Raw genomic sequence first — 57,671 nt, forward strand, 5'->3', positions numbered from 1 at the left:
CCCGGCGGCTTGTAATCCGTTGTTCCGTGTCAGTGGAGGCGCATTATAGGGAGTTCTGAGACGTTGACAAGCCCTGTTTTAAAAAAACTTTTCAAGCGTCTCTTTTTTGAACAAATCAGGATGAAACAGGCAGTTTTTCGAGCGTTTCAAAGCCATAACGGCGTAAAACGGGTAAAAGTTGCTCAGTTTCCGCCGTGAGCGCCATGCAGTAGGCCAGATTCGGTTCACTGGATTTCGCATCCGGTGCCTCATGCTCAAGCAACCAGGCCGTTCGACGCGCAATCGCCGCACCGGAATCCACCAGTCGGGTACCCTCCGGCAACACCTGCAGCAGTTCCTCTTGTAATAGCGGGAAGTGGGTGCAGCCGAGCACGACGGTATCCGGCGGCTCCGGCATACGAAGCCATGGGCGAAGAATGCGCTTCAACTCGTCGAGTGGCACCGGTTCGCCGTGCAGCTTCGCTTCAGCCAGCTCCACCAGCTCTGCAGAACCGAGCATCTCTATACGGCATTCGTTAGCAAAGCGGGCGATCAGCTCATGCGTATAAGGACGCTTCACCGTCCCTCGCGTTGCCAGCAGCCCGACGATACGGTTCGCCGAAAGACGCGCCGCCGGTTTAATGGCCGGGACTACGCCCACAACGGGGAAGCCGAAGTGCTCACGCAGCGCGGGCAGCGATACCGTGCTCGCCGTGTTACAGGCGATGACGGCCAGCGCTAATGGATAACGCTGCTGTACCGCAGTGACGATTTCAACAACGCGCTCAACGATAAACTCTTCACTCTTCTCGCCATACGGGAAAGCGACGTTATCGAACGCATAGATGTAATGAAGATCCGGCAAGAGATGCCGGATCTCATCGTAGACCGACAGCCCACCTACGCCGGAATCAAATACCAGCACGGTGGGACGTGGTTCAGAAGGTGTAGCTGCCAGACAAGGTGTATTCCCGTCCTGCAGTTTGGTAGCCATAAACTGTCTCGTAATCTTTATCGAACAGGTTAGCTATTTTACCACGAACTGTCAGGTGTGAGGTGACCGGATACGATAATCCGATGTCCCATAAGCTCACGCCGCCCATTTTTACATCACGATTATTGTCATAATCATTATCGTAGCGCTCACCCAGGTACTGATACATGACATTCCAGCCAAGATCGTAAACCTGTCCGGTCAGCTCATACTTCACCTGCTGCTTAGCGCGGCGATAAAGCACCTTGTCAGTTTGGTCATCACGTGGATCGACGTATTGCAGCGTCAGATGATGCTCCACTGGACCGGTGGCGATATTCCCCGTCCATTCAAGCCCCTTAATGGTGGCCGACTTCACGTTGATGTACTGATTGTTTTTGTAGTCAATCAGGTTCTGGATTTCGTAATGATAAGCCGACAGACGCCAGTCCAGCGGACCGGTTAACCCTTCAAGACCCGCTTCCCATTGCTTAGACTCTTCCGGTTTCAGGTCAGGGTTAGCGGCAATGCCCGGCCCATAGGATGAAGCAAAGCGCGTCGCCCCAAACTGTTGCCCCAGAGAAGGTGCCAGGAAGCCAGTACCATAAGAGAGCGTGGCCCGATAGCCATCGACAAACTGCCAGCCTGCGGCCGTTTGCCAGGTGCCGTGCCAGCCGAACTGCTCATCATGATCTTCACGTCCGGAAGCTTCTAAGGTGACGTCGCCAAGCTGCTGCTGCCCGGTCAGGTATAGCCCGGTCGTATCGCGCTTATAGACATCCGATAACGTGGTGCTGCTGGACGTCAGTTTTTCCTGTTTCCAGTCGACGCCGCCGCTAATCGCCCCGTGCCCAACTTCAACGTTATTCCCCCACTGGATATAACGCTGTTCCATATTGTCCAGCGTCGCATCCCCGGCATAGCGGCCGAGATCGTTGCTGTAGTTGTAATTTTTCAGGTGTTGGTAGTTCGCAATCAGCTGGGAAGAGTAAATACCCGAGCTGTAGCGTAGGCCCGTATCCCAGGACTGCGTATAGTTCTGCGCCTCGTCGTTACCGCCCGCATACCCATAAGAACCCTGATCGTAATCGCTGTTAGCGGTATAGCCATAGCCACGGAAAAAGCCGGAGAAGTTATCGTCGAACTTATGCTGTACGCCGCCCCAGAACAGTTTATTGCGATAGCCGTCACGGTCGCTATCACCGCTGTAAGGGGAATCCGGCTGAACGTTGAAGCCGTGAGTCGTCTGGTAAGCCCCAGCCGCCGTCACCAGCGTGTCGCCAAAGCGTTTGTTCACCGCGCCATCATAAGTCTGATAGCCGTTAGTACCCGCACCGGCATTAATCTGAGCGTGCTCATCGTCGGTCAAGGTAATAATGTTGACGACACCGCCGATCGCGCCAGACCCGTACACCGCTGAACGCGGCCCACGGATATACTCAATGCGCTGCACCAGCGATACCGGAATCTGCCCAATATCAATGCCATTGGAAATGCCCGCACGCGCCATAGGCACGCCGTCAATCAGCACCAGCACGTGGCGTCCTTCGGTACCGCGGACATAAAGAGAAGCGCTCTGCCCGATACCGCCATTCTGAGCGATATCAACGCCCGGCAGGCGGCGCATAACGTCGTTCAGATCTTTAGATTGCCAGCGCTGAATATCATCACGCGTAACAATATCCGTAGGAGCCAGAACGGTATTAACAGGTTGTTGGAAGCGGTTGGCGGTCACCACCAGCGTGTCTGAATTGCTGTCTTGCGCCCAGCCAGAAAATGCCGTGACGGATAACGCCGTCAGCAGCGAAGCTTTTTTAATCATTTTTAAAGCATCCGAAACATAAAAAGGATGCCGCAGGCTTTATACGTTGTTCGCGACGATAAAACCCCATGCGACGTCATCCGGCAGGTCTTCGGGCTTGGAGGCGACATCGGAAAACGAGGACTTCCCACGGCAAGCCGCAGTGTCTGCATCGGGTGCATTCGTTTCCCACCTTCCTTACCGCTGCGCGTCAGCCCCAGATTCACACTGGATTCCCTTTTAACTCACAGGACCGGTACGGGGATGCTACATTTAGTTACATATAGATGTCCAGACTGCTATTTATGATTTTCACCTGTCTCGGTACTGGACATCCCCTGAGCAGGCCCTACAATCCCCGCGTACTTTTATTATTCAGGATGCATCATGACCCCCGAACACCTCCCTACCGAACAGTACGACGCTCAGCTCGCCGAGAAAGTCACTCGCCTGCAAACGATGATGGCGCCGTTTAGCGCGCCCGCGCCGGAGGTGTTCCGCTCGCCGGTCAGCCACTACCGCATGCGCGCCGAATTCCGCATCTGGCACGATGGTGATGACCTGTATCACATCATGTTCGACCAGCAGAGCAAAAGCCGTATTCGCGTCGACACGTTCCCGGCGGCCAGCGAGCTGATTAACACGCTGATGACCGCCATGCTCGAGGGCGTGCGCGGCAACCACGCGCTTCGCCATAAGCTGTTCCAGATTGACTACCTCACCACCCTAAGCCATCAGGCGGTAGTCTCGCTGCTGTACCATAAAAAGCTGGATGACGAGTGGCGTGAAGAGGCTGAAGCGCTACGTGACGCGCTGCGGGCCAAAGGGCTTAACGTGCATCTGATTGGCCGCGCGACGAAAACAAAAATCGAACTGGATCAGGACTATATCGATGAACGCCTGCCGGTGGCAGGCAAAGAAATGATCTACCGTCAGGTGGAGAATAGCTTCACGCAGCCGAATGCTGCGATGAACATTCACATGCTGGAGTGGGCACTCAACGCCACGCAAAATTCACGCGGCGACCTGCTGGAACTGTACTGCGGTAACGGTAACTTCTCGCTGGCGCTGGCGCGCAACTTCAACCGCGTGCTGGCCACTGAAATCGCCAAGCCATCGGTCGCGGCCGCGCAGTACAATATCGCCGCCAACCAGATCGACAACGTGCAGATTATCCGCATGGCGGCAGAGGAGTTTACGCAAGCGATGAACGGCGTGCGTGAGTTTAACCGCCTGCAGGGCATCGATCTGAAAAGCTATCAGTGCGAAACGATTTTCGTCGACCCACCGCGCAGCGGGCTGGATAGTGAAACCGAGAAAATGGTGCAGGGGTACCCGAATATTCTGTACATCTCCTGTAACCCGCAGACGCTATGCCAGAACCTGGAAACCTTGAGCCAGACGCATAACGTTAGCCGCCTGGCGCTGTTCGACCAGTTCCCATACACCCACCATATGGAATGCGGCGTACTGCTCACGAAGAAGTAAGACTTAACGTAGGCCGGATAAGCGAAGCCGCCATCCGGCAATCTGCTCCGTCAGCGCCGGATGACGCTGCGCTTATCCGGCCTACTGATTAGGACTCGTGTTTGCGGTTACGCATCCGGTAACCGATCCAGAAGACCATCGCTACCGACAGTACCGCCGGGAAGAAGTTAGACCCGATGTCCGGATACTCGGCACGCACCACGGTGCTATACAGCAGCACGCCCAGAATAAAGCAGGCAGCAGCAAGGCCTGGCAACCCCACCGGCATCGTACGGTTCTGATAGCGTTGATGCAGACAGTAAACCGTCAGCACCAGCGAGATAATGGGAAAAACGGAGAAAGGTACGATGGAGCTAAACAGGGCTGCAAACGTGCCGTTAATCGATAAGCCAGCCAACAGCGCCAGCAGCAGCGTACCCTTTTCTTGACCTGACAGTTTCATTGCTCGTTTACCACCTTATTCGGACTGATGTGTCGTCTTCTCTTGTTCACGGCGATACCAGTAGTACGCGCCTTTTGAGATCATCCGTAATTGCAGCACCAGCCGTTCTTCCAACTGCCGGCGCTGTTCAGGGCTCACGTCCAGCGCCTCGGCCCCTGCGCTAAATACAATGGTTACCATCGCCTCGGCCTGCGCTTCCGTGAAGGCACGCGGCATATGGTTTTCGATTTCCAGATAGTCAGCAAGTTCCGCAATGAAATGCTGAATTTCACGCGCTACCGCCGCGCGAAATGCAGCGGACGTTCCTGAACGTTCGCGCAGAAGCAGGCGGAAGGCGTTTGGATTATTGCCGATAAATTCCATAAAGGTCGAAACGGAGGTACGAATAACGCTACCGCCTTTGGCAATCCGCTGGCGCGCCTGACGCATCAGCTGACGCAGCATCAGGCCGCTTTCATCGACCATCGTCAGCCCCAGCTCATCCACATCGCGGAAGTGGCGATAAAAAGAGGTTGGCGCAATTCCTGCCTCACGCGCGACTTCGCGCAGGCTCAGGCTGGCAAAACTACGTTCGGCACTAAGTTGACTGAATGCCGCTTCTACCAGCGACCGCCGGGTTTTTTCTTTTTGTTGCGCTCTAACACCCATCACGATGACTGAATCCTTCCACATGACCTGCTGGCACTATACCAGAGATTAAAACGAATCGACTTACGCAGCTTTGTTAATGATTGTTTACATGCTATTTATGCTATTTCGTATGAAAAAAGCCCAACGATAATTGGGTTATTACTTCGATGATGTTATGATTCTGTTGCTTTTATGTATAAGAACAGGTAAGCCTTACCATGCCACATTCCTACGATTATGATGCAATAGTAATTGGTTCCGGCCCCGGCGGCGAAGGTGCTGCTATGGGTCTGGTGAAGCAGGGAGCCCGTGTCGCCGTTATTGAGCGTTATCATAATGTCGGCGGCGGCTGTACCCACTGGGGTACCATTCCTTCCAAAGCCCTTCGCCACGCCGTCAGCCGTATTATCGAATTCAACCAGAACCCTCTCTACAGCGACCACAGCCGACTTCTCCGCTCTTCCTTTGCCGACATCCTGAATCATGCCGATAGCGTAATCAATCAGCAGACTCGTATGCGTCAGGGTTTTTATGAGCGCAATCACTGCGAAATGCTGCAGGGCGACGCCCGTTTCGTCGACGAACATACCATCGCGCTGGAATGCCCGGATGGGTCGGTTGAAACATTAACCGCTGACAAGTTCGTGATCGCCTGCGGCTCGCGCCCGTATCGTCCGGCCGATGTCGATTTCACTCACCCGCGCATTTATGACAGCGACTCTATCCTGAGCCTGCACCATGAACCTCGCCACGTCATTATTTACGGCGCCGGGGTTATCGGCTGCGAATACGCGTCTATCTTCCGCGGTATGGACGTGAAGGTTGACCTGATCAACACCCGCGACCGCCTGCTGGCCTTCCTCGACCAGGAGATGTCAGACTCGTTGTCTTACCACTTCTGGAATAGCGGTGTGGTCATTCGCCACAACGAAGAGTACGAGAAAATTGAAGGCGTGGACGATGGCGTGATCATGCACCTGAAGTCCGGCAAAAAGCTAAAAGCCGACTGTCTGCTGTTCGCCAACGGCCGTACCGGCAACACCGACTCGCTGTCGCTGGAAAACATCGGCCTACAGGCCGATGGCCGCGGTCAGTTGAAGGTCAATAGCCTGTACCAGACCGCGCTGCCGCACGTTTACGCCGTCGGCGACGTCATCGGCTATCCAAGCCTGGCCTCCGCCGCCTACGATCAGGGACGTATTGCTGCACAGGCGCTGATGAAAGGCGAAGCGACCGCTCATCTGATTGAAGATATCCCGACCGGGATCTATACCATTCCTGAAATCAGCTCCGTCGGCAAAACCGAACAGCAGCTGACCGCGATGAAGGTGCCGTATGAAGTGGGCCGCGCCCAGTTTAAACATCTGGCGCGAGCGCAAATCGTGGGCATGAGCGTAGGAAGCCTGAAGATCCTGTTCCATCGGGAGACGAAAGAAATCCTCGGCATTCATTGCTTTGGGGAACGCGCGGCCGAAATTATTCACATCGGCCAGGCGATTATGGAGCAGAAAGGTGGCGGTAACACCATTGAGTACTTCGTTAACACCACCTTTAACTACCCGACCATGGCAGAAGCCTATCGGGTCGCTGCGCTAAACGGTTTAAATCGCCTTTTTTAACGTCTTTTCGAAATGGCCGTCCATCGTCTCACGGACGGCCTCTGCCAGCTGCTCATAGCGGCTGCGCAGCGGCGACCCCGGTCGATACACCAGCCCCACGGTGCGGCGCGGTTCCGGCTTAATGCACGGCAGGTAGACCACACCATCGCGTTTCCGCTCCGGCGGCACGGCCAACGCCGGCAGTAGGGTAATCCCGCTGCCTGCCGCCACCATATTGCGCAGGGTTTCCAGACTGGTCGCGCGGAAGTGAGTATCTTCATCCGCACCGGCTTCAAAACAGAAACCCATGGCCTGATCGCGCAGGCAGTGGCCATCTTCCAGCATCAGCAGTTTCTCACCGGCCAGATCCGACATCGGCACGCGATCGCGCTCGGCCCACGGGTGATCTTCATAGATCGCCAGCAGCATCGGCTCATCAAACAGCGGCACCTCAATAAAGGCTTCGCTCTCTTTGACCAGCGCCAGAATGGCGCAATCCAGCTTACCGCTATCGAGCTGCGCCAGCAGCTGATGGGTTTGCGCTTCATGCAGATACATTTCGAGCTTCGGGAACGTCTGGTGCAGCATCGGGATTATGTGGGGCAGCAGGTACGGGCCAACGGTCGGGATCAGGCCGATATGCAGCGGGCCGGACATCGTCTCCCCCTGTTGGCTAGCCATCTCCTTCAGCACTTTGACCTCGCGTAACACCGTACGCGCCTGGTCCACCAGCAGCAGTCCGGCCTGGGTAAACAGCACCTTGCGGCTGGTACGCTCCAGCAGCATCACGCCCAGTTCATCTTCCAGTTTTCGAATCTGCCCGCTCAGAGTTGGCTGGCTGACGTGGCAGGAATCTGCCGCCCGGCGGAAATGCCGGTGTTCAGCTAACGCCACCAGGTATTCAAGATCGCGAATATTCATTATTCATCCTCCATCGCCACGATAGTTCATGGCGATAGATAGAATAGCAATGAATGATTATCCCTATCAAGGATTCTGTTTAATAATAAACCACAGAAACCGCGCGGTCCTTGTTTAACCCTTGAAGTCATCGCGCCGATTTCTGAGTTTCTCTCAAAACTCGACTAACTAAAGCCAACATGAACGTTTGCGGGCCCCGTGGCCCGCTTTTTTTACGCATAAAAAACCCGGCGTTGCTTACGCTTGGCCGGGCTACTGATATTAGTGCCTGATGGCGCTACGCTTATCAGGCCTACAAAACATGGCTACGCAAGGCGAGCCTTTGCGTCGCTAATCGCCTGCGCCACCTGTTTCGGTGATATGCCGCCTTTCGCCGCACGCTTATCGAGGCAGGATTGCAGCGACAGAATCGGATAGACATCTTCGCCAATCACCGCGCTGAATTTTTGCAAATCAGCCAGCGCCAGATCTTCCAGCGGTTTACCCTGTGCAATGGCTTCGACGACGGCTTCACCCACAATATGGTGTGCTTCACGGAACGGGACGCCCTTGGCAACCAGATAATCCGCCAGTTCAGTCGCGTTAGCATAACCCTGCTGCGCGGCTTCCTGGCAGCGCGGGCGTTTCACCTGAATGCCGTCCAGCACCAGCGCCGCCATGTGCAGACAGTCCATCCAGGTATCCAGCGCATCGAACACGCCTTCTTTGTCTTCCTGCATGTCTTTGTTATAGGCCAGCGGCAGCCCTTTAAGGGTCATCATCATGCCGGTCAGCGCACCCTGCACGCGTCCGCATTTACCGCGGATCAGCTCCAGCGCGTCCGGGTTTTTCTTCTGCGGCATCAGAGAAGAGCCTGAGGTCACGCGATCGGACAGCTCAACAAAACCGGCTTCCCCGGTATTAAAGAAGATCAGATCTTCGGCGAAGCGTGACAGGTGCACCATGCCGATAGAGGCGTTGGAAAGCAGCTCCAGCACGTGGTCACGGTCGGAAACGCTGTCCAGGCTGTTGCGGGTTGCAGAAGCAAAGCCCAGCCAGCCGGCCAGCTGTTCACGGTCGATTTCATACGCGGTCCCCGCCAGCGCGCCGCAGCCCAGCGGGCTAACGTCCAGACGCTTCAGGGTATCCTGAAGACGGCTTTCGTCACGGGCCAACATCTCAACGTAGGCCAGGCACCAGTGGGCAAACGTCACCGGCTGCGCGCGCTGCAGGTGAGTATAGCCCGGCATCACTGCGTCCTGATTCGCCTGCGCCGTCTCAACCAGCGCACTTTGCAGCTGACGGTTAGCCACCAGCAGCTCTGCAACGGTATCTTTGCACCACAGCTTCAGGTCAGTCGCCACCTGATCGTTACGGCTACGGCCGGTGTGCAGCTTTTTACCCAGCTGACCCACTTTGTCGATCAGCTTGCCTTCTACCCAGCTATGGATATCTTCAGCATCGCTTTCCAGAATCTGCTGCGGATTGGCACGAACCTCTTCCAGCAGCACGCCCAGCGCGCTTTCCAGCTGAGACTGTTCGTCAGCGGTCAGCACGCCAACCGTCACCAGCGCTTTGGACCAGGCAACAGAGCCAACGATATCCTGCTCCGCCAGGCGATAATCAAAGCGTAAAGAGTCATTGAACTGTTTGAACCGCTGATCCGCTGCCTGAGTAAAACGCCCACCCCAAAGTGCCATAACATGCTTCCTTAATTTCTTCGATTTCACTGCCGGATGGCGCTACGCTTATCCGGCCTACAGGTTCTGTTCACGCAGGCCGGATAAGGCGTTTACGCCGCCATCCGGCACACAAATGTTTAAGCCAGAATACGCGTACCAATCGGCGTGCCGTTAAACAGCGCCGGCAATTGCTCCGCGTGACGCCATGAAGCGATATCCACCGGGCGACCCAGCGTACGCGCCGCATCAAGCGCCGCGTTCACCTTCACAATCATTCCATCGGTAATAATGCCCTGGTCGATCAGCTGTTCAGCCTTCGCCGCCGTCATTTCGGCAATACGCTGGCCTTTACCGTCGAGAATACCGCTCACATCGGAGAGCAGAATCAAGTCGGCGCCCAGCGTTGCCGCCAGCGCGGTTGCCGCCTGGTCAGCGTTGACGTTCATTAGTTGCCCTTCGTCGGTCACGCCAATTGAGCTCACCACCGGCAGGAAACCGCCTTCCAGCAGCAGATTAATCAGCTTCGGCGAACCCGGCTGCGCCAGGCCCACGTGGCCCAGCTCTTCATCCAGTTTGCTGACCTTCACGCTGTCGCCGTCGCCGAGGAACAGGCCAACGGAGGCGATATCATGTTTCTTCGCCCATGCCAGCAGCGTTTTGTTGGCGGTACCCGCCAGTGCGCCGGTGATGATGTCAATCTGGTCGGCTGGCGTGACGCGCAGGCCATTTTTCTTTTTTACCGGCAGGTTGAGCTGTTTCATCAGTTCGTCCACCACGCAGCCGCCGCCGTGAACAATCACCAGCGGGCGTTGATGCGACTCGCGGTAGTTAACCAGCGCGGTAAACAGACGCTCCAGCGCCTCTTCGCTATCCAGTAACACGCCGCCCAGTTTGATAATTAATGGATTCATCATCGTCACACCTTAAATAAGAGACTGCGTCTCAGCAAAGCCGAAACGGATATTGGCACACTGCACGGCCTGTGCGGCGGCGCCTTTCAATAAGTTATCTTCGGTTGCTACCACGATCAGGTGTTCGCCCTGAACGGCAAAACCGATGTCGCAGAACGGCAGGCCCACCACGTTTTTCAGCGCCGGAACGCCCTTCTCGTATAAACGCACCATCGGCTTGTCGCCGTAGGCCTGTTGTAAAGCGTCCGCCACCTGCGCCTGGCTTACGCCCGGTTTCAGACGGCAGGTAATGGTTTCCAGAATCCCACGCGGGAAGTTGCCCAGATGCGGGGTAAAAATCACCTCGGCGCCTAAATGGCTGGCAATTTCCGGCTGATGGCGGTGGGTAAATACGCCGTACGGCTGCAGGCTAACTTCGCAGAAGCTGTTGGAGATCGCTGCTTTACGCCCAGCACCGCTCACGCCGCTGGTCGCATTGATCACCGGCCACTGAGAGAGATCCAGCAGATCGGCATCAATCAACGGTTTCAGGGAAAGCTGCGCCGCCGTGGGGTAGCAGCCCGGCACCGCGATAAGCGTTGCCTCTTTCAGTTTATCCGCGTTCCACTCCGCCAGACCGTACACCGCCTGCTCCAGCAGTTCGGGGTACTGATGGGTAAAACCGTAATATTTTTCGTAGAAGGCACCGTCATTGACGCGGAACGCCCCGGAGAGGTCGAACACCACGCAGCCCGCCGCGAGGAACTGCGGCGCCAGATCGTGGCTGACTTCATGCGCGGTGGCGAGAAACACCACGTCTACGCCCGCGCTAAATTCGCTGATATCGGACATCGGCTGCAGCGGCAGATCGACAATCCCTTTTAACTGTGGATGCAAATCTGAGATTAACTTTCCTGCATCATTGCTTTGCGCTGAGACCGTCAAAGCGGTTATGTTCATATGAGGATGGCGATTCACATAGGTCACAAGCTCTGCGCCAGCGTAGCCGCTCGCGCCCACAATCAGCGTATTCAACATCGGGGCCGTTTACCTTCTTATGTCTGTTTGCCTGATTAAGCGTCGTCACTTCACCCTACCGTTGGTGGGTTTTCTTACGCCTAATGATAATGTATTTTTATTCACAAATACTGCATGAATATTGATACTATCACGACCCGAGGTGTGTCAACAATGAAAAACAATTTACCACCATTTATCGAGATTTACCGTGCGTTGATCGCCACCCCGTCCATCAGCGCAACCGAAGAAGCGCTCGATCAGAGTAATGCGTCTTTAATCACTCTGCTGGCAGACTGGTTCTCCTCTTTAGGCTTCAATGTTGAGGTGCAGCCGGTCCCCGGCACGCGCAATAAATTCAACCTGCTGGCCAGCACCGGCCACGGCGCGGGTGGGCTGCTGCTCGCCGGTCATACCGACACGGTACCGTTTGATGACGGGCGCTGGACTCGCGATCCGTTCACCCTGACCGAACACGACAACAAGCTCTACGGCCTCGGCACCGCCGACATGAAAGGTTTCTTCGCTTTTATTCTCGATGCGCTGCGTGATGTGGATGTGACGACGCTGAAAAAACCGCTGTACATTCTGGCAACGGCAGATGAAGAGACCAGCATGGCGGGGGCGCGTTACTTCTCCGAGTCCACCGAGCTCCGTCCTGACTGCGCCATCATCGGCGAGCCGACGTCCTTACAGCCGGTGCGCGCACACAAAGGCCATATGTCGAACGCCATTCGCGTGATGGGCCAGTCTGGCCACTCCAGCGATCCGGCGCGCGGCGTCAACGCTATTGAAATCATGCATGACGCCATTGGCCGCGTGATGCAGCTGCGCGATTCGCTAAAAGAACGCTATCACTATGATGCCTTCACCGTGCCATACCCAACGCTAAACCTCGGCAGCATTCATGGTGGCGATGCCTCCAACCGCATCTGCGCCTGCTGTGAGCTGCACATGGATATCCGTCCGCTGCCGGGCATGACGCTGGGCGATCTCAACGGTCTGCTGGATGAAGCGCTCGAGCCGGTCAGCGCGCAGTGGCCTGGGCGCCTGACGGTCAGCGAACTGCACGCGCCTATCCCTGGCTACGAATGCCCGCCGGATCATCAGCTGGTTGAAGTGCTGGAAAAACTGCTCGGTACCAAAACCGACGTCGTGAACTACTGCACCGAAGCGCCGTTTATCCAGACCCTGTGCCCGACAATCGTCCTCGGCCCGGGCTCGATCAACCAGGCACACCAACCGGACGAATACCTGGAAACCCGCTTTATTAAGCCGACGCGCGAGTTAATTACCCAGGTGGTGCATCACTTCTGCTGGCACTAATGAATCTTGCCCGGTGGCGCTACGCCAACCGGGCCTACCCCCGCCCGTAGGCCGGATAAGCGCAGCGCCATCCGGCATCTCTAAGCCGCGATCTCCCTCACATTTTCATAAGCATTTCTTATCTGGCACGAAGCGAATTAACTTTCGTAAATTGCCGCGATTTATTCGTTTGCTGAAGCGATTTCGCAGCAATTGACGTAAGGGTTTTTACGTGGCTTTATAAAAGAGGTGTCTTTATTCCGGCCTTTCGTTCCAAAGGGCGGGATATAACAAAATAAAATGAGATGGGGTGTCTGGGTTAATGAACGAACAATATTCCGCGTTGCGTAGTAATGTCAGTATGCTCGGTAAAGTGCTAGGCGATACCATCAAGGATGCGCTTGGTGAGAACATTCTTGACCGTGTAGAAACGATCCGTAAGTTGTCCAAATCTTCTCGTGCTGGCAACGAAGCCAATCGCCAGGAGCTGCTCAGCACGCTGCAGAACCTGTCTAACGATGAACTGCTGCCGGTCGCCCGCGCGTTCAGCCAGTTCCTTAACCTGGCCAACACCGCCGAACAGTACCACAGCATTTCGCCGAAAGGCGAAGCGGCAAGCAACCCGGAAGTGATTGCCCGCACTCTACGCAAACTCAAAGACCAACCCGATCTCAACGAAACCACCATTAAACAGGCGGTTGAATCCCTGTCACTGGAGCTGGTGCTGACTGCCCACCCAACCGAAATCACGCGTCGTACGCTGATTCACAAGATGGGTGAAATCAACAACTGCTTGAAACAGCTCGATAATAACGATATTGCCGACTACGAACGCAACCAGATTATGCGCCGCCTGCGCCAGCTGATTGCCCAGTCATGGCATACGGATGAAATTCGTAAGCATCGTCCAAGCCCGGTTGATGAAGCAAAATGGGGCTTTGCGGTGGTTGAAAACAGCCTATGGGAAGGCGTGCCTAACTATCTGCGCGAACTTAACGAACAGCTCGAAGAGAACCTTGGCTATCGCCTGCCGGTCGACTTCGTTCCGGTACGCTTTACCTCCTGGATGGGCGGCGACCGCGACGGCAACCCGAACGTCACCGCAGAAATTACCCGTCACGTCCTGCTGTTAAGTCGCTGGAAAGCCACCGACCTGTTCCTGAAAGATATTCAGGTGCTGATCTCCGAGCTGTCGATGGTGGAATGCACCGACGAGCTGCGCGAGCTGGTTGGCGAAGAAGGCGCAACCGAACCGTACCGCTACCTGATGAAAACCCTGCGCAGTCAGTTGATGGCCACCCAGGCCTGGCTGGAAGCGCGTCTCAAAGGCCAGCGTCTGCCAAAACCGGCGGGCCTGATCAGCCAGAACGAACAGCTGTGGGACCCGCTGTACGCCTGTTATAAATCACTACAGGCCTGCGGTATGGGCATTATCGCCAACGGCGAACTGCTCGACACCCTGCGTCGTGTGAAGTGTTTTGGCGTCCCGCTGGTACGTATTGACGTCCGCCAGGAAAGCACCCGTCATACCGAAGCGCTGGGCGAGCTCACCCGCTACCTCGGCATTGGCGACTATGAAAGCTGGTCTGAAGCCGACAAACAGGCATTCCTGATCCGTGAACTGAATTCTAAGCGTCCGCTGCTGCCACGCAGCTGGGAGCCGAGCAACGATACCCTCGAAGTGCTCAAAACCTGTAAAGCGATCGTCGACGCGCCGCAGGGTTCCGTCGCCGCTTACGTGATCTCAATGGCCAAAACGCCGTCCGACGTGCTGGCGGTTCATCTGCTGCTGAAAGAAGCCGGGATCACCTTCGCACTGCCGGTCGCTCCGCTGTTCGAAACGCTGGACGACCTGAACAACGCCGATGACGTGATGACCCAGTTGCTCAACATCGACTGGTATCGCGGCTTCATTCAGGGCAAACAGATGGTGATGATTGGCTATTCCGACTCCGCAAAAGATGCGGGCGTAATGGCAGCCTCCTGGGCGCAATATCAGGCACAGGACGCATTGATCAAAACCTGCGAAAAAGCAGGCATTGAGCTGACGCTGTTCCACGGCCGCGGCGGTTCTATCGGGCGCGGCGGCGCGCCGGCCCATGCCGCGCTGCTGTCACAGCCGCCGGGGAGCCTGAAAGGCGGCCTGCGCGTGACGGAACAGGGCGAAATGATCCGTTTCAAATACGGTCTGCCGGAAGTCACCGTCAGCAGCCTGTCGCTGTATACCAGCGCTATTCTGGAAGCAAACCTGCTGCCGCCGCCGGAGCCAAAAGAAGAATGGCGCGGCATTATGGACGAGCTGTCCGACATCTCGTGCGAGATGTACCGCGGCTACGTGCGTGAAAACAAAGATTTCGTGCCTTACTTCCGTTCCGCTACGCCGGAGCAAGAGCTGGGTAAACTGCCGCTGGGTTCTCGTCCGGCCAAACGACGTCCGACCGGCGGCGTTGAATCTCTGCGAGCCATTCCGTGGATCTTTGCCTGGACGCAAAACCGCCTGATGCTGCCCGCCTGGCTGGGTGCCGGTGCCGCGCTGCAAAAAGTGGTGGAAGACGGTAAGCAAAACGCGCTGGAAACGATGTGCCGCGACTGGCCGTTCTTCTCTACCCGTCTGGGTATGCTGGAAATGGTCTACTCGAAGGCGGACCTGTGGCTGGCGGAATACTACGATCAGCGTCTGGTGAAACCTGAGCTGTGGGCGCTGGGCGCCGAGCTGCGCGAGCAGCTGGAAGCCGATATCAAAGTGGTACTGGATATCGCTAACGATGCACACCTGATGGCCGATCTGCCATGGATCGCCGAATCTATCCAGCTACGTAACATCTATACCGACCCGCTGAACGTCCTGCAGGCCGAACTGCTGCATCGCTCGCGTAAAGCGGAAGAAGAAGGTCTGGAACCAGACCATAACGTCGAACAGGCGCTGATGGTCACCATCGCCGGCGTCGCGGCGGGTATGCGTAACACCGGTTAATTCCGCGTACGTTGCCGGAAGGCGCTGCGCTTATCGGGCCTACGTGGATTGCCGACATCCTTTGTAGGCCGGATAAGTCGCTTGCGACGCCATCCGGCACCGCGCCAACAGGTTTGTCAGCAATCTGAAAAGGCCACATTCTTTGTGGCCTTTTTTTATCCCCTCGGTTAAGGTTTCTTCGTTGTTCATCACGACAGGGAGCCTCATGTTTTACGACATCAATCCGCTGCTTTCCCAGATTGCTTCCGGCATTACGCCACTGCAAAAAATTCATTTCGCGGTTAACCACACGCCTTTGCCAGAAATGGCGTTTAAGGTCGATTTTCCGCGTCTGGAGATCCTGCTGGAGGGGCAGCTCGCCGACGCAGGGCTGGGCGATGACGCCCCCTGCATGAACGCGCTCGAGGCGCTTTACGTACCTGCGGGCGGCTGGAACTTTCCCCAGTGGCAGTCCTCCGCCACCACCCTCAGCATCCTGTTTGGCAAGCAACAGCTGGGCTTTAGCGTTCAGCAGTGGGACGGCATGTGGTTGCAAAACCTCGCAAAACAGCACGTCGCCCGTCGCGGGCCACGCATTGGCTCTTTCCTGCTGCAAACCATGAGCGAAATCCAGATGCAGCCGCAGGAACAGCAAACCGCCCGGCTGATTGCCACCAGCCTGGTCAGCCACTGTGCCGACCTGCTCAGCAGCCAGATCCAAACTGCCTCACGCAGCCAGGCGCTATTCGATGCGATTCGCGAGTATATTGATACCCATTTTGCCGAGCCGCTCACCCGTGAATCGGTAGCGCAAGCGTTCTATATTTCGCCAAACTATCTGTCACACCTGTTCCAGAAAAGCGGCATTATGGGGTTTAATGAATACCTCAATCATACCCGCCTGGAGCACGCCAGGCGGCTATTGAAGGGGTATGATTTAAAGGTCAAAGAGATTGCCCACGCCTGCGGATTTATCGACAGCAATTACTTCTGCCGACTGTTTCGCAAAAACACCGCGCGCTCGCCGTCGGAGTACCGCCGCCAGTACCACAGCCAACTGACTATGTCAGAATAATATGCGTCTGCTGCGGCGCGGAAAGCAGCTTACGCACCGCGCTCATGACCTTCTGCGGCTCGCGTAAAAAGGCGCTGATGCCTGATTGTACATAGCGGCTTTGCGTAAAACGATCGCTGCCGTTCAGTTCAATATCGGTAATCAACAGCACGGCATCGGCGCGGCGGATATCCTCTTCCGTAAGCGCATTTTCAATCCCCAGCGCGCCCTGGGTTTCAATTTTTATCGTCCACTTTTCCTGCTGACAGAGCTTCTCCAGACGTTCAGCCGCCATATAGGTATGGGCCACGCCGCTTACGCAGGCGGTTACCGCCACTAACATTCGTCCGCTCGTTGCCGCCATCGTCCCCTCCTTGCAGAAAATAAACGCTGGCGGGCGCAAAAATCTTTCGCGCCCGCCAGTCTGTCGGTACCTATGGTATCGAGGTTATGCTTAGGCGCTCTGCGCTAAGTGTGCCTCAATTTTATTCATAATAGCGTCAGCACGCCTCACTGCGTCGCTAATATTCACCCGCACAATGGTTTTACCGGCAAAGCGCTCTTCAAACTTAATGCCGATATCCTTGGTCAGAATCACCATATCTGCTGCCGCCACATCGCTCTGCGTCAGCTCATTTTCCTGACCAATCGACCCCTGTGTTTCGACCTTCACGTTCCAGCCCTTTGATTTCGCCGCGCTTTCCAGCGCTTCTGCGGCCATGTACGTGTGTGCTACGCCGGAAGGACAGGCCGTTACCGCAATAATATTGGTCATAATCTCTACCTTCTCAATCAGTTAATTTCGAAATCTAAATCCAGGTCGTCTTCTTTTTCGACCATCGCTTTTTTGTTCTTACGTGCCAGACTCTTCAGCAGGTTGACGCTGACGGCGGTGACGACTGCCCCTACCACAATTGCCAGCAGATAACCCAGCTTGCCCTCCACCACCGGCAGGACAATCAAACCGCCCCAGCCGGCGTAGCACTGCGCACCCATTAACGCCGCGGTTACCGCACCACAAACGGAGCCCAGCATGATTGACGGGATAACGCGCAGCGGGTCGGCGGCGGCGAACGGAATCGCCCCTTCGGTCACGCCCACGCAGCCCATCACCAGCGCCGCTTTACCGGCTTCACGTTCTTCATTATTGAAATTCTTACGGTTAATCAGCGTCGCCAGCCCCAGACCCAGCGGCGGCACGCAGATCCCCACCGCGGCAATCGCCACCACGGTATACACCCCCTGCGACACGCAGATCAGCATGAAGGCGTAGGCGACTTTATTCACCGGGCCACCCATATCGAACGCCAGCATCAGGCCCATGATCACCGCCAGCACGACGATACTGCCCTGCTGCATCCCTTGCAGCCAGTGGGTCAGACTGGTGGTCAGCAGACCAACCGGTTCACCCAGCCCCCACATCATGACCCCTGCGGTAATGAAGGTGCCGGCGATAGGAATCACGAAGATAGGCATCACCGAGCGCAACACTTTGTGCACCGGAATTTTCTTCAGGTAGTAGACGACGATACCGCCGATAATCCCGGCGATCAGCGCGCCAAAGAAGCCCGCACCAAAGCTGTTGCCCACCCATGCGCCGATGGCGCACGGTGCCAGCGCGGAGCGCTCGGCGATGGAGTAACCGATATAGGCCGCGAGGAATGGCACCATCAGCGTCAGGCCCGCGACGCCAATATCAAACAACTTTTTCAGGTTAGGATCGGTAGCAGCATCCGGTACGGCCCCCTTGCCGTACAGCATGACGGAGACCGCCAGCAAAATGCCGCCCGCAACCACAAACGGGATCATATGCGACACGCCAGTCATTAAGTGCTGACGGGTGTTTTTGAGTATGTGCACCAATTCTTTCATCAGTCGCTCCTGGGCTTCTTTGGCCCATGTCCATTAAGGTGTTGTGACAAACAATAGGCAATTGGCGACGGGGCAGACAGTGGATAAAAAGTGCATTTACTGGATTTTTGTAATGTCAGAAGAAAAATGCGAGCGACCTCAAAAGTTCACCCGCTTCCCTTCTTTATAGGGGAAGAGAGCAACCTGTGAGGTTGCTCTCATTTTCCAGCAGACCATACATTTGTCCAGTTTTTGGCATAATTGTCAGATAGCGATGCCGATGGCAAGCCCCCTATTCTGTTGCCTATAACGAATGATTGGGAGAGAAGGCTATGGCGTTGGTTATTGAATTTGTCTGTGAATTACCGAACGGCGTTCACGCCCGTCCGGCCAGCCATGTTGAGACGCTGTGCAACACGTTTCGCTGTGATATTGAATGGCATAACCTGCGCACCGACCGTAAAGGCAACGCCAAAAGCGCACTGGCGCTGATTGGCACCGATACCCTGGCGGGCGATAGCTGCCAGCTCATCATTCACGGCAGCGATGAACAGGCCGCCCACCAGCGCCTTTCCGTCTGGCTAAAAGACGAGTTCCCGCTGTGCGACGCACCGCAGGCGCAGGCTGACTGCATTGAGCAGGCCCCCCTGCCAGAATCGTTAACCCGGCTGAACCCAACGCTGTTCCGCGCTCAGCCCGTTTGCAGCGGCAGCGCGGGCGGTACCTTAACCCGCCTGGCCGCGCTGGATCTCAATAACCTCAGCGATCTGCCATCGGCTCAAAGTCCGGAACAGGAGCAATCTGCGCTGGACGCCGGGCTGACCCGGCTGGTCAGAACGCTGGAACTGCGCCTGTTGGACAGCGACAGCACCGCCAGCGCCATTCTTGAAGCACACCGTTCGCTGGCGACCGACGCCTCGCTGCGCCAACACCTGTTGGCGGGCGTTAACGGCGGCCTAAGCTGCGCACAGGCCATTGTCGAGAGCACCAACCACTTCTGCGCCGAATTCACCCGCTCTAGCAGCAGTTATCTACAGGAACGCGCGCTGGATGTGCGCGATGTTGGCTTCCAGCTGCTCCAGCATATCTACGGCGAACAGCGTTTCCCTGCACCAGGGCAGTTGACCCAACCGGCTATTTGCATCGCAGAAGAACTGACCCCAAGCCAGTTCCTGGAGCTGGATAAAACGCGACTGAAAGGGCTGCTGCTGCAAAGCGGTGGTACCACGTCACACACGGTTATTCTTGCCCGTTCGTTCAACATTCCGACGCTCGTCGGTGTAGATATCGACGCCATGACACCATGGCAAAACCAGACGGTGTACCTAGACGGTAACGCCGGTGCGGTCGTCGTCGCGCCAACGGAAGCGATCGCCCGCTACTATCAGCAGGAGGCCCGCATGCAGGCCGCTATTCGCGAACAGCAAAGCGAGTGGCTGCATAAAGAAGCGCGCAGCGCTGACGGCATCCGTCTGGAAGTGGCCGCCAACATCGCGCACTCCGTCGAAGCACAGGCGGCTTTTGGCAACGGTGCAGAAGCGGTCGGTCTGTTCCGCACCGAAATGCTGTATATGGACAGGGCCAGCGAGCCGAGTGAAAGCGAGCTGTACAATATTTTCTGCCAGGCACTGGAGTCCGCCAACGGACGGAGCATTATTATTCGCACGATGGACATTGGCGGCGATAAACCGGTGGATTACCTTAATATTCCGGCGGAGAACAACCCGTTCCTCGGCTATCGCGCGGTGCGTATCTACGAAGAATACTCGGCGCTGTTCACCACTCAGCTACGCGCCATTCTGCGCGCGTCGGCACACGGTAGCCTGAAAATTATGATCCCAATGATCTCCTCGATGGAAGAGATTCTGTGGGTAAAAGAAAAGGTCGCCGAAGCCAAACAACAGCTGCGCAGCGAGCACGTACCGTTTGATGAACGCATTCCGCTAGGCATCATGCTGGAAGTACCGTCGGTCATGTTTATCATCGATCAATGCTGTGAAGAGATCGATTTCTTCAGCATTGGCAGTAACGACCTGACGCAATACCTGCTGGCGGTCGACCGCGATAACGCCAAAGTGACTCGCCACTACAACAGTCTGAATCCGGCCTTCCTGCGCGCCCTCGACTACGCCGTGCAGGCGGTACATCGCCAGGGCAAATGGATTGGTCTTTGCGGCGAGCTGGGCGCGAAAGGCTCGGTGCTGCCGCTACTGGTCGGCCTCGGTCTGGATGAAATCAGCATGAGCGCACCGTCAATTCCGGCCACCAAAGCCCGCCTGGCACAGCTCGACAGCCGCGCCTGCCGTCAGTTGCTTAACCAGGCGATGGCCTGCCGCACTTCGTTGGAAGTCGAACATCTGCTGGCGCAGTTCCGCATGAGCCAACAGGACGCGCCGCTGATTACCCCACGCTGCATTTCGCTGGATAACGACTGGCGCAGCAAAGAAGAGGTGCTCAAAGGGATGACCGACAATCTGCTGCTCGCCGGGCGCTGCCGCTACCCACGCAAGCTGGAGGCTGACCTGTGGGCGCGAGAGGCGGTGTTCTCCACCGGGCTGGGCTTCAGCTTCGCCATTCCGCACAGCAAATCTGAACATATCGAACAATCGACCATCAGCGTCGCACGGCTGCCCGCACCGGTGACCTGGGGCGATGAAGAAGCGCAGTTCATCATTATGCTGACGCTTAACAAACATGCCGCGGGCGACCAGCACATGCGCATCTTCTCGCGCCTGGCACGCCGCATTATGCACGAAGAATTCCGCAACTCTCTGGTTAACGCCGCCTCTGCCGACGCTATCGCCAGTCTGCTGCAACATGAACTGGAACTTTAAGAGGAACGAGTATGGAACTGTATCTGGATACCGCCAATGTGCAGGAAGTTGAACGCCTGGCGCGCATTTTCCCCATTGCTGGCGTGACCACCAACCCCAGCATTGTCGCTGCCAGCAAAGAATCTCTCTGGGATGTGCTGCCGCGCCTGAAAAAAGCGGTTGGCGAAAGCGGCACGCTGTTTGCCCAAACCATGAGCCGCGACGCTGACGGCATGGTGGCGGAAGCACGCAAGCTAAATGACGCCATTCCGGGGATTGTGGTCAAAGTCCCGGTTACCGCTGAAGGGCTGGCGGCGATTAAACTGCTGAAAAAAGAAGGCATTCCGACTCTTGGCACGGCGGTTTACAGCGCCTCACAGGGGCTGCTGGCCGCGCTGGCGGGCGCTAAATACATCGCCCCGTATGTGAACCGCGTTGACGCCCAGGGCGGCGACGGCATTCGCATGGTGCAGGAATTACAGTCATTGCTGGAACTCCACGTACCGGAAAGTAAGGTACTGGCCGCCAGCTTTAAAACACCGCGTCAGGCGCTGGACTGTTTACTGGCAGGCTGCGAAGCCATCACCCTTCCTTTAGATGTAGCGCAACAAATGCTCGGCGCACCCGCGGTAGAGTCAGCAATAGAGAAGTTCGAGCAAGACTGGAAGAACGCATTTGGTAATCTGAACCTGTAAGGGAGAAATGTATGGATCGCATTATTCAATCACCAGGTAAGTATATTCAGGGCGCTGACGTTATCACTCGCCTGGGTGATTACTTAAAACCGATGGCCAACAGCTGGCTGGTTGTGGGCGACAAATTCGTGCTGGGATTTGCCGAAGAGACGTTACGCAAAAGCCTGACCGAGGCCGGGCTGGCCGTTGAGATTGCCCCCTTCGGCGGCGAGTGCTCACAAAATGAAGTTAACCGTCTGCAGGATGTGGCAAACAGCGCCAAATGCAGCGCCATTTTAGGCATTGGCGGCGGCAAAACGCTGGATACCGCCAAAGCGCTGGCCCACTTTATGAATCTGCCGGTCGCGATCGTCCCCACCATCGCCTCCACCGATGCACCGTGCAGCGCGCTCTCCGTGCTGTACACCGACGACGGTGAATTTGACCGCTACCTGATGCTGCCGCACAACCCGAATATGGTGATTGTCGACACCAAAATCGTTGCCGGCGCCCCGGCCCGTCTGCTGGCTGCCGGGATTGGCGATGCACTGGCCACCTGGTTTGAGGCCCGCGCCTGTTCACGTAGCGGTGCCACCACGATGGCAGGCGGCAAGTGCACCCAGGCCGCGCTGGCGCTGGCTGAACTGTGTTACAACACGCTGATTGAAGAAGGTGAAAAAGCGATGCTGGCCGCCGAGCAGCACGTGGTCACCCCGGCGCTGGAGCGCGTGATCGAAGCCAATACCTACCTCAGCGGCGTTGGCTTTGAAAGCGGAGGCCTGGCCGCCGCGCACGCCGTGCACAACGGGCTGACGGCGATTCCGGACGCACACCATTATTACCACGGCGAGAAAGTCGCGTTTGGCACCCTGACCCAACTGGTGCTGGAAAACGCGCCGGTTGAAGAAATTGAAACCGTGGCCGCACTGTGCCACAGCGTGGGTCTGCCAATTACCCTGGCACAGCTGGACATTAAAGATGATATTCCAGCAAAAATGCGCCTGGTGGCGGAAGCAGCCTGTGCCGAGGGGGAAACAATTCACAACATACCTGGCGGCGCGGAACCTGACCGCGTATACGCGGCGCTGCTGGTCGCTGACCAGTATGGGCAGCGTTTTCTGCACGAGTGGGAGTAACCCCCTCACCACACAAACAAAAAATCCCCGCTTTCGCGGGGATTTTTTTATACCGTCAAAGCCACCTTACAGCAGGTCAAAACGGTCCAGGTTCATCACTTTCACCCACGCCGCCACGAAGTCTTTCACAAACTTCTCTTTGGCATCGCTAGAGGCATACACCTCTGCCAGCGCACGCAGTACGGCATTAGAACCAAACACCAGATCCGCACGGGTGCCGGTGTATTTCACTTCGCCGCTGACGCGGTCGCGGCCTTCGAACAGCTCGGACGTTTCGTCAGTCGCTTTCCACTCGGTGCGCATATCCAGCAGATTGACGAAGAAATCAGTCGTCAACGCGCCGACGTTGTCGGTCAGCACGCCGTGCTGGCTGCCGTCAAAGTTAGCGCCCAGTACGCGCATACCGCCTACCAGCACCGTCATTTCCGGTGCGGTCAGCGTCAGCAGCTGCGCTTTGTCGATTAACAGGGACTCCGTCGTCGCTTCACCCGGCGCGGCGCGGTAGTTGCGGAAGCCATCGGCAACCGGTTTGAGCAGCTCAAACATCTCGATATCCGTCTGATCCTGGCGCGCGTCAACGCGACCCGGAGTGAACGGTACCTTGATGCTAACGCCAGCCGCTTTCGCCGCCTGCTCAACGCCCACCACGCCTGCCAGTACGATAATATCGGCCAGTGATGCTTTATGCGCTGATTTATAGATGCCTTCCAGTACCGGCAGCACGCGTGCGGCCGTCGCGTTCACTTCCCAGCCGCGCTGTGGTGCCAGCGCCAGACGGGCACCGTTAGCGCCACCGCGTTTGTCACCGCCGCGGAAGGTCGAGGCTGACGCCCACGCCACCGAGACCAGTTCGCTCACGGACAGGCCAGAAGCCGCAATGTCTGCTTTCAGACTTTCGATATCTTCTGCGGTTGGGTTGAAGAACGCATGCGGCAGCGGATCCTGCCAAATCAGATCTTCTTTCGGCACTTCCGGTCCGATGTAACGCGCTTTTGGCCCCATATCACGGTGGGTCAGCTTGAACCACGCGCGCGCGAAGGCTTCGTTAAAGGCCTGCGGGTCGTTGAGGAAACGGCGAGAAATTTTCTCAAAGTCCGGATCAAAGCGCAGCGTCAGGTCGGTAACCAGCATGGTTGGCTTACGTTTTTTCGACGGATCGAACGGGTCTGGAATAATTTCCGGTGCGTCGACCGCTTCAAACTGGATAGCACCAGCCGGGCTGCGGGTCTGGACCCACTCATATTTGAACAGGTTCTCGAAGAAGTAGTTGCTCCACTGGGTCGGGGTCTGAGTCCAGACGACTTCCAGCCCGGAGGTGATGGCATCTTTGCCCGCACCGCTGCCAAAGCTGTTTGCCCAGCCCAGGCCCTGAGATTCAATCGGCGCCGCTTCCGGATCCGGACCAACATGGGTGGCGGACGCCGCGCCGTGGGTTTTACCCAGCGTATGACCGCCAGCGATCAGTGCGACGGTTTCTTCGTCGTCCATCCCCATGTTGCCAAAGGTCGCGCGAATGGCAGATGCCGCAGACAGCGGTTCACCGCTGGCGTTCGGCCCTTCCGGGTTCACGTAAATCAGGCCCATTTCTGTGGCCGCCAGCGGGCGTTTAGCCAGCTCTTCAGGATCACGGTGCGCCAGCCAGGCTTTTTCGTCGCCCCAGTTTACGTCCTGATCCGGTTCCCAGACGTCTTCACGCCCGGCGCCAAAACCAAAGGTGCGGAAGCCGGAGTTTTCCAGCGCCACGTTACCGGCAAGAATATACAGATCGGCCCAGGAGATTTTTTGCCCATACTTTTGCTTGATTGGCCAAAGCAGGCGGCGCGCTTTATCTAGGCTGACGTTATCAGGCCAGGAGTTGAGCGGTGCGAAACGCTGCTGGCCGCGCCCTGCGCCGCCGCGTCCATCGGTTGAACGATAGGTACCCGCCCCGTGCCACGCCATGCGGATAAACAGCCCCACATAGCTGCCCCAGTCGGCTGGCCACCAGGACTGCGAGTCTGTTAACAGTGCACGAATATCACCCTTCAACGCAGAGTAATCTAATTTGCTGAATTCTTTACGATAATCGAAGTCCTCGCCCAGCGGGTTGGATCGATTGGAATGCTGATTAAGTAGGTCAACGCGAAGCTGCTTCGGCCACCAGTCTTTACTACTGGTGCCCGCGCCCGCACTTTGATCGTGGCCACCACCGTGGTGGAAAGGACATTTACCTGCGTTCTGGATATCGTCTGGCGTGCTCATCACTATGCTCCCTTACAGTATTTATCGTTAAGATATACACCCCTGCTGATAAGTTATAGCTGAAATGACCCACGGATTTGATAGTTAATTCCTCTTATTTTTCCCTTGCCAGAGAGGAATTTTTGCGCAGGTCGAGTCTATGCTTGCACAATTTGGGGTAAGTTGGCTGTGATCGATCGGGAGAAATGATAATAAACCACTAAAAATGTGAGGATTTTCTTATGTCCAGGCAGGGAATTTGAACGCGAGCCATTGCCCGGTGGCGCTTCGCTTACCGGGCCTACAAAATACCCATGTCGTAGGCCGGATAAGCTAACACCATCCGGCAAAATGTTATGCCGGACGCACACCCAGCGTGTGGCAGATGGCATAGCTCATTTCCGCACGGTTCAGGGTGTAGAAATGGAAGTCTTTCACCCCTTCGCGGCTGAGGATTTTCACCATGTCCATCGCGATACTAGCGCCGACCAGTTTGCGGGTTTCCGCATCGTCGTCCAGACCTTCAAACATCGTCGACATCCAGGCCGGAATACGCACGTTGGTCATATCGGCAAATTTCTTCGCCTGCTTGAAGTTAGAGACCGGCAGGATGCCCGGGATAATTTCGACATCAATACCGGCGGATACGCAGCGGTCGCGGAAGCGCAGGTAGCTTTCGACGTCAAAGAAAAACTGCGTAATCGCGCGATTAGCACCGGCGTCCACTTTGCGTTTCAGGTTCAGCAGATCGGCCTGCGCGCTTTTTGCTTCCGGGTGTACTTCCGGGTAGGCGGCGACAGAGATATCAAAATCCGCAACGTCCTTCAGCAGCGTCACGAGATCGGCGGCGTACATGTCCGGCTTGCCGCTGCCCGGTGGCAGATCGCCGCGCAGGGCGACGATATGGCGAATACCGTTGTTCCAGTAATCCTGGGCAATCGCCCGCAGTTCATCACGGCTGGCATCGATACAGGTCAGATGCGGTACGGCTTCGAGACCCGTGCGATCCTTAATGCCTTTGATGATGCTGTGCGTACGGTCACGCTCACCGGAGTTCGCGCCGTAGGTCACCGACACAAATTTCGGCTTCAGGCTGCTAAGACGATCGATAGAGTTCCACAGGGTTTGCTCCATTTCACTGGTGCGCGGCGGGAAAAACTCAAAAGAAACGTTAATCTGACCGGCTACTTCAGCCAGACTCTGGTTCAGCGCTTCCCGCTGGTTGGCGTGAAAAAAGCTCATACCTTACCTCATCAATCGCATGTCATTATTGTTGTACTGTAAACATCTATCCGTTTAGACGTCTGGATGTAAAAATGCCGCAAAAGACGACGGGCGTCAATAGAAAGATCGGCGTAAAAAGTGAGTAATACTCAGTAAAGATGAAAAAAGTTCATCTTCCGAATCCGGGGAAGATAAAGCACTAGCAATACCGCATTTCCAGGTGGAAACCATCGCGACGCGTCGCCCGTCGTATCGCTTCAATCACGATAACCACACTTTTTATACAGAATTAAAATTGCGAGCCACTTCGCATATTTTCCACACATCATCATCCTGAACAAAAATTCTATTGCAGACGTTAATGGCTTGTTTCACGATAAGTAGAACGTTCTACTATAACGTTATACCTAACATAAACAGAGTTATTAAAAGCACGCACGAAGAGGCGTCTATCCGGGGGAAATCAGTATGAGTCTGATATCGAGTGTCGTTAAATCGCTTTCTAAACTGTCGATGATTGGCCGCGCGCTGATGCTGCCCATCTCGCTGCTGCCTGCGGCCGGTCTGCTGCTGGCGTTCGGGGATAAATTCCACCTGCCGCTGATGATGAACGCAGGCGGGATTATTTTCGACAACCTGCCGATGCTGTTCGCCATCGGCTCCGCCGTCGGTCTGGCATCCGAGTCCGGCATCGCGGCGCTGTCTGCCGCCGTTTCTGTCTTCGTCACCAATATCACCATCAGCACCGTGCTGGGTATCACGCCGGAGATGGCGGGGCAAGGCGGGAAATATGCGATGGTGGTCGGTATTCCGACTCTGCAAATGGGCGTCTTTGGCGGCCTGATTTGCGGCATCCTCGCGGCCTGGTGCTATAACCGTTTCCACAAGATGCAGTTGCCGGAATTCCTCGGCTTCTTCTCCGGTAAACGCTTCGTCGCCATCGCTACCGCGCTGCTGTCGTTTGTGCTCGGGCTGGTTCTGCCATACATCTGGCAGCACATTCAGGCGGGTATCGACGCACTGTCGGTGATCATCAATGGCGATAACCAGGCGGTATCGACCTTTATCTTCGGTCTGGTTGAACGCGCGCTGATTCCGCTGGGCCTGCACCATATCTGGTATCCGTCGTTCTGGTACTCCTTCGGCGATTACACCACCCACGCAGGCCAGGTGATTCACGGCGATCAAACTATCTGGTTCAAAATGCTGGAAGAAGGCGTGAAATCCTTCAGCAGCGACACCTACCAGAATGCCGGTAAGTTTATGCAGGGCGAGTTCCCGCTGATGCTATTCGCACTGCCGGCGGCGTGTCTGGCGATGTACCATGAAGCCCACACGAAGAATAAAAAAATCGCCGCCGGTATCCTGTTCTCAGCCGCGCTGACCTGCTTCCTGACCGGGATCACCGAACCGGTTGAGTTCACCTTTATCTTCGTGGCGCCGATTCTCTACGTCTTCAACGCCATCATGGCCGGTCTCTCCTATATGGTGATGTACCTGCTGCACGCACACATCGCTAAGTCCTTCTCAGCCGGGCTTATCGACTACATCTCGTTTGGCATCCTGCCGTCATTTAACGGCTATCAGACCAACTTCCTCAACGCCATTATTGTCGGCGTGCCGATGGGGCTGATCTATTACTTCACCTTCCGCTTCGTCATCCGCCGTTTTGATGTCAAAACGCCGGGCCGTACCGAAACCACGGTCAGCGCCAGCGATAAAAGCGATGAAGATCTGGCCACGGAGATTATCGGCCTGCTGGGCGGCGAACAAAACATCGCTTCCGTAGGCTCCTGTATCACGCGCCTGCGTCTGGAAGTGTCGGATAAAGCGCCGGTTGATAAAGATGGCCTGAACAATATCGGCGCACGTGGCGTTGTTTTCGTCGGCGATAACGGCATTCAGGTGATTTTTGGCGCCAGAGCGCAATTTATCGCGCAAACCATGTCGACGATGATTGGCAAATAATCATAAGATGTCGCCGGTTGGAGGTTCCCATCCCTGATGGGCACCTCCTTGTTTTCTGCGGATATTCACCACGGTTCAGGGAGCGTTTTTTGAAGAAGGTCAGCATAATTGATGTCGCGAAACGCGCGGGCGTCTCGGTTTCTACCGTGTCGCTGGTGCTTCGTCAGAAAGGAAAAATCTCCGATGCGACCATCGAAAAAGTGCAGGCTGCTATTCATGAGCTGGGCTACGTTCACAACGTGGCCGCCGCTAATCTCCGCTCTAACACCTCTAATCTGATTGGTCTTATTCTTCGTGACTTCAGCGACAGCTTCTCCATCAAAGTGATGGCCAGCATTGTGCAAGAGCTGGAAGCACAGGGCTATATGGTGTTTCTCGGCCAGCCGCTGAACGAACACGAGCACCTGGAACGCTGCCTGTTGTCGTTTAAGCAGCAGGGCGTCGCCGGGGTCATCTATCTGGCGTCCGACGTGCGCCGCGATACGCTACCCGCGCAAATCCGCCAGTGTCCGCTGCCGCTGGTCGTGGTGTCGCAGTCGCCGATCAACGCCGAATGCAACCGCGTGCTGCGCGATAACCAGCAGGCAGCCAGCCTGGCCACCCGCTATCTGCTGGAGCGCGGCCACCGCTACATTGCCTACCTTGGCGGCCAGGAACATGACCTGATTCGCCAGCAGCGCCTGGTGGGCTTTCGCAGCACCCTCACCCGCCTGGGCATTGCCAATCGCGATGAGTTTACCCCCGCCTGCGGCGACGACACGCACGCGGCAAGCGTTGCAACCCGCCAACTGCTGGAAAATAACAACGCCATCACCGCGCTGCTGTGCCATTCTCCGGACGCGATGATTGGCTGTATTGATGGGATTCATAAAGTGGGGCGCACCGTGGGGAAAGATGTCTTCTTAACCCAGCAGGTTGCGCTCATTGGCTTTGAAGATATGCTGCACATCAACCTCACGTCACCGGCGTTTACCTACGTCTCTTCCGCCAGCGAAGAGACCGGTCGCCAGGCGGCGACGCTGATGATCCGCAAGCTGAAAGAGCCCGCCTTACAAAACCAGGTCATTACGCTGTCGGGTCAGTTGGTCACTCGCGAATCAGCCTGAATCACGTCGATCAACCAACCGAGCCGCGCGGCGTTTTCCGGCAGCATGACCAGCCCGCACTGTAAACAGAGCGCCGCTTCTTCGAGGGGCCTGAACACCACGCCCTGGCGCTGAATAGCGGCAAACGAGGCGGGAAACAGACTCAGCCCTTCGCCGCGGGCAATGCGCGCCAGCAGTACATCGTGCTCCAGCGGTTCTTCAATACAGGTTGGCGCATAGCCTGCACGACGAAAAATAGCGCGCGTAAAGTCAAAGAAGGCAGGGTTACGTTCACGCTTAAACCAGAACAGCGGCCGATGAGCGATCGCAGGCAGCGTCAATGATGCCTGCGCCGACTCCGGCCACTGCGCAGGCAGGGCCGCAATCAGCGGCTCCTCGCGGGCAAGTGGGATCGTGCTTAGCTCTGACGTTTCCAGCGGCAGCGCCACCAGCGCGGCATCTATTTTCCCCCGCCGCAGCTGGCGCACCAGCTCCGGCGAACCGTGGCGCACAATATTCAGCGTCTCGACCCGCGTCGCAAGCAGCACTTCCAGCGACGTAAAAAAATCCGGCTCAAACGCAGTTGTCAGCCCGAGCCGCAACGATGATGTTGCCGTTTGAACCAGCCCGCTCAGGGCGGCGTAAGTCCTGTCCTGCTGCGCCAACAGCGGGCGAATAATCTCCAGCACCCGCAATCCTTCATCCGTGAGCGTCAACCCTTTGGTATGACGCACAAAAAGCACCACCCCCAGCCGTTCTTCAAGCTGGCGAATGTGGCGGCTCAGCGGCGGCTGCGACATATACAGCCTGTCCGCCGCACGGCGCATGTTGTTCTCTTCCGCCACCACGGCAAAGTAGCGCAGCAGGCGAATATCCAGAGAGTGGAGCGGCGATGTAGTCATACCCAAAAGGTATCACGAAATCGGTATTATCCACATCACTCTACGCCGCCTATTCTCTCGACATACACCGCACCTATGAGGGAAGAGTCATGCAATCAGAACGTTTTATTACCGGCCAGAAAATGCTGCAACAGGTTGATGGGAAAGGGGGCAACGCCGTTGTCGAGAGCCTGAAGGATATCGCCCCGGACTTCGCCCGCTATCTGCTTGAATTCCCGTTCGGTGATATTTACGCGCGTCCGGGTCTGGACCTACGCAGCCGGGAAATTGCCACCGTCGCCGCACTGACCGCCATGGGTAACGCCGCGCCACAGCTCAAAGTACACATCGCCGCCGCGCTGCACGTTGGCTTAACGCAGGAAGAAATTGTTGAGGTGATTATGCAGATGGCAGTTTATGCCGGTTTCCCGGCGGCGCTGAACGGGCTTTTTGCGGCGAAAGAGGTGTTTACCTCTCACCAGGACAAATAATGACGAAGTCCGAAATCCCCGATGGCGCTACGCTTATCGGGCCTACGTGGATTGCGTGACTGATTGATATCGACATCCCAGGATGTCGCTTGCGACGCCATCCGGCACAACGAGCGGGTTTGTCAGCAATCTGAGGCCAGCGATGTTCCGCTGGCCTGCTCTCGTTTATTTCTTCACATCTTGCACACGCATGCCTTTCAACTGCTCATCCGTCAGCGTGTTTCCCGCTTTGAAATAATCCACCACAGCATTAGACACGTAATACCCGCCGGATGTATTACGCGCTTTCCCTTCGGTAAATGCGCTAAAACCATCACCGCCATCGGCCAGGAAGCTATTGGTCGCGATGTGATAAACCGCAGCGTCTTCAATTGGCTTACCGTTCAGCGTCAATGCCGTGACCCGCTGGCCCACTGGTTTGCTGCTGTCGTACTGCATCGCCAGACCTTTGGACGTTTGCAGAACGCCGTTGCTTAAACCGGCACCGTGCTCCATCAAACTGCGCAGCTGCTTACCGCTGAGGTCCATTGTTGCAAGCTCGTTCGGGAACGGGAAAGTACTAATGACCGCCCCCATGGTGATGGAGCCTGCCGGGATTTCATTGCGGATGCCGCCCGAGTTCGTCAGCGCCAATTGCGTCTCTTTCCCCGCAGCCGCCAGCAGCGCATCTGCCGCCAGGTTTCCCAGTGAGGAGGATTCGCCATAAGCGCGCGTTAACTCAACCGGCGAGTTAGCCACCACCTGCTGCACAACTTCATCCAGCTTTTTGTTCCAGCCATCAATAACCTGTTTCGTCTGCGGGTCGGGCTGCCACTCATCGGCATAAATGGTTTTCAGTTCGAAGTTCTTCACCGTAAATTGATGCGGTTTCTGCTGATAATCCAGCACCAGTTTACCCACATCAATGCCGCCGCTGTCGGTAGAAAGAATCAGGGTGTTACCGACTTTAATCGGTTCCGGCGTACCGACATGCGCATGACCGGTGATCAGGATATCTAACCCCTTCACCTGGCTTGCCGTCTGGATGTCTTTATCCAGCGCACGACGTACATCGGTTCCCCCCAGGCTGGACTGACGCGCTGGCGTGCCTTCATGGATCAGCGCCACGGTGAGATCGACCTTACCCTTTAGCTCGTCAATGTAGCGCTGCAGCCACTTCACTTCATCGCGCGCTTCGATGCCAACACGCGTCGCAGCAGAAACCGTATCATCAAAGGCAAACACGCCGTGCAGGCCAATCACGCCGATTTTTACACCCTCTTTTTCAATAATGGTGTACGGCTTATCCCAGAACATTTTGCTGCTGTTTTGATAGAAGATATTGCCCTGCACAATCGGGAATGTTGCCTGGCTCAGCTGCAGCAGCGTGTTGTCCCAGCCATGATCGAACTCATGGTTGCCCATGGTAACGGCATCGAAATTCATGGTGTTCATGATATCGATAATCGCTTTGCCCTTGGTCAGGCTGCTGATATACGGCCCGGTAAAATAGTCCCCGGCATCCAAAAACCACGTTGCCTTATTGTTGGCTTTTTCCTGCTTCACCATCGTCGTGATATTGGCCCAGCCGCCAATATCACGGGTACCATTCGCAATCCATGGGACTTTATAGGGTTCAACGTGGGCATGGAGATCGTTGGTATAGATAATAGTGACATCCTTTGCCGATGCCCATAATGGCAGCGATATCAAAACGCCAACTGCCAGCATTTTTAACTTCATAATCAACCCCTTTCAGTCATATAAAGAATTGCTACCTTACGTTCTGAAAGGTTTTTATATGTGAGAAAACTCACATCTATCGTTAAGGTGTGTAGGGCAAAATCAACGACCTTTAAAAATCGTTGGTAACACGATGACGCCGCTGTTCATCATCAATTGCTGCAAATCTTTTGGCTGCAAAAATCTGGGGTTAGCAAACTCGCCAGACTACAGCTGGCCAGACTATCGGTTGGGCTATGCCGCGCTGCACTGCCGGGCGTGTGGGAGTTACCCGCCGTTGTTTAACGATGAACACGTCCACCGTTGGTTATCAGCATATTTAACGGATTTCGCTGCCGACAACGGTCTTTTTTGCCCGAATTGTTACCATCGTGACACGATCCGTTATGGACATAATCCCCAGGGTTCTCAGCGCGTGCAGTGTCGAAGCTGCAAAAAAGTCTGGACGCCCAGGCAGCCGCCGATCGCTGCAATCCCTTCACCAGAACACATCGCCACTGTCCCCCTCATCGTTCCTTTTCAGGGAGCCAGCGCGACGCAAAAACTTTATCTGCTGCTCAGCGTTGATACATTTCGCGGCAATGTTCTGCATATTTCCAGCAATTTCACGCCGCATGCGGCTGGCGCATCATTACTTTATCGCTGGCGTGGCGTCGATGAAGCAACGGTGGTTCATGACGATATTGTTCAGCGTGTGAGTCAGCGAGAAAGTCAGTTTTTACACCGCAGTCAATTTGACGAAATTCAGTACGGCAGCGCACGGCTCAAACGTAACGCCAGCGGTGCTATTCTGCGCCCGGTCATTGCCGCACATGGGCATTTCCGGGTACTGAGCCATCTCTGGCCGGGGGTCAAAACGCACGTTGTCGCCCATGAATGTTTTCTGCGAGGCGCGGTGATTACCGCATGGGCAGAGCAGTTCCGCGCGCATCAAGCCTCGCTTTGGTTCATTGATGAAAGTATGCGTGATAGTGAATGCATCATGCCCTGGCAGTTACTCGGTAAAACCAATCAGGGATGGTGGCAAAATCAGTGGCAGATTTGGCAGCAGGGCAGCACGCGTAAAATGGTATGCCTGTTAACAGAGGGGCAGGCCGAACAAGGGGCGGCAATCACGCTGGCAGCAAGCCATACTTTTATCGCCTGGCTCCAGCGGCAAACGGAATTTCAGCAAAGCGGGCGCTACTCTGCCCACTCCGTATTTCAGACGATAAAGGCGCTGACGGTGAGATACAATACCCTCATTAGCCGCAATCAATGGCCGGATGGCAACATGCCATCCGGCAACACAACTACAGCAGTTGCGCCAGTCGGTTGATATCCGACTGAATCGCCCCGGCGGTCACATCGCGACCGGCGCCTGGCCCACGGATCACCAGCGGGTTATCGCGGTACCAACGGCTCTCAATCGCGAAGACGTTATCGCACGGTAGCAGCGACGCCAGCGGATGCTCCTGACGCACCGCTTCGACGCCGACGCGCGCTTTGCCATTGGCATCAAAACGCGCCACGTAGCGCAGCACCAGCCCCATTTCCTGAGCGGCTTCCAGGCGCTGGAGCATCTGCTCGTTCAGCTCATCGCCATTTTCAAAGAAGTGATCTATGGAACCTTCTTCACAGTGCGCCGGAACCAGCGACTCCACGCGAACCTGATCCGGCTCGATGTCATAGCCCGCTTCGCGCGCCAGGATAACCAGCTTACGCATCACGTCTTTACCGGAAAGGTCGACACGTGGATCGGGTTCAGTCAGCCCCTGCTGCCAGGCCTGATCCACCAGGTCGGTAAACGGTACGCTGCCGTCGAACTGCAGGAACAACCAGGACAGCGTGCCGGAGAAAATACCGCTGATGGCCAGGATGCTGTCGCCGCTTTCAATCAGGTCGCGCACGGTATGGTTAACCGGTAGCCCCGCGCCGACGGTGGCGTTATACAGCCAGTGGCGGCCGGTTTTTTCAAACGCGTCGTGAATCTGGCGGTATTTGTCACTGCTGCTGGCCCCGGCCAGTTTGTTGGCGCTGATCACGTGGAAACCGTGGCTGGCAAAATCCAGATACTGATCGGCCAGCTGCTCGCTTGCGGTCACGTCAAGCACCACCAGATCGTCATACGGGTGCGCACGCATCCACAGGAACAACGATTCTTCATCCTGTTCAACCGCTTCGTCTTCAAAGAAAGCCAGCGCGCGACTGGCGTCCAGCCCTTCGTAGCTCAGCAGGCTGCGGCGGCTATCCACCACCCCGGCCAGCACAAATTCAAAACCGGTACGGGCAGAAAGCGTGCTTTGCTCACGCGCAAACAGCTCCAGCCAGCGAGAGCCGATGTTGCCTTTACCAAACAGCACCAGGCCGATACGCTTCTCGGCGCGGAAAATCGATTGGTGCAGGCCCTGAATCAGGCTTTCAGTTGGGCCCGCGCGCAGCACGGCTACCAGGCTAATGCCCTCTTCCGACTGCCAGGTAAACTCAACCGGCTGGCCTTTCAGCTGCTGCCAGAAACGGTGGCAATGCAGCGGGTTACGGGTGACGCCCGCGCCTACCATCGCCACCAGCGCCAGCCCCTGACGCAGCCGCAGCTCGCCAGGTAAACCGGCTTCATCAAGAATTTTCAGCGCGCTATCAACAACTTCTGAGGTATAGCAGAACTGGAGCAGACGGTGATCCGCGTGTACGCCCACCGCCAGCGGACGAATCTGCGCACGTTTGAGGATTTGGTCGATCTCTTTATGTACCAGTTTGAAATCCTGGCCAGCCGGGACGCGGAATTCAATCAGGCAGACGTCATCATGGCTGGTCACGATTCGCGCGCCGGTACCGGAGGCAAGCACGCGTTCGATGCGCGTTGAGCCTTTATCTGGCGTGTAGCTACAGCGAAGCTGCAGGTCGATATCGCTGCCTGAAACCGGCTGTAAGGTACGCGCGTGCAGTACCGGGGCCGCCAGGCGCGCCAGTTCGCTGGCTTCATCCAGACGCAGCAACGGCAGCAGACAGGCATCTTTAACTTTGCGCGGGTCGGCGCTATACACGCCCGCCACGTCGCTCCAGATGGTCACGCGGGAAACTCCCGCCAGCGCGCCAATCTGGGTTGCGGAATAGTCGGAGCCGTTACGCCCCAGCAGCACGGTTTCACCGGCATTGTTGCGGCTGATAAAGCCGGTCACCACCAGACGTTTACCCGGATGCTGCGCCATCAGCTGTTGCAGCAACGGGTACGATAGACCCTCATCCACCTGCGGCTGCGCGCTGCGCTCCGCACGCAGGAAGGCGCGGGCGTCAAGCCATGCGGCATCCAGACCTTGCAGCTTGAGCACTTCCGCCATCAGGCGTGCCGACCACACTTCACCGTGACCGACCACTTCCGCATAGACAGCGTCATTCACGCCGTTATCCAGCAGCCCGGCCAGACGCTCCAGGTCGTGGATAAAGTCGGCAATCATGCCATCGGCAATCTCGGCAGGCAGCAGGCCGCTAATCAGATCCGACTGATAGCGGCGCAGCGTCTGCTGAACCTGATGCGCAGAGAGGCGATCGGTCTGACTGAGTTTCAGCCAGCTAATCAACTGGTTGGTGGTGCTACCGGCGGCCGACACCACCATCATATCGCCAGGCTGAGAGTACTCCGCCATAATGCCGGCCACGCGCAGGTAACACTTCACATCCGCCAGACTACTCCCACCAAATTTATGCAGCTGACGTTCGTTCGCCCCTGCCTGCGCAATCACACTCATGTTTACCCCTCGGCTGCGACCCGGAATCCATTTTCCAGATCGGCAATTAAGTCTTCGCTATCTTCAATACCGGTTGAGATACGCAATAGCGTCTCAGAAATGCCCGCGGCGGCACGCGCTTCTGGCGCCATGCCCGCGTGGGTCATGGTGGCCGCATGGGAGATCAGGCTCTCTACCCCGCCCAGCGATTCCGCCAGAGTGAACAGCGACAGCCCGCTCAGGAAGCGGCGCAGCGTTTGTTCGTCGCCGTCGAGCTCAAAGCTCAGCATCGCGCCAAAGCCTTTCTGCTGGCGCGCGGCAATCTCATGGCCCTGGTTTTCCGGCAGAGAAGGATGATACAGCTTTTTGACCAGCGGTTGGCGTTTGAGGAAATCAACAATCGCATTGGCGTTACGCTGTGCCGCTTCCATACGTGGAGAAAGGGTGCGTAAGCCGCGCAGCAGCAGATAGCTGTCGAACGCGCCGCCGGTGACGCCGATATTATTTGCCCACCATGCCAGTTCTGTGACGGTGTCAGGATCTTTCGCAATCACCACGCCAGCCACCACGTCAGAGTGGCCATTGAGGTACTTGGTGCAGGAATGCAGCACCAGATCCGCACCCAGCGCCAGCGGGTTTTGCAGCGCCGGGCTGAGGAAGGTGTTATCCACGACGCTTACCGCGCCGGCCTCACGCGCCAGCTGGCAGATTTTCGCAATATCGACCACCCGCAGCAGCGGGTTGCTTGGGCTTTCGACCAGCACCAGCTTCGGTTTTTCTGCCAGCGCCGCTTTTAACGCCTCATCATTACCCTGATCGACAAACAGCACGCGATAGCAGCCGCGCTTTGCCAGACTGTCGAACAAACGATAGCTGCCGCCGTAGCAGTCATGAGGTGCCACCAGCAGATCGCCTGGCTTCAGGAAAACGGTCGTGACGAGGTGAATCGCCGACATGCCCGTATTGGTCAGGACCGCGCCCGCGCCGCCTTCCAGCTCCGCCAGCGCCCGCTGCACGACGTCACGCGTTGGATTACCGCGACGGGAATAGTCATGCGCACGCGGCTCGTTAAAACCGGTAAAGTTATAGGTACTGGAAAGATGAATCGGCGGGACAACACAACCATACTGCTCGTCGTCATTTAATCCGCTACGCACTGCGATGGTGGCCTGTTTACGGGTCATGAGGATTCGTTCCTGGCAAGGTCTGTGAAAAGTCAGCCCCCAGAGTAAACATTGTTGCAATAGCCGTCAATACATCTAGACATCTAAACCTCTTTGCGTATAGATTGAGCTATCGGCAAATAGCCGTTAAAATTATATGCATTAGCGCACATCTGCGAAGGCTAAGTTCGTGTCAGAGCAAGGTCTCTACGGTACACTACGCGCGATCATGGCCGTGTATCGGCCTGTTAACTAATGACTAGAGGATTAAAGGTATCTCATGGCTGAATGGAGCGGCGAATATATCAGCCCATACGCTGAGCACGGTAAGAAGAGTGAGCAAGTAAAAAAAATTACGGTTTCCATTCCTCTGAAGGTGTTGAAGATCCTCACCGATGAACGCACGCGTCGTCAGGTGAATAACCTGCGTCACGCCACCAACAGCGAACTGCTGTGTGAAGCGTTCCTGCATGCTTTTACCGGTCAACCGTTACCTAACGATGAAGACCTGCGAAAAGAGCGCAGCGATGAAATTCCGGAAGCGGCGAAAGAAATTATGCGTGAGCTGGGGATCGACCCGGAGACGTGGGAGTATTGATTCGATAAAAAAGCCGGGAAACGCCAACGTTTCCCGGCTTTTTTATTTTCAGCGGGCGCTATTTCACCTCAAACTCCGGCAGCGGCCGGGCGGCAATAAACTGCGCCACCGTTTCGCCGTCAGGAACCGCCGACAGCGCGCCCTTCTGCGTTGTCGCCAGTGCGCCACAGGCGCTAGCCTGGGCAACGGCCCGCTGTAGCTGTACGATATCACCCGGCATCCCGTGCCGCGCAATATGGCTGAGTAACCCTGCCATAAACGCATCCCCCGCCCCGGTGGTGTCGATACTCTCGACCCGATAGCCGCAGAAATGAATCACCTGCCCTTGCCACAGCACCATCGCGCCTTGTGCACCGTAGGTCACTATCTTTAACGCGGCGGGGTAAGACGCCAGCGCGGCGATCGCCTGACTGAAGTCCTGCGTTTGCGTTAACCAGTACCACTCTTCCTCGGAAAGCTTAAGGATGTCTGCCTGACAGGCCGAACCGTGCACCGTTTCCAGCATCTGTTGGGGATGGAGCCACATTTGCGCCCGCAGGTTAACGTCAAAACTCACCAACCCCTGATGATGTTGAATCTGCGCTACCGCCTCGCTTAAGGTCTGCCGACACGTTGGTGCCACCAGCGCCAGTGAACAGAAATGCAGAATATCGGCCCCCAGCGCGGGCAGCGCTTGTGTCGATAAAAACTGATCGGCGGATGGATTCACCAGAAACGTAAAGTCCCGTTCACCGCCCTTCCCCAGGGAAACCACCACCGTGCTCGTGCGGTGCTGGCTGTCCTGTTCCATTGCCGATGTGATCACGCCGTATTGCTGCAGCGTCTTGTACATCAGATGCCCGAACGGATCGTCACCCACGCGGCCAATAAAACCGCTGCGGCAGCCCAGACGAGCCGCGCCTGCCGCGACGTTCAACGGCGCGCCGCCGGGGCACACCTCGTAACGGGTCTCTGAGATCGGCAGGAGATCCGCCACCGCATCGCCCAGCGTCCAGATAGTCATAGCGTGCTCTCCTCTGTTTATTGATCCAACGGCCAATAGCCACCGTTACTGAGCATGGCGCTACCGTTACCGGCAAACAGCGACAGCTGGCGTTCCCCCTCTTGCGGGTAAATTCGGCTGCTCAGACAAGCTTCGCCGTCATTGACGAAGACTTCAATTGATGAGCGATCGATAAACACCCGCAGTTTCAATAATGCGGCCGCCGGTAACGCCACGCTGCGCACCCCCTCTAACGCATACTGCGGATAACGGCGTTCAAGCACCAGACGCTGCGCCTGGGTATCAACGTACAGCAGCAGCCCTTCACCGAGGGTAATACCGTAACGCTCCGCCGTCGCACCGTTTAATTCCCACGACAGTTCCAGCTCAACGGCCTGCGCATCATCCACAATCGGCGACGTTTGGTTTTTAAGCTGCTGCGCCAGCAGTGGATAATAACTGCCGCGCAGCGCCGCGACCTCTTCGGCTGGCACCATCCGCAAACGATGATCCGCACCGAGATAAATTTCGCGCGGTAGCGAGAGCATGCCGGCCCAGCCGTCCTGTTGCTCTGGCATCGGCGATTCCCACATATCCAGCCAGCCAATGACGATACGGCGACCATCCGGCGTGAGAAAACTTTGCGGCGCGTAAAAGTCATGGCCGTGATCCAGCTCGATAAATTCCCCGTCGGCGGCAAAAGTCTGCCCCGGCAGCCAGTCGCCGATTAAATAGCCGCTCTGGAACACGTTACGGTTGCGGTAGCCTTCCGCCGCCAGCCCCTGCGGTGAAAACATCAGCACGCGCTTGCCGTTGAGGGTGAAGAAGTCAGGGCATTCCCACATATAGCCCATGCCCGCGTTGGCCTGTGCAAGCACGCCTTCTTCCTGCCACTGATGCAGATCGGGCGAACGGAATAAACGTACCTGGCCAACATCACCCACACGTGCGCCGACGACCATGTACCAGTACTCACCCTCACGCCAGACCTTCGGATCGCGGAAATGATGCAGGCCCTCTGGCGTATCAACCACCTGCCCCTGGCGCTCGAAATGAATGCCGTCGCGACTGGTTGCCAGGCACTGTACCTGGTAGAGATTATCGTCGCTGCTCGGGTCGCCATGAAATTTATGCCCGGTGTAAATCAGCGCCAGCGTATCGCCATCCACCACCGCCGAACCGGAGAAACAGCCGTCTTTATCTTCAGGTCCCTCTGGCGCTAACGCCACCGGCAGATGTTCCCAGTGCACTAAGTCTTTACTCCGGGCGTGGCCCCAGTGCATGGGTCCCCACTGGTTCGAGTAAGGGTGGTGCTGATAAAACGCGTGATACCAACCGTCAAACCACACCAGCCCGTTAGGGTCGTTTATCCATCCGGCGCGCGCCGCCAGGTGATAGCGCGGATACCAGCGCGGGTTTAGCGTCGCGCTGCGTTTCTGAAGTGCTTGTTCAGCAAGGGCAATTGAAAATGTCATATTCTTCACTCTTAATTCAGACAGCAGAAGATTGTGTCAGCAGCGGTTCGGAAGCCGGTTTGCTGGCGCGTAACAGGAAAATGGAGATAAAGGTGGTGCAGAACACCAGGGCTCCCATAAACAGATAGGATTCGGCAAAGCCATATTTTTCATAGCTATAGCCAGCAAGAGGCGACAGCACGCTGGCGATAATCGAGCTGGTGCAGGCGAATCCCACCAGATAAAGCGTTGAGGAGAGGCGCTTGTCGAAATGGGCGCTGTTGTATTTGAAGATGGAGACCAGCAGTACCGGCAGCTCCACGCCATGCAGTAATTTAGTGAGAGAGATAAGCAGTGGCCCCTCAACCAGACCGGAGGCCACCATACGCAGCGCCATTACCATTCCGGCAAAAATTAACCCATTTTTAGCGCCAATACGGTTTACCAGCCACGGCGCGCAGAACATGCCTGCGGCCTCCAGAAAGACCTGGAACGAATTCAGGTAGCCATACATGGCGTTGCCTTCCTTCAACGTCGGGAACTGCGAGGAAAAATAGACAGGAAACTGCTGGTCATAGACGCTGTAAATGCAGGTGCCGACCACAAAAAACACCAGTGCCCAAAAGCGCGGCAGTGAAAGCAGGCGCAGCGCATCTTCCAGCTTCACTTAACCTTCCGCTCCTTCGGCCGCCGTCGATTGTGCGTCGGTAGGAACCGACAAACGTACCAGCAGAAAGAAAAAAATCAGCCCCGAGCAGCTCGCCACCGCAAAGTTCAGCTGCGGGTTGATGTTAAACAGCAGCCCGGCGAAAAACGTAGCTACCGCCCAGCCCAGAGAACCCCACATGCGCGCTTTACCAAACTCAAAATGCGTCTGGCGCGCCACGCGCTCGGTGTAGGATTCCAGCACGCCTATCCCGCCGTTAAAAGTCAGCCCAATGTAGATACCGCCAAAAATACTGCCGGCAAAAATATTTATTTTCAGCAAGTAACCAAACAGCAGATACGCCGGACCGGACAAAATCAGCAGCGCGGTGATGTACCAGAGCAGATGCTTTCGCAGACCCAGCTTATCCTGGATAAAGCCGTAACAAACTTGTGCAAACAGCGCTGAAACCGACAGCACGGCGTAAATAATCCCTGTGTCTCCGGCTTGTAGTCCCACTTCCTGATGGAGCCAGATAGAGAGTAATGAGCCAGAAGAGGACCAGGTAACAAAAAAGAAAAACAGTAAGGCGCTCAGTAACAGGTAGCTGCGTGAGTGATGTTCTTTCATCGTGGCAATCTCATCGTGGATTAACGCCGTGATGGTAACGTTAACAAAAAACATTCCTCATGTCGTTTTGTGACGATATTCGATGTTAATCACAAAAGTTAACGTTAACATAATGAAAATAGGATCGTGATCAAATATTTACCGCCGCGGGAAAAGAGCGGCGTTCACCAAAATAGCACGCAACCCTTTTACATCAGTAGGTTAGTGATATAGCGTATGGCACGACGCATGAGTGGAGTAAAAAAATGGCATCGTTAAAGGATGTGGCAAAACTGGCAAACGTCTCGCTGATGACCGTTTCGCGGGCCCTGAACTCCCCGGAGCGGCTCAAACCTGAGACATTGGCTCGCGTTCAGGCGGCCATTGCGCAAACCAACTACGTACCCGATCTCTCAGCGAAAAAAATTCGCGGCGCGCACGATACGCCGAAAACCATCGGCGTGCTGGCGCTCGATACCGTGACCACGCCCTTTTCGGTAGAAATTACGCTGTCGATTGAGGAAACCGCCCGCGCACACGGCTGGAACAGCTTTGTGGTGAATATGTTTTCCGACGATAGCCCGGACGCCATTGTTGACCTGCTGCTGTCGCATCGCCCTGGCGGTATCATCTATACCACGATGGGTCTACGCCAGGTACCGGTGCCCGCCAAACTGCTCACGCTCCCCTGCGTGCTGGCAAACTGTGAAAGCCTGCACCATCCGGTGGCCAGCTTTATCCCTGACGATGAACAAGGGCAGTACGTTGCCGTACAGGGGCTGCTCGCAGCAGGCTACAGACGCCCGCTGTGTCTGCATTTGCCTGAGAACCACCTTGCAACGGTTCGCCGCCGACGCGGCCTGGAACGCGCCTGTCAGGAAGCAGGGATCGACCCCGCCACGCTGACCCATTACTACATGGAATATGGCGACGCACACTATCGTGATATGCCAGCAAAAGTGCTGGAAAATATCGATGCGGGCCAACCACGATTTGATTCGGTTATCTGCGGTAACGATCGTATCGCCTTTATGGTTTATCAAACGCTGCTGGCGCAAGGGCTGCGGATACCTGAGGATGTCGCGGTGCTAGGCTATGACAATATGGTCGGTATTGGCGACCTGTTCCTGCCGCCGCTGTCAACGGTGCAGTTGCCGCACTATGAGATTGGGCGGCTCAGCGCGCTACACATCATTAATGGTGATACACATCGGAATACGATGCACGTCGACAGCCCGTGGATCCACGGTGCATCGATATAAAAAAACCGCCTTGAAGGCGGTTTTTTAGCATTTTTTTGCGTCTTAGAAGCGGGTGACTTCAGGATGAAGCTCAGACAGAGAGATCAGGTAAGATACAAACACGTTTTTCATTGCAGTCAGCATAATCACACCTTTACCCATAAAGTTATTGCGGTCATTTGATGGACAAATAGTAAGCGTCTTTCGATGACATCGCAACTTTTATGTGATTTAGATCACAAAATTTTTAGCACAAAATAACATCATCCCTACGTCATCCGCAGAGGGTCAGAAGTTATAACCCAGACCTATACGATAGCGCGTCTGGCGATCGTCAGTGGTGGTGGTGTTATAACCAGAAGAGACGTTACCCACCTCGAAGAATGGGATCCACGAATTAATATTGTACGCTACGCGGAAGTTGTATTCGTAATCGTCTTTACCGTTATTATAGAGATTCTCGCTGTCGGCCACCTTATAAATCCCGTTAAGTTCGAACATCCAGTTGTTTATATTATACCCCAGCCAGGCTTCCGGGCGATAAACGGTGCGATCGTCACGGCCATCACCATTGCGACGAGCATATTCGGTACGATAGCGGAATGCGGTCCACCAGTTATCGTTAATATTATACTGTACGCGAATATACGGCTTATAAATCGCCATATCATCACCCATCTCCACAGCGATACCCGGCTGCCAGATAAAGCCTTGCCACTCGAACTGATAGCTTGCTGTATATTCAGCGCTGTTCGATTCCATATTGTTCAGCGCATGATTTGATTCTTTATCATCAGAGCGCGACACCGCTTCTACCGCGACACCAAAGCCGGTAGCAAAGCGATTCGACATGTACACACGGTCGTAGTTACGACCATCATCGTAGTATTCATGACGATAGTCGACATATCCCGCATGGGCCGCGCCACATAATAAAGGCAGAAGTAAGAAGGCGTATTTTGTTTTCATAATAATTACTCTTAAAAATATCAGCAATCAGTCCCATAATCCCTACTAATTAAAGCGGAGTATAAAAGGCTGTTTCGTATTCCATACTGTTACGCTGAGAGTTTATTTTGTAATTGATAGAAACACCTTTTTATTATTGCCATCAGAAATTTAAAAATGGCAAAAAAGACAGAGTAAATAAGATGAAGATCACCAACAAAAACAATTACCCGCACCTATATTAGATACGATTTATCATATTAAAAATATATTTCATCAGGCCACGAATATTTTTCGAGGGATGAATATCGAATGCGGTATTGATTTACCTTATTCTTTAAAATATCTATTCACGGTTTTGATTTAAAATCGAGGAAGAATAACTGTCACGCCGGGCGATCGCGAGGCACAAAAAAAGCGCCCTAAGGCGCTTTTTTCGCTTGGCAACTTACTTGCTGCCTGGGATGCTGAAACGCTTGTTGAAGCGGTCAACACGGCCACCGGTAGCAACATCACGCTGCTTGCCAGTATAGAACGGGTGGCATTTACCGCACACGTCCAGGTTCAGATCGTGACCGACGGTAGAGCGGATTTTCATCACGTTACCGCAAGAACAGGTAGCAGTAACTTCTTCGTATTTCGGGTGAATATCTTTTTTCATGGGAAAACCTCGGTTAAGGCCGCGTCGCTCTTCCAGCCCTAACGCCAGACACCACGCGATGTTGATAGTAAGTTTCCTGATGCCAAAATGCATCAAAGGCGGCGAATCATACAGAATTTGACCAGCAGATGCAAACTGATCCGCGCTCCCTTACCACAATGTGTATACTGTCTCGCCAGATTTCAAGTCAGGAAGAAATTATGCCCGTTGCCCACGTCGCCCTGCCTGTTCCGCTGCCCCGTACGTTCGACTACCTGCTGCCTGATTCCCTCAGCGCCAAAGCGGGCTGCCGCGTACGCGTGCCGTTCGGCAAACAGGAGCGCGTCGGCATCGTGGTCTCCGTCAACGAAAGCAGCGAGCTGCCGCGCGATGAGCTCAAAGCGGTGCTCGACGTGCTGGACGGCGAATCGGTATTCTCCCACTCCGTCTGGCGTCTGCTGCTGTGGGCAGCGGAGTACTACCATCATCCGATTGGCGACGTCCTGTTCCACGCCCTGCCGATTATGCTACGCCAGGGGAAACCCGCCAGCGCCACGCCGCAGTGGTTCTGGTTTGCCACCGAACAGGGGCAGGCGGTCGACATCAATAGCCTGAAGCGATCGCCGAAACAGCAGCAGGCGCTGGCCGCGCTACGTCAGGGGAAAATATGGCGTCATCAGGTAGCGGAGCTGGAATTTAATGAAAGCGCCATGCAGGCGCTGCGCACCAAAGGCCTGTGCGAGCTGGGTAGCCTGGCGCCGGAAACGGTCGACTGGCGCGCAACCTACTCGGTGCCGGGTGAGCGCCTGCGTTTGAATACCGAACAGGCGACCGCCGTGGGCGCAATCCACAGCGCGTCTGACGAGTTTTCAGCATGGCTGCTGGAAGGGGTGACCGGCTCAGGCAAAACGGAAGTCTATCTCAGCGTGCTCGAAAACGTGCTCGCCAAAGGCAAGCAGGCGCTGGTGATGGTGCCGGAAATCGGCCTGACGCCGCAGACCATTGCGCGCTTTCGCGAACGCTTTAACGCCCCGGTAGAAGTGCTGCATTCAGCGCTTAACGATAGCGAACGTCTCGCCGCCTGGCTGAAGGCCAGAAGCGGCGAAGCAGCTATCGTCATTGGCACTCGCTCATCGCTGTTTACGCCGTTTAAAAACCTCGGCGTGATTGTCATTGATGAAGAACACGACAGTTCCTACAAACAACAGGAAGGCTGGCGATACCATGCCCGCGATCTGGCCGTGTGGCGCGCGCACAGCGAACAAATTCCTATCATCCTTGGCTCGGCAACCCCCGCATTAGAAACGCTGCTCAACGTCCGCCAGCACAAATATCGCCTGCTGCGCTTAACCCGCCGCGCGGGTAACGCGCGCCCGGCAACGCAGCACGTGCTCGATCTGAAAGGCCAGCACCTTCAGGCCGGGCTTTCGCCCGCGCTGATTAACCGTATGCGCCAGCATTTGCAGGCCGATAATCAGGTCATTTTATTTCTTAACCGCCGAGGCTTTGCCCCGACGCTGCTGTGCCACGACTGCGGCTGGATTGCCGAGTGCCCGCGCTGCGATAGCTACTATACGCTGCACCAGGCACAGCATCACCTGCGCTGCCACCACTGCGACAGCCAGCGGCCCATTCCGCGCCAGTGCCCTTCCTGTGGTTCAACGCACCTGGTGCCCGTGGGGCTGGGAACGGAACAGCTTGAACAGGCTCTGGCGCCTATGTTCCCCGGCGTCCCGCTGTCGCGCATTGACCGCGACACCACCAGCCGCAAAGGCGCGCTGGAGCAGCACCTGGCGGAAGTGCATCGCGGCGGCGCACGTATTCTGATCGGCACGCAGATGCTGGCAAAGGGCCACCATTTCCCGGACGTGACGCTGGTTGCCCTGCTGGACGTCGACGGCGCGCTTTTCTCTGCCGACTTCCGCTCTGCGGAACGCTTTGCCCAGCTGTATACCCAGGTCTCCGGCCGCGCCGGACGCGCGGGTAAACAGGGAGAGGTGGTGCTGCAAACCCACCATCCGGATCACCCACTGCTGCAAACGCTGCTCTATAAAGGCTATAACGCCTTTGCCGAACAGGCGCTGGCCGAACGCCAGACCATGCAGCTGCCGCCGTATACCAGCCATGTCCTGATCCGCGCGGAAGACCATAACAACCAGCAGGCCCCCATTTTCCTACAGCAGCTGCGTAATCTGATTCAGGCCAGCCCGCTGGCGGACGACAAGCTATGGGTGCTGGGCCCGGTTCCGTCGCTGGCGCCCAAGCGCGGCGGCCGCTATCGCTGGCAAATCCTGCTTCAGCATCCGTCGCGCGTGCGTTTGCAGCATATCGTCACCGGTACGCTGGCGCTCATCAATACGCTCCCGGAATCCCGCAAAGTGAAGTGGGTTCTCGACGTTGACCCGATAGAAGGTTAATTCAGAGTTGCGAGCGGGATCGTGGAATCAAACAATCATCACACTTTTGATGAAAATTCTGTAACAGATCTCCCTAACTATCTGATAAAAGTGTGTCAGATGTCAGGTCACAAAGGACGTGCCTGCGCCAGTGAGTGAGGAGAGAATCAGGTGAAGGCTAAAAAACCGGTTGTTGCCGCAACCATGAAAGATGTTGCCCTGCAGGCGAATGTCTCTACGGCAACCGTATCCCGTGCATTGATGAACCCAGAGAAGGTCTCGCAGGCAACGCGTAATCGCGTCGAGCAGGCGGCGCTGGAGGTGGGGTATCTCCCGCAAATGCAGGGGCGTAACATGAAGCGCAACGAGTCACGCACCATCCTGGTGATTGTCCCGGATATTTGCGATCCCTTCTTTAGCGAAGTGATCCGCGGGATCGAGGTCACCGCAGCGGCGCAGGGCTATCTGGTGCTGATTGGCGACTGTGCTCATCAGAATCAGCAGGAAAAAACCTTCATCGATTTAATCATCACCAAGCAGATTGACGGCATGCTGCTGCTCGGCTCGCGTCTGCCGTTCGATGCCAGTATCGAAGAGCAGCGCAACCTGCCGCCGATGGTCATGGCCAACGAATTTGCGCCAGAACTGGGCCTGCCGACCGTACACATCGACAACCTCACTGCCGCCTTTAACGCCGTTAACTATCTGCACGAGCTGGGTCATCAGCGCATTGGCTGCATCGCCGGGCCGGAAGAAATGCCGCTGTGCCACTACCGTCTTCAGGGCTACGTTCAGGCGCTGCGCCGCTGCGGTATTACCGTCGATCCCCACTACATTGCCCGCGGCAACTTTACCTATGAAGCGGGTGCCAGCGCGCTGGAACAGCTGCTGGCGCTGCCGCAGCCACCGACCGCAGTGTTCTGCCACAGCGACATTATGGCGCTGGGCGCGCTCTCGTTTGCTAAACGCCGGGGCCTTAAAATACCCGACGATCTGTCCATCATCGGCTTCGATAACATCTCGCTGGCCGAGTTCTGCGATCCGCCGTTAACCACCGTCTCTCAGCCGCGCTTTGATATCGGCCGAGAAGCCATGCTGCTGCTGTTAAACCAGCTGAGCGGGAAGTTTGTTGATAGCGGTTCGCGTCTTCTTGACTGTGAACTGATCGTTCGCGGCAGTACAAGTAAAATATGATGTAAAGCGGGGTCCTTTAGGACTTGCTTGTCTGGTCAAAGCCCCGCCGCTTAAGTAACATGTCGGGCTAACTAACGGAAAAAGACAGCGAAACGATAGTGGCACAACGAGACTATGTACGCCGGGGCCAGCAGGCACCTTCGCGGCGCAAGAACAGCGCTTCACGGAATACACGGAAAAAGCAGAGTAACTTTCCGGCAGTCTCTCCTGCCATGGTGGCGATTGCTGCTGCGGTAGTGGTCGCTTTTATCGGCGGTTTGTACTTCATCACGCACCATAAAAAAGAAGACTCGGAATCTCTGCAAAGCCGCCAGATGACCGGTAACGGCCTGCCGCCGAAGCCGGAAGAGCGCTGGCGCTATATCAAAGAGCTGGAAAGCCGCCAGCCAGGCGTGCGTGCGCCAACGGAACCGTCCGCGGGCGGGGAAGTGATTAACCCTAATCAGCTGACCGACGAACAGCGCCAGCTGCTGGCCCAGATGCAGGCGGATATGCGCCAACAGCCAACGCAGCTGACCGAAGTACCGTGGAACGAGCAAACGCCAGCCCAACGCCAGCAAACGCTACAGCGTCAGCGCCTTGCTCAGCAGCAGGTTCAGCAGCAACAACAGCAACAGTGGACGCAAACGCAGCCGGTCCAGGCGCCGCAGACGCAAACTCGCGCGACGCAGCCGGTGCAGCAGCCGCGTCAAACGCAAACGCAGCAGCCAAAAGCGGTCGCATCCAACTCGCCGTATCAGGATCTGCTGCAAACGCCAGCGCATACGACATCACAGCCTAAAACGCAGGCCGCCGCGCCGGTGACGCATGACACCACGCCGCCAAAAGCGAGCGAGAAAAAAGACGAACGTCGCTGGATGGTCCAGTGCGGTTCGTTTAAAGGCGCGGAACAGGCGGAAACCGTCCGTGCCCAGCTGGCGTTTGAAGGATTTGACTCGAAGATCACCACCAACAACGGCTGGAATCGCGTGGTCATCGGGCCGGTCAAAGGTAAGGATAACGCCGACAGCACCATCGCCCGTCTGAAGATGGCCGGTCACGGAAACTGCATTAGGCTCGCTACCGGGGGTTGAAACCCCTAAAAACCCCCCCATTTATACTTACATTCTGCCCCGTACGCGGTACGGGGCCCCTACATCCGTATTTGTAAGAAGGGGTCTGCTCGTGACAACAATAGTAAGTGTTCGCCGTAACGGCCACGTCGTAATCGCCGGTGATGGCCAGGCCACGCTGGGCAATACCGTCATGAAAGGCAACGTGAAAAAAGTTCGCCGTCTGTACAACGACAAAGTGATCGCTGGCTTTGCAGGCGGCACTGCGGACGCCTTCACGCTGTTTGAACTGTTTGAACGTAAACTGGAAATGCACCAGGGCCATCTGGTCAAAGCCGCCGTTGAGCTGGCGAAAGACTGGCGTACCGACCGGATGCTACGCAAGCTGGAAGCCCTGCTGGCGGTCGCGGACGAAACCGCCTCTCTCATCATCACCGGCAACGGTGACGTCGTGCAGCCAGAAAATGACCTGATTGCTATCGGCTCCGGCGGCCCGTATGCCCAGGCCGCGGCCCGTGCGCTGCTGGAAAATACCGAGCTTGGCGCCCGTGAAATTGCTGAAAAAGCGTTGGATATTGCAGGCGATATCTGCATTTACACCAACCATTTCCATACCATTGAAGAATTACCGTCTAAGGCGTAAGGATCTCCCATGTCTGAAATGACCCCACGCGAAATTGTCAGCGAACTGGACAAACACATCATCGGCCAGGACGCAGCAAAGCGTTCCGTGGCTATCGCCTTACGTAACCGCTGGCGCCGTATGCAGCTTGATGAAGAGCTGCGCCACGAAGTTACGCCGAAAAACATTCTGATGATTGGCCCGACCGGCGTTGGTAAAACCGAAATTGCCCGTCGCCTGGCGAAGCTCGCCAACGCGCCGTTCATCAAAGTTGAAGCGACCAAGTTCACCGAAGTGGGCTATGTCGGTAAAGAAGTGGACTCCATCATCCGCGATCTGACCGACTCAGCGATCAAGATGGTGCGCGTTCAGTCCATCGAGAAAAACCGCTACCGTGCCGAAGAAATGGCCGAAGAGCGCATTCTCGACGCGCTGATCCCACCGGCCAAAAACAACTGGGGCCAGGCTGAACAGCCGTCTGAACCTTCTGCCGCACGCCAGGCGTTCCGTAAAAAGCTGCGCGAAGGCCAGCTGGACGACAAAGAGATTGAAATCGATCTCGCCGCCGCGCCGATGGGCGTAGAAATCATGGCACCTCCGGGCATGGAAGAGATGACCAGCCAGCTGCAGTCTATGTTCCAGAACCTGGGCGGCCAGAAGCAGAAACCGCGTAAGCTGAAAATCAAAGATGCGATGAAGCTCCTGATTGAAGAAGAAGCGGCGAAGCTGGTGAATCCAGAAGAGCTGAAGCAAGACGCAATTGATGCGGTTGAGCAGCACGGTATCGTGTTTATCGATGAGATCGATAAAATCTGTAAGCGCGGCGAATCATCCGGCCCGGACGTATCTCGCGAAGGCGTACAGCGCGATCTGCTGCCGCTGGTCGAAGGCTGCACCGTCTCCACCAAACACGGTATGGTCAAAACCGACCACATTCTGTTTATTGCTTCCGGTGCATTCCAGGTGGCGAAGCCGTCCGATCTGATTCCGGAGCTGCAGGGCCGTCTGCCGATTCGCGTTGAGCTGCAGGCGCTGACCACCAGCGACTTCGAACGTATCCTGACCGAACCAAACGCGTCGGTTACCGTACAGTACAAAGCGCTGATGGCAACCGAAGGCGTGAATATCGAGTTCACCGAATCCGGTATCAAACGCATTGCCGAAGCGGCGTGGCAGGTGAACGAAACCACCGAAAACATCGGTGCGCGTCGTCTGCATACCGTTCTGGAGCGTCTGATGGAAGATATCTCCTATGACGCCAGCGACCTCAACGGCCAGAGCATCACAATTGATGCGGAATACGTGAGCAAACATCTGGATGCATTAGTCGCAGATGAAGATCTGAGCCGTTTTATCCTATAATCGCGGTCACTGCATTTTCATCTTTAATTGATGGGGCTGAAAAGCCCCATTTTTATTGGCTGATTACTAATGACAAATACACCTGTGAGCCGCACCCAGGCCTGGCTGGAAAGCCTGCGCCCTAAAACCTTACCGCTGGCCTGCGCGGCGATTATCGTCGGTACCGCACTCGCCTGGTGGCAGGGCCACTTTGACGCCATCGTCGCCGTACTGGCGCTGATTACCGCCAGCCTGCTGCAAATTCTTTCTAACCTCGCCAACGACTACGGCGATGCGGTCAAAGGCAGCGACAAGCCGGACCGCATCGGGCCACTGCGCGGGATGCAAAAAGGGGTGATTACCCAGGCGCAGATGAAGCGCGCGTTGATCGTCACCGTCGGCCTGATCTGCGTTTCCGGCCTTGCCCTGCTGTTTAGTGCGTCGCAGACTCCCGGCGATTTCATTGGCTTCCTCGTGCTGGGTCTGCTGGCGATTATCGCCGCCATCACCTACACCGTCGGCACGCGTCCGTACGGCTACATTGGCCTCGGCGACGTTTCAGTGCTGATCTTCTTCGGCTGGCTGAGCGTAATTGGCAGCTGGTATTTACAAACGCATAGCCTGAGCAGCGCGATTATCCTGCCGGCCACCGCCTGCGGCCTGCTGGCGACAGCAGTGCTCAATATCAACAACCTGCGCGATATCGACAGCGACCGTGAAAACGGCAAAAACACCCTGGCGGTGCGCTTAGGGCCGGTTAACGCCCGCCGCTACCACGTTTGTCTGCTGATGGGGACGCTGGTTTGCCTGGCACTGTTTAACCTGCTGTCACTGCACAGTCCGTGGGGCTGGCTGTTTATTCTCAGCACCCCGCTGCTGGTGAAGCAGGCCCGCTACGTGCTGCGCGAACGCTCACCGCAGGCAATGCCGCCGATGCTTGAGCGGACGGTCAAAGGCGCGCTGCTGACTAACCTGCTGTTCGTTATCGGTATTGTGCTCAGCAAGACGCTGGCTTAACTGACAAATATCAATTAACAATTGATGATTTTGCCAACAATGCATAGAGCGCGATATACTAAAATCACTCGCAGCAACTGAGCGTTAATCCTATGAAATACGATACTTCCGAGCTTTGCGACATCTACCAGGAAGATGTCAACGTAGTAGAACCCCTGTTCTCTAACTTTGGCGGACGGTTGTCGTTCGGTGGGCAAATCATCACCGTAAAATGTTTCGAGGATAACGGGTTGCTGTACGATCTGCTCGAACAGAACGGCCGTGGCCGCATTCTGCTGGTCGACGGCGGCGGTTCAGTCCGTCGCGCGCTGATCGACGCCGACCTTGCCCGTCTGGCCACGCAAAACGAGTGGGAAGGTATTGTGGTCTACGGCGCGGTGCGCCAGGTTGACGATCTGGAAGAGCTGGACATCGGCATCCAGGCCATTGCAGCCATTCCGGTTGGAGCGGCGGGTGAAGGCATCGGCGAAAGCGACGTACGCGTCAATTTCGGCGGGGTAACCTTCTTCTCCGGCGATCATCTGTATGCTGACAATACCGGTATTATTCTGTCGGAAGATGCGCTGGATATTGAATAACCCCTGCCAACAAAAAAGCCTTCTCAACGAGAAGGCTTTTTTTTTATCCGCTATTTTTACAGCGTCAATTAGTACAGCTGTTTAGCGCATTCCAGCCAGTCACCTTTGAACGGACGCTTCATGTTTTCAATCGCGTCGATGATGTCGTGGTGAACCAGTTTTTCGTTCTGAATACCGACGCAGCGGCCGCCGTAGCCCTGCTGCAGCAGTTCAATCGCGTACGCGCCCATACGGGACGCCAGGATGCGGTCGTAAGGCACCGGGGAACCGCCGCGCTGAATGTGGCCCAGTACGGTGGCGCGGGTTTCACGGCCGGTTTCCGCTTCGATAAAGTGGGCCAGCTCGTCAACGTCGCACATGTGCTCGGTAATAGCCACGATCGCGTGTTTTTTACCTTTCGCGATGCCCGCTTTGATTTCCGCAACCAGATCGTCACGCTTAAATTCGATTTCCGGCACGACGATAAACTCACAGCCGCCAGCAATCGCTGCCGCCAGGGTCAGATCGCCGCAGTAGCGGCCCATGACTTCAACCACGGAAATACGCTGGTGAGAAGAAGAGGTGTCGCGCAGGCGGTCAATCGCTTCTACCACGGTGCTCAGCGCGGTGAAGAAGCCGATGGTGTAGTCGGTGCCTTTGATGTCGTTATCGATGGTGCCCGGCAGACCGATGCACGGGAAGCCCATTTCGGTCAGACGCATGGCGCCCATGTAGGAGCCGTCGCCGCCGATCACAACCAGCGCATCAATACCGCGGTTTTTCAGGTTTTCAATAGCCACGTTACGGACGTTTTCGTCGCGGAATTCCGGGAAACGTGCGGAGCCCAGGAAGGTGCCACCGCGGTTGATCATGTCGGACACGCTGTAACGGTCAAGCGGAACCATACGATCTTCATACAGGCCCAGGTAACCGTCGTAGACGCCCATCACTTCCAGGCCTTCCGTCAACGCTGCGCGCACAACGCCGCGAATGGCGGCGTTCATGCCTGGCGCATCACCGCCACTTGTCAACACACCGATTTTCTTAATCATGACTACCTCTGAACTTAGGAATGCTAATAATTAATTCTTCTGCCCGAAGCGCTCCCGATGTAGGGGGGAGAGAACGACGCTATCTAGAGATAGTATATCAAGCGCTTCTTGCTGAATTGATTCAGGTCAGGCTAACCGGCGGTTATTTATACAAATAATGCCGATTTAGCTCACACTTTGTACAACCACTACGAAAGTTCAAATGCTGCTGCCCTGTGGCACGACAGAGCATGGGTCCTGGTGAATAATCACGTCGGAACCGGGAAAACGCTGCAAAATCGCCTGCTCCACCTGGTCAGCAACATAATGCGCCTGAACCAGCGGCAGGTTATCTTCCATTTCCAGATGGATTTGAATAAAGCGGGTCGGCCCTGACTGCCGCGTACGGAGATCGTGAGCACCGCTCACGCCAGGCCAGGCGGTCACGATGTCGATAATTTCCTGACGTTCCTCATCGGGCAACGCGCGATCCAGCAGCGACTGAACCGCTTCATACCCCATGCGCAACGCGCTATATAGAATATAGATGCCAATTCCTAATGCAAACAGCGCATCGGCACGATGCCAGCCGTACCAGGAAAGGCCAAGCGCAATCAGAATGGCGCCGTTCATCATAACATCAGACTGATAGTGGAGCATATCTGCCCGCACGGCCTGACTTTGCGTTCTTCGCACCACCCAGCGCTGAAACGTGACCAGAATCAGGGTGCTAATGAGCGCAATCACCGTCACAATCACGCCAATACCAGGCTGGCTCATGGGTGTCGGCCGCGCCAGATGCTCAATACCGGTCAGGAACAGGAACAACGCTGAACCGGAAATAAACATACTTTGCGCCAGCGCTGCCAGCGATTCCGCTTTGCCGTGACCAAATGTGTGCTCTTCATCGGCCGGCTGCAGCGAATAGCGCACCACCAGCAGGTTAGTCAGCGAAGCGGCGATATCCACCAGCGAGTCCACCAGCGCAGCCAGAATACTCACAGAGCCGGTCAGCCACCATGCAAAAATTTTAATCACCAGTAACAGTGAGGCCATCACCGTTGCCGCAATTGCCGCGCGGCTGACCAATCGGCCATAAGATTGATTCATAAACACTCCTGACTTCAGATCTGCGTAGTATAGCGGAATGTTTAAGCGCCGTGATGTGACAAATTCAGGACAAAAAAAACCCCCTCATCATGAGGGGGAAGACAGGGATGGTGTCTATGGCAAGGAAAAACAGGGTTTGTTACTGGTTGCTACGGGTATTGCTACTAAACAGATTCACATTCGAATCTTGTTGCATCCGTGCAACGTCACGCAGCTGCTCCATTCGCTGCTGGTGATTCTCATTTAAAGCCGCTTGCTGCTCTGGCGTAAGCAAGCGGTACATCTGATTGCGAACCTTTGCCATTTCAACCTGGCGGTTCACCTGCTCCTCGGCCATTTTCTCGGCCTGGGCGCGCACAGCGGCTTCATCAAATTTTTCTGCGGTGACAAGGCGATGCATTGTCTCCATTTCGCTAACATTAACAGGTGGACGATCGTGTCGTGCCCGTTGCATCAGATCGCGCATCTGTTGACGTTGATGTTCGGTTAAACTAATACCGTCGAACATATGGCCCTGGCCGTTTCTCAGCGGGTTATTTTCCGCCGGGTGCCAGTTAACGCTGGTGACGACTTCATCGGCCTGGCTTAGTGCACTGAATGCCAGCGTTGAGGCCATGACGGCAGCGATAACATTGCGCATCACATGCTCCCAAAAACTTTTGTGTCGCGATTCAACGAGAGACAGTTTACGATTCAGGCTGAAAACATGCGTCAGGGGGTGTAAAACAACGTAAAGTCATGGATTAGCTGGCTCTGATGACGTAATTTCTGCCTCGGAGGGATGAAAATATGAATAAAATTTTATTAGTTGATGATGACCGAGAGCTGACTTCCTTACTTAAGGAACTGCTTGATATGGAAGGTTTTAACGTACTGGTTGCCCATGATGGCGAGCAGGCGCTTGCGCTTCTTGATGACAGCATCGACCTACTTTTACTCGACGTGATGATGCCGAAAAAGAACGGTATCGACACGCTGAAAGAATTGCGACAAACACACCAGACTCCCGTCATTATGTTGACCGCCCGCGGAAGCGAGCTGGATCGCGTTCTGGGCCTCGAACTGGGCGCAGATGACTATTTACCTAAGCCGTTTAACGATCGTGAACTGGTCGCTCGTATCCGCGCTATTTTGCGCCGTTCACACTGGAGCGAACAGCAGCAAAGTAGCGACGCCAGTTCGCCGACCGTTGAAGTCGATGCGCTGAGCCTCAACCCGGGTCGCCAGGAAGCCAGTTTTGATGGCCAAACACTGGAGCTGACCGGCACTGAGTTCACCCTGCTTTATCTGCTGGCGCAGCACCTCGGCCAGGTTGTCTCGCGCGAACATTTAAGCCAGGAAGTGCTGGGGAAACGCTTAACGCCGTTCGATCGCGCGATCGACATGCATATTTCCAACCTGCGCCGGAAGTTGCCGGAGCGTAAAGACGGTCATCCGTGGTTTAAAACCCTGCGTGGTCGCGGTTATCTGATGGTCTCCGCTTCATGATAGGAAGTTTAACCGCCCGCATCTTCGCCATCTTCTGGTTAACCCTGGCGCTGGTGTTGATGTTGGTTTTGATGTTACCCAAGCTCGATTCGCGCCAGATGACGGAGCTGCTCGACAGCGAGCAGCGCCAGGGCATCATGATTGAGCAGCACGTTGAAGAAGAGCTGGCCAACGATCCCCCCAACGATTTGATGTGGTGGCGTCGGCTGTTCCGCGCAATTGATAAATGGGCACCGCCGGGCCAGCGTTTGCTGCTGGTGACCAGCGAAGGCCGAGTGATTGGCGCAGAACGTAACGAAATGCAGATTATCCGTAACTTCATCGGGCAGTCGGACAACGCCGACCATCCGCAGAAGAAAAAATACGGTCGCGTTGAGTTAGTCGGGCCATTTTCGATTCGTGACGGTGAGGATAACTATCAGTTATACCTGATCCGTCCGGCCAGCAGCTCGCAGTCTGATTTTATCAACCTGCTGTTCGACCGGCCGCTGCTGCTGCTTATCGTCACCATGCTGGTCAGCGCGCCGCTGCTGCTGTGGCTGGCGTGGAGCCTGGCAAAACCGGCGCGTAAGCTAAAAAATGCTGCGGATGAAGTCGCCCAGGGCAACCTGCGACAGCATCCTGAGCTGGAGTCGGGGCCGCAAGAGTTTCTGGCGGCGGGCGCCAGCTTTAACCAGATGGTAATGGCGCTGGAGCGGATGATGACGTCCCAGCAGCGTTTGCTTTCCGATATATCCCACGAGTTGCGTACGCCGTTAACGCGCCTGCAGCTGGGCACCGCGCTGCTGCGTCGCCGTAGCGGCGAAAGCAAGGAGCTGGAGCGTATCGAAACGGAAGCACAGCGTCTGGATAGCATGATTAACGACATGTTAGTTATGTCGCGCAATCAGCAGAAAAGCGCGCTGGTCAGCGAAACGCTGAAGGCAAATCAGCTGTGGGGCGAGGTGCTGGACAACGCCGCATTTGAAGCCGAGCAAATGGGCAAATCATTTAGCGTCGATTACCCGCCGGGCCCGTGGCCGCTGTACGGCAACCCAAATGCGCTGGAGAGCGCGCTGGAGAACATCGTTCGTAACGCGCTGCGCTACTCGCACACCAAAA

The 57,671-nt window shown here is 55.9% G+C and carries 47 protein-coding genes, 2 pseudogenes and 1 riboswitch (1 of these 50 running past the window's edge); of the genes and pseudogenes, 23 read left to right on the forward strand and 26 right to left on the reverse strand.

Going from position 1 to position 57,671, the window contains the following annotated elements; translation table 11 throughout:
- Positions 1 to 115 precede the first annotated feature (115 nt).
- Both murI and btuB read right to left on the reverse strand, forming a co-directional pair.
- Positions 116 to 973, reverse strand: coding sequence for a glutamate racemase (gene murI, locus V6942_RS20015; protein ID WP_106929415.1), 858 nt, complete (start codon positions 971 to 973; stop codon positions 116 to 118).
- Positions 918 to 2,774, reverse strand: a complete 1,857-nt coding sequence (btuB, locus tag V6942_RS20020; protein ID WP_106929414.1) for a TonB-dependent vitamin B12 receptor BtuB — start codon at positions 2,772 to 2,774, stop codon at positions 918 to 920. The genes murI and btuB overlap by 56 nt, the downstream gene beginning before the upstream one ends.
- Positions 2,775 to 2,838: 64 nt before the next feature.
- Positions 2,839 to 3,026: riboswitch (cobalamin riboswitch) on the reverse strand.
- Positions 3,027 to 3,140: 114 nt separating this feature from the next.
- On the opposite strand from btuB, the gene trmA reads away from it, so the two are divergent.
- On the forward strand, positions 3,141 to 4,241 hold the full coding sequence (gene trmA / locus V6942_RS20025; RefSeq protein WP_106929412.1) for a tRNA (uridine(54)-C5)-methyltransferase TrmA: 1,101 nt from the start codon (positions 3,141 to 3,143) through the stop codon (positions 4,239 to 4,241).
- Between the two features lie 88 nt (positions 4,242 to 4,329).
- On the opposite strand, the gene V6942_RS20030 is transcribed toward trmA, so the two are convergent.
- Together V6942_RS20030 and fabR are read right to left on the reverse strand one after the other, a co-directional pair.
- On the reverse strand, positions 4,330 to 4,683 hold the full coding sequence (locus tag V6942_RS20030) for a YijD family membrane protein (protein ID WP_106929411.1): 354 nt from the start codon (positions 4,681 to 4,683) through the stop codon (positions 4,330 to 4,332).
- 15 nt (positions 4,684 to 4,698) lie between these two features.
- On the reverse strand, positions 4,699 to 5,334 hold the full coding sequence (fabR, locus tag V6942_RS20035; protein ID WP_106929409.1) for an HTH-type transcriptional repressor FabR: 636 nt from the start codon (positions 5,332 to 5,334) through the stop codon (positions 4,699 to 4,701).
- A gap of 197 nt (positions 5,335 to 5,531) precedes the next feature.
- Here fabR and sthA point away from each other — a divergent pair, with 197 nt between their 5' ends.
- Positions 5,532 to 6,932, forward strand: coding sequence for a Si-specific NAD(P)(+) transhydrogenase (gene sthA, locus V6942_RS20040; RefSeq protein WP_106929407.1), 1,401 nt, complete (start codon positions 5,532 to 5,534; stop codon positions 6,930 to 6,932).
- On the opposite strand, the gene oxyR is transcribed toward sthA, so the two are convergent.
- From oxyR to argC, 4 genes are all read right to left on the reverse strand, one after another.
- Positions 6,915 to 7,832: a DNA-binding transcriptional regulator OxyR gene (gene oxyR / locus V6942_RS20045; RefSeq protein WP_106929406.1), complete on the reverse strand. Its 918-nt coding sequence runs from the start codon at positions 7,830 to 7,832 to the stop codon at positions 6,915 to 6,917. The two genes, sthA and oxyR, sit on opposite strands and share 18 nt — an antisense overlap.
- A gap of 305 nt (positions 7,833 to 8,137) precedes the next feature.
- Positions 8,138 to 9,511 carry an argininosuccinate lyase gene (gene argH, locus V6942_RS20050; RefSeq protein ID WP_333501734.1) on the reverse strand — a complete coding sequence of 458 codons (1,374 nt, stop codon included), beginning with the start codon at positions 9,509 to 9,511 and terminating at the stop codon, positions 8,138 to 8,140.
- Between the two features lie 119 nt (positions 9,512 to 9,630).
- Complete coding sequence (gene argB, locus V6942_RS20055) at positions 9,631 to 10,407, reverse strand: acetylglutamate kinase (RefSeq protein WP_106929402.1); 777 nt, start codon at positions 10,405 to 10,407, stop codon at positions 9,631 to 9,633.
- Positions 10,408 to 10,416: 9 nt separating this feature from the next.
- The gene (argC, locus tag V6942_RS20060) at positions 10,417 to 11,421 is read right to left on the reverse strand and encodes an N-acetyl-gamma-glutamyl-phosphate reductase (protein WP_106929400.1); all 1,005 of its coding nucleotides are present in this window, start codon (positions 11,419 to 11,421) and stop codon (positions 10,417 to 10,419) included.
- A 153-nt stretch (positions 11,422 to 11,574) separates the two neighbouring features.
- Here argC and argE point away from each other — a divergent pair, with 153 nt between their 5' ends.
- The 3 genes from argE (at position 11,575) to V6942_RS20075 (ending at position 16,733) form a co-directional block, all read left to right on the forward strand.
- On the forward strand, positions 11,575 to 12,726 hold the full coding sequence (argE, locus tag V6942_RS20065; protein WP_106929399.1) for an acetylornithine deacetylase: 1,152 nt from the start codon (positions 11,575 to 11,577) through the stop codon (positions 12,724 to 12,726).
- A gap of 301 nt (positions 12,727 to 13,027) precedes the next feature.
- Positions 13,028 to 15,679, forward strand: coding sequence for a phosphoenolpyruvate carboxylase (gene ppc / locus V6942_RS20070; RefSeq protein WP_182929714.1), 2,652 nt, complete (start codon positions 13,028 to 13,030; stop codon positions 15,677 to 15,679).
- 205 nt (positions 15,680 to 15,884) lie between these two features.
- Positions 15,885 to 16,733, forward strand: coding sequence for an AraC family transcriptional regulator (locus V6942_RS20075; protein WP_333501735.1), 849 nt, complete (start codon positions 15,885 to 15,887; stop codon positions 16,731 to 16,733).
- On the opposite strand, the gene V6942_RS20080 is transcribed toward V6942_RS20075, so the two are convergent.
- The 3 genes from V6942_RS20080 to V6942_RS20090 all read right to left on the reverse strand — a co-directional run bounded on the left by V6942_RS20080 (position 16,720) and on the right by V6942_RS20090 (position 18,584).
- On the reverse strand, positions 16,720 to 17,076 hold the full coding sequence (locus tag V6942_RS20080; RefSeq protein ID WP_223878958.1) for a PTS fructose-like transporter subunit IIB: 357 nt from the start codon (positions 17,074 to 17,076) through the stop codon (positions 16,720 to 16,722). The two genes, V6942_RS20075 and V6942_RS20080, sit on opposite strands and share 14 nt — an antisense overlap.
- A gap of 90 nt (positions 17,077 to 17,166) precedes the next feature.
- Complete coding sequence (locus tag V6942_RS20085; RefSeq protein ID WP_333501736.1) at positions 17,167 to 17,487, reverse strand: PTS fructose-like transporter subunit IIB; 321 nt, start codon at positions 17,485 to 17,487, stop codon at positions 17,167 to 17,169.
- A 17-nt stretch (positions 17,488 to 17,504) separates the two neighbouring features.
- Positions 17,505 to 18,584 carry a PTS fructose transporter subunit EIIC gene (locus V6942_RS20090; protein ID WP_333501737.1) on the reverse strand — a complete coding sequence of 360 codons (1,080 nt, stop codon included), beginning with the start codon at positions 18,582 to 18,584 and terminating at the stop codon, positions 17,505 to 17,507.
- 311 nt (positions 18,585 to 18,895) lie between these two features.
- On the opposite strand from V6942_RS20090, the gene ptsP reads away from it, so the two are divergent.
- The 3 genes from ptsP to gldA are packed head-to-tail and all read left to right on the forward strand — an operon-like array spanning position 18,896 to position 23,186.
- The gene (gene ptsP, locus V6942_RS20095; RefSeq protein ID WP_333501738.1) at positions 18,896 to 21,397 is read left to right on the forward strand and encodes a phosphoenolpyruvate--protein phosphotransferase; all 2,502 of its coding nucleotides are present in this window, start codon (positions 18,896 to 18,898) and stop codon (positions 21,395 to 21,397) included.
- Positions 21,398 to 21,408: 11 nt separating this feature from the next.
- Positions 21,409 to 22,071, forward strand: coding sequence for a fructose-6-phosphate aldolase (gene fsa / locus V6942_RS20100; RefSeq protein WP_333501739.1), 663 nt, complete (start codon positions 21,409 to 21,411; stop codon positions 22,069 to 22,071).
- Between the two features lie 11 nt (positions 22,072 to 22,082).
- The gene (gene gldA / locus V6942_RS20105; RefSeq protein ID WP_333501740.1) at positions 22,083 to 23,186 is read left to right on the forward strand and encodes a bifunctional L-1,2-propanediol dehydrogenase/glycerol dehydrogenase; all 1,104 of its coding nucleotides are present in this window, start codon (positions 22,083 to 22,085) and stop codon (positions 23,184 to 23,186) included.
- A gap of 66 nt (positions 23,187 to 23,252) precedes the next feature.
- On the opposite strand, the gene katG is transcribed toward gldA, so the two are convergent.
- Entirely contained in the window at positions 23,253 to 25,427 is a 2,175-nt protein-coding gene (gene katG / locus V6942_RS20110) for a catalase/peroxidase HPI (protein WP_106929385.1), read from the reverse strand.
- Between the two features lie 333 nt (positions 25,428 to 25,760).
- The gene (gene metF, locus V6942_RS20115; protein ID WP_106929383.1) at positions 25,761 to 26,648 is read right to left on the reverse strand and encodes a methylenetetrahydrofolate reductase; all 888 of its coding nucleotides are present in this window, start codon (positions 26,646 to 26,648) and stop codon (positions 25,761 to 25,763) included.
- A gap of 450 nt (positions 26,649 to 27,098) precedes the next feature.
- Between metF and V6942_RS20120 the strand changes: the two genes are divergently transcribed.
- Positions 27,099 to 28,598, forward strand: coding sequence for a PTS transporter subunit EIIC (locus V6942_RS20120; RefSeq protein WP_106929381.1), 1,500 nt, complete (start codon positions 27,099 to 27,101; stop codon positions 28,596 to 28,598).
- A gap of 89 nt (positions 28,599 to 28,687) precedes the next feature.
- A complete protein-coding gene (gene malI, locus V6942_RS20125; RefSeq protein WP_106929380.1) occupies positions 28,688 to 29,704 on the forward strand; it encodes a Mal regulon transcriptional regulator MalI in 1,017 nt (338 codons plus the stop codon).
- Here malI and V6942_RS20130 read toward each other — a convergent pair.
- A complete protein-coding gene (locus V6942_RS20130) occupies positions 29,677 to 30,585 on the reverse strand; it encodes a LysR family transcriptional regulator (protein WP_106929378.1) in 909 nt (302 codons plus the stop codon). The genes malI and V6942_RS20130 overlap by 28 nt on opposite strands.
- Before the next feature lie 89 nt (positions 30,586 to 30,674).
- On the opposite strand from V6942_RS20130, the gene V6942_RS20135 reads away from it, so the two are divergent.
- Positions 30,675 to 31,055 (forward strand): carboxymuconolactone decarboxylase family protein, encoded by a 381-nt coding sequence (locus V6942_RS20135; RefSeq protein WP_106929376.1) that lies wholly within the window; start codon positions 30,675 to 30,677, stop codon positions 31,053 to 31,055.
- A 165-nt stretch (positions 31,056 to 31,220) separates the two neighbouring features.
- Here the strand turns inward: V6942_RS20135 and V6942_RS20140 are convergent, their stop codons facing one another.
- Positions 31,221 to 32,777: a bifunctional metallophosphatase/5'-nucleotidase gene (locus V6942_RS20140; RefSeq protein ID WP_106929375.1), complete on the reverse strand. Its 1,557-nt coding sequence runs from the start codon at positions 32,775 to 32,777 to the stop codon at positions 31,221 to 31,223.
- 133 nt (positions 32,778 to 32,910) lie between these two features.
- Between V6942_RS20140 and V6942_RS20145 the strand changes: the two genes are divergently transcribed.
- On the forward strand, positions 32,911 to 34,095 hold the full coding sequence (locus tag V6942_RS20145; RefSeq protein WP_333501741.1) for a cytoplasmic protein: 1,185 nt from the start codon (positions 32,911 to 32,913) through the stop codon (positions 34,093 to 34,095).
- Here V6942_RS20145 and V6942_RS20150 read toward each other — a convergent pair.
- On the reverse strand, positions 34,070 to 36,502 hold the full coding sequence (locus V6942_RS20150) for a bifunctional aspartate kinase/homoserine dehydrogenase II (RefSeq protein WP_106929373.1): 2,433 nt from the start codon (positions 36,500 to 36,502) through the stop codon (positions 34,070 to 34,072). The genes V6942_RS20145 and V6942_RS20150 overlap by 26 nt on opposite strands.
- A gap of 2 nt (positions 36,503 to 36,504) precedes the next feature.
- Positions 36,505 to 37,665, reverse strand: coding sequence for a cystathionine gamma-synthase (gene metB, locus V6942_RS20155; RefSeq protein WP_182929721.1), 1,161 nt, complete (start codon positions 37,663 to 37,665; stop codon positions 36,505 to 36,507).
- Between the two features lie 259 nt (positions 37,666 to 37,924).
- On the opposite strand from metB, the gene metJ reads away from it, so the two are divergent.
- Complete coding sequence (metJ, locus tag V6942_RS20160) at positions 37,925 to 38,242, forward strand: met regulon transcriptional regulator MetJ (protein ID WP_012907792.1); 318 nt, start codon at positions 37,925 to 37,927, stop codon at positions 38,240 to 38,242.
- Positions 38,243 to 38,300: 58 nt separating this feature from the next.
- Here the strand turns inward: metJ and V6942_RS20165 are convergent, their stop codons facing one another.
- The 4 genes and pseudogenes from V6942_RS20165 to V6942_RS20180 form a co-directional block, all read right to left on the reverse strand.
- Positions 38,301 to 39,245, reverse strand: coding sequence for an aminoimidazole riboside kinase (locus tag V6942_RS20165; RefSeq protein WP_333501742.1), 945 nt, complete (start codon positions 39,243 to 39,245; stop codon positions 38,301 to 38,303).
- 17 nt (positions 39,246 to 39,262) lie between these two features.
- Complete coding sequence (locus V6942_RS20170; RefSeq protein ID WP_182929722.1) at positions 39,263 to 40,699, reverse strand: glycoside hydrolase family 32 protein; 1,437 nt, start codon at positions 40,697 to 40,699, stop codon at positions 39,263 to 39,265.
- A gap of 16 nt (positions 40,700 to 40,715) precedes the next feature.
- Positions 40,716 to 41,954: pseudogene (locus V6942_RS20175) on the reverse strand (MFS transporter).
- 60 nt (positions 41,955 to 42,014) lie between these two features.
- A pseudogene (locus tag V6942_RS20180) lies at positions 42,015 to 42,092 on the reverse strand (hypothetical protein); the annotation flags it as partial.
- A 107-nt stretch (positions 42,093 to 42,199) separates the two neighbouring features.
- Between V6942_RS20180 and V6942_RS20185 the strand changes: the two are divergent.
- On the forward strand, positions 42,200 to 43,195 hold the full coding sequence (locus V6942_RS20185) for a LacI family DNA-binding transcriptional regulator (RefSeq protein WP_333501743.1): 996 nt from the start codon (positions 42,200 to 42,202) through the stop codon (positions 43,193 to 43,195).
- A gap of 267 nt (positions 43,196 to 43,462) precedes the next feature.
- Here V6942_RS20185 and V6942_RS20190 read toward each other — a convergent pair whose 3' ends face one another.
- Entirely contained in the window at positions 43,463 to 44,143 is a 681-nt protein-coding gene (locus V6942_RS20190) for an oligogalacturonate-specific porin KdgM family protein (RefSeq protein ID WP_106929364.1), read from the reverse strand.
- A 427-nt stretch (positions 44,144 to 44,570) separates the two neighbouring features.
- The gene (rpmE, locus tag V6942_RS20195) at positions 44,571 to 44,783 is read right to left on the reverse strand and encodes a 50S ribosomal protein L31 (RefSeq protein WP_106929362.1); all 213 of its coding nucleotides are present in this window, start codon (positions 44,781 to 44,783) and stop codon (positions 44,571 to 44,573) included.
- Between the two features lie 200 nt (positions 44,784 to 44,983).
- Here rpmE and priA point away from each other — a divergent pair, with 200 nt between their 5' ends.
- The 7 genes from priA (at position 44,984) to rraA (ending at position 52,962) form a co-directional block, all read left to right on the forward strand.
- Positions 44,984 to 47,179, forward strand: a complete 2,196-nt coding sequence (gene priA / locus V6942_RS20200; RefSeq protein ID WP_182929724.1) for a primosomal protein N' — start codon at positions 44,984 to 44,986, stop codon at positions 47,177 to 47,179.
- A gap of 150 nt (positions 47,180 to 47,329) precedes the next feature.
- Entirely contained in the window at positions 47,330 to 48,352 is a 1,023-nt protein-coding gene (gene cytR / locus V6942_RS20205) for a DNA-binding transcriptional regulator CytR (protein ID WP_182929725.1), read from the forward strand.
- 98 nt (positions 48,353 to 48,450) lie between these two features.
- Positions 48,451 to 49,425: a cell division protein FtsN gene (ftsN, locus tag V6942_RS20210; RefSeq protein ID WP_106929357.1), complete on the forward strand. Its 975-nt coding sequence runs from the start codon at positions 48,451 to 48,453 to the stop codon at positions 49,423 to 49,425.
- A gap of 91 nt (positions 49,426 to 49,516) precedes the next feature.
- Complete coding sequence (hslV, locus tag V6942_RS20215) at positions 49,517 to 50,047, forward strand: ATP-dependent protease subunit HslV (RefSeq protein WP_103779960.1); 531 nt, start codon at positions 49,517 to 49,519, stop codon at positions 50,045 to 50,047.
- Between the two features lie 9 nt (positions 50,048 to 50,056).
- The gene (gene hslU, locus V6942_RS20220) at positions 50,057 to 51,388 is read left to right on the forward strand and encodes an HslU--HslV peptidase ATPase subunit (protein ID WP_106929355.1); all 1,332 of its coding nucleotides are present in this window, start codon (positions 50,057 to 50,059) and stop codon (positions 51,386 to 51,388) included.
- A gap of 69 nt (positions 51,389 to 51,457) precedes the next feature.
- Positions 51,458 to 52,384: a 1,4-dihydroxy-2-naphthoate polyprenyltransferase gene (gene menA / locus V6942_RS20225; RefSeq protein ID WP_106929353.1), complete on the forward strand. Its 927-nt coding sequence runs from the start codon at positions 51,458 to 51,460 to the stop codon at positions 52,382 to 52,384.
- A gap of 92 nt (positions 52,385 to 52,476) precedes the next feature.
- The gene (rraA, locus tag V6942_RS20230) at positions 52,477 to 52,962 is read left to right on the forward strand and encodes a ribonuclease E activity regulator RraA (protein ID WP_035892355.1); all 486 of its coding nucleotides are present in this window, start codon (positions 52,477 to 52,479) and stop codon (positions 52,960 to 52,962) included.
- A gap of 68 nt (positions 52,963 to 53,030) precedes the next feature.
- Here the strand turns inward: rraA and pfkA are convergent, their stop codons facing one another.
- From pfkA to cpxP, 3 genes are all read right to left on the reverse strand, one after another.
- On the reverse strand, positions 53,031 to 53,993 hold the full coding sequence (gene pfkA / locus V6942_RS20235; protein WP_106929346.1) for a 6-phosphofructokinase: 963 nt from the start codon (positions 53,991 to 53,993) through the stop codon (positions 53,031 to 53,033).
- Positions 53,994 to 54,191: 198 nt separating this feature from the next.
- Positions 54,192 to 55,082 (reverse strand): CDF family cation-efflux transporter FieF, encoded by an 891-nt coding sequence (gene fieF, locus V6942_RS20240; protein ID WP_106929344.1) that lies wholly within the window; start codon positions 55,080 to 55,082, stop codon positions 54,192 to 54,194.
- Between the two features lie 139 nt (positions 55,083 to 55,221).
- Complete coding sequence (cpxP, locus tag V6942_RS20245) at positions 55,222 to 55,722, reverse strand: cell-envelope stress modulator CpxP (protein WP_106929342.1); 501 nt, start codon at positions 55,720 to 55,722, stop codon at positions 55,222 to 55,224.
- A 149-nt stretch (positions 55,723 to 55,871) separates the two neighbouring features.
- Between cpxP and cpxR the strand changes: the two genes are divergently transcribed.
- Positions 55,872 to 56,570, forward strand: a complete 699-nt coding sequence (cpxR, locus tag V6942_RS20250; protein ID WP_064540403.1) for an envelope stress response regulator transcription factor CpxR — start codon at positions 55,872 to 55,874, stop codon at positions 56,568 to 56,570.
- A protein-coding gene (gene cpxA, locus V6942_RS20255) for an envelope stress sensor histidine kinase CpxA (protein WP_106929339.1) crosses the window boundary here: on the forward strand, positions 56,567 to 57,671 show its 5' portion. 269 nt of this gene lie beyond the right edge of the window; only the first 1,105 of its 1,374 coding nucleotides appear in the window; the start codon lies at positions 56,567 to 56,569; its stop codon lies beyond the right edge, outside the window. Before cpxR ends, cpxA begins: the two co-directional genes overlap by 4 nt.

This window comes from Kluyvera genomosp. 2, from assembly GCF_036759865.1.
Classification (GTDB): Bacteria; Pseudomonadota; Gammaproteobacteria; order Enterobacterales; family Enterobacteriaceae; genus Kluyvera; species Kluyvera ascorbata_B.

Bases quoted from the DNA above. Each gene is read 5' to 3' on its own strand.
- rpmE (WP_106929362.1), bottom strand. From the start codon at position 44,783: ATGAAAAAAGATATTCACCCGAAATACGAAGAAGTTACTGCTACCTGT.
- cpxR (WP_064540403.1), top strand. From the start codon at position 55,872: ATGAATAAAATTTTATTAGTTGATGATGACCGAGAGCTGACTTCCTTA.
- katG (WP_106929385.1), bottom strand. From the start codon at position 25,427: ATGAGCACGCCAGACGATATCCAGAACGCAGGTAAATGTCCTTTCCAC.
- V6942_RS20140 (WP_106929375.1), bottom strand. From the start codon at position 32,777: ATGAAGTTAAAAATGCTGGCAGTTGGCGTTTTGATATCGCTGCCATTA.
- ppc (WP_182929714.1), top strand. From the start codon at position 13,028: ATGAACGAACAATATTCCGCGTTGCGTAGTAATGTCAGTATGCTCGGT.
- rraA (WP_035892355.1), top strand. From the start codon at position 52,477: ATGAAATACGATACTTCCGAGCTTTGCGACATCTACCAGGAAGATGTC.
- V6942_RS20030 (WP_106929411.1), bottom strand. From the start codon at position 4,683: ATGAAACTGTCAGGTCAAGAAAAGGGTACGCTGCTGCTGGCGCTGTTG.
- btuB (WP_106929414.1), bottom strand. From the start codon at position 2,774: ATGATTAAAAAAGCTTCGCTGCTGACGGCGTTATCCGTCACGGCATTT.
- metB (WP_182929721.1), bottom strand. From the start codon at position 37,665: ATGACCCGTAAACAGGCCACCATCGCAGTGCGTAGCGGATTAAATGAC.
- V6942_RS20145 (WP_333501741.1), top strand. From the start codon at position 32,911: ATGACGCCGCTGTTCATCATCAATTGCTGCAAATCTTTTGGCTGCAAA.
- V6942_RS20090 (WP_333501737.1), bottom strand. From the start codon at position 18,584: ATGAAAGAATTGGTGCACATACTCAAAAACACCCGTCAGCACTTAATG.
- hslU (WP_106929355.1), top strand. From the start codon at position 50,057: ATGTCTGAAATGACCCCACGCGAAATTGTCAGCGAACTGGACAAACAC.
- argH (WP_333501734.1), bottom strand. From the start codon at position 9,511: ATGGCACTTTGGGGTGGGCGTTTTACTCAGGCAGCGGATCAGCGGTTC.
- argB (WP_106929402.1), bottom strand. From the start codon at position 10,407: ATGATGAATCCATTAATTATCAAACTGGGCGGCGTGTTACTGGATAGC.
- cpxP (WP_106929342.1), bottom strand. From the start codon at position 55,722: ATGCGCAATGTTATCGCTGCCGTCATGGCCTCAACGCTGGCATTCAGT.
- oxyR (WP_106929406.1), bottom strand. From the start codon at position 7,832: ATGAATATTCGCGATCTTGAATACCTGGTGGCGTTAGCTGAACACCGG.
- priA (WP_182929724.1), top strand. From the start codon at position 44,984: ATGCCCGTTGCCCACGTCGCCCTGCCTGTTCCGCTGCCCCGTACGTTC.
- argC (WP_106929400.1), bottom strand. From the start codon at position 11,421: ATGTTGAATACGCTGATTGTGGGCGCGAGCGGCTACGCTGGCGCAGAG.
- fieF (WP_106929344.1), bottom strand. From the start codon at position 55,082: ATGAATCAATCTTATGGCCGATTGGTCAGCCGCGCGGCAATTGCGGCA.
- V6942_RS20080 (WP_223878958.1), bottom strand. From the start codon at position 17,076: ATGGCGGCAACGAGCGGACGAATGTTAGTGGCGGTAACCGCCTGCGTA.
- pfkA (WP_106929346.1), bottom strand. From the start codon at position 53,993: ATGATTAAGAAAATCGGTGTGTTGACAAGTGGCGGTGATGCGCCAGGC.
- V6942_RS20190 (WP_106929364.1), bottom strand. From the start codon at position 44,143: ATGAAAACAAAATACGCCTTCTTACTTCTGCCTTTATTATGTGGCGCG.
- murI (WP_106929415.1), bottom strand. From the start codon at position 973: ATGGCTACCAAACTGCAGGACGGGAATACACCTTGTCTGGCAGCTACA.
- V6942_RS20150 (WP_106929373.1), bottom strand. From the start codon at position 36,502: ATGAGTGTGATTGCGCAGGCAGGGGCGAACGAACGTCAGCTGCATAAA.
- V6942_RS20135 (WP_106929376.1), top strand. From the start codon at position 30,675: ATGCAATCAGAACGTTTTATTACCGGCCAGAAAATGCTGCAACAGGTT.
- V6942_RS20165 (WP_333501742.1), bottom strand. From the start codon at position 39,245: ATGACTATCTGGACGCTGGGCGATGCGGTGGCGGATCTCCTGCCGATC.
- V6942_RS20130 (WP_106929378.1), bottom strand. From the start codon at position 30,585: ATGACTACATCGCCGCTCCACTCTCTGGATATTCGCCTGCTGCGCTAC.
- V6942_RS20085 (WP_333501736.1), bottom strand. From the start codon at position 17,487: ATGACCAATATTATTGCGGTAACGGCCTGTCCTTCCGGCGTAGCACAC.
- menA (WP_106929353.1), top strand. From the start codon at position 51,458: ATGACAAATACACCTGTGAGCCGCACCCAGGCCTGGCTGGAAAGCCTG.
- V6942_RS20170 (WP_182929722.1), bottom strand. From the start codon at position 40,699: ATGACATTTTCAATTGCCCTTGCTGAACAAGCACTTCAGAAACGCAGC.
- gldA (WP_333501740.1), top strand. From the start codon at position 22,083: ATGGATCGCATTATTCAATCACCAGGTAAGTATATTCAGGGCGCTGAC.
- ptsP (WP_333501738.1), top strand. From the start codon at position 18,896: ATGGCGTTGGTTATTGAATTTGTCTGTGAATTACCGAACGGCGTTCAC.
- V6942_RS20075 (WP_333501735.1), top strand. From the start codon at position 15,885: ATGTTTTACGACATCAATCCGCTGCTTTCCCAGATTGCTTCCGGCATT.
- sthA (WP_106929407.1), top strand. From the start codon at position 5,532: ATGCCACATTCCTACGATTATGATGCAATAGTAATTGGTTCCGGCCCC.
- trmA (WP_106929412.1), top strand. From the start codon at position 3,141: ATGACCCCCGAACACCTCCCTACCGAACAGTACGACGCTCAGCTCGCC.
- metF (WP_106929383.1), bottom strand. From the start codon at position 26,648: ATGAGCTTTTTTCACGCCAACCAGCGGGAAGCGCTGAACCAGAGTCTG.
- V6942_RS20120 (WP_106929381.1), top strand. From the start codon at position 27,099: ATGAGTCTGATATCGAGTGTCGTTAAATCGCTTTCTAAACTGTCGATG.
- V6942_RS20185 (WP_333501743.1), top strand. From the start codon at position 42,200: ATGGCATCGTTAAAGGATGTGGCAAAACTGGCAAACGTCTCGCTGATG.
- metJ (WP_012907792.1), top strand. From the start codon at position 37,925: ATGGCTGAATGGAGCGGCGAATATATCAGCCCATACGCTGAGCACGGT.
- fsa (WP_333501739.1), top strand. From the start codon at position 21,409: ATGGAACTGTATCTGGATACCGCCAATGTGCAGGAAGTTGAACGCCTG.
- argE (WP_106929399.1), top strand. From the start codon at position 11,575: ATGAAAAACAATTTACCACCATTTATCGAGATTTACCGTGCGTTGATC.